The following is a 51,531-nucleotide window of genomic DNA, read 5'->3' on the forward strand; positions in this document are numbered from 1 at the left end:
CCGGGTCCGGCTCGACCCGAGAGGGCGCTGGTACGAGCGCGTCCACCAGGACGCCGACCACGAGATCTGGCTGATCAGCTAGCGGCGGGAGCGGGCACGGCCCGCTCCCGCCGCAGCGCGTCGAGCGCGAGCACGAGGGAAACGATGCTCAGGCCCATGATCAGCAGTGTCAGCGGCACCGCCAGGTACCACCCGTGTCCCACGGAGGTCTCGGTGTGGTCCTTCACCATCTGGTGCAGCGCTGGAGGCAGGTTTCCCGGTTCCGGGACCGCCGGCTTCCTGATCTTGGGCAGGACGGCCGCGGTGGCCAGCATGAGCAGGCCGACCAGCGCCGGCGCCGCCGCCGTCGCCGCGAGCCGGCCCCTGGACCGGACGCCGCCGAGCACGCCCAGCACGGCGGCCGCCGCCGCGCACAGCAGCGTCACCCGTCCCCAGACCAGATCGATTCCGGCGGAGGTGGCCGTCATGTCGCGGGGGAGTTGCGCGATGGAGACGGTCACCGTCTGCCAGGGCAGCAGCACCGCGATCATCAACAGTGCCGCCGCGCCTGCGATGACGAACCCCGGCCAGCGGCCGTGGCGTCCGCGCGGGCGCGTCACGCGCGTCACCGGTTCGGGCGCCGGCGGCTGCCAGGGGGCCTGGCCCGGTGGCGGTGGTGCGGCGCCGCCCGCGGGTCCGGGAACCGGCGCGGGAGCGGGCCCGGCCGGTCGGGACGCGAGCGAGTTCAGCATCCGCTGCGCCTGGTCGAGCGGCATGCGTTCGGCCGCGCTCTTGCGCATCAGGCCCCGCAGAACAGGTGCGAGGGGACCGGCGTGGGGAGCGGGGGCGGGCTCCTCGGTCGCGACGGCGACGAGAACGGCCCCGGGACTGGTGCCCGCGAAAGGCGGACGGCCTTCCACCGCGGTGTGCAAGGTCGCCCCCAGCGACCACAGGTCCGACTCCGCCCCGGCGGGCAGGCCGCGGACCTGCTCGGGGGACATGTACGCGGGGGTCCCGAGGAGTGCGCCCGAACGCGTCAGGGTCGCGTCGCCCTCGACGGCGGCGATGCCGAAGTCGGTCAGGACGACCCGGTCACCTTCCAGCAGCACGTTGGCGGGCTTGATGTCGCGATGGACGATGCCCGCCTGGTGGGCCGCGCGCAACGCATCCAGAACCCTCGCGCCGAGCGCGGCGGCGCGGTCCGGCGGAAGGGGACCGTGCTCGGCGAGCACATCGGCCAAGGACGGACCGGGAACCAGCTCCATGATGATCCAGGGTTGCCCGTCATCGGTCGTGACGAGGTCGTGGACGGTGACGATGCCCGGGTGCCGGAGCCGGGCCGCCGCCCGCGCCTCCCGGTCGACCCGCGCCGTCCACGCGTCGCGCTCCTCGGCGTCCAGACCCTCGGGCAGCCGCAGTTCCTTGACCGCGACCTGGCGGCCGAGCCGCTCGTCATGCGCGCGCCAGACGGTGCCCATACCGCCGCGTCCCAGTGGATCCATGAGCCGGTACCGGCCCAGCAACCTTCGCCCGAGGTCCTCAGCCACGTCAGGACCGTAGCCCAAAAGCCGCACGGCCCGTCTAAAAAACACTAACGTTCACTTGAACTTCGGGAAGCGGCAGCGCTTGGACGTCCGCGAACTCCCTCCAGGTGTACTCGAAGTCTCGGCCGATTCCTTTCGGCGGGGCGCGAGGTCTACATGGTGGGAGGCGCGGCCCGCGCGGCGGGCCGGTCGGTCTCTCCCATGCACACCGAGAAGGAAAGGCCGATCGCCGATGAGCGTTCCCGCGACCATGCGTGCGCTGCAGCAGACCACCTTCAACGGCCCGCGGGACATGCGTCTGATCACCGACGCGCCGGTGCCGAGCCCCGGCCAGGGCGAGGTCCTGGTCCGCGTCACCGCCGCCGGGGTCAACTTCGCCGACGTCTCGAAGGCGCGCGGAACGTTCGGAGACGGCCCGCGGCCCCCGTACGTGGCGGGTTTCGAGGCCGCCGGGGAGGTCGTCGCGGTCGGCGAGGCGACGGCCGGCCCGCGGCCGGGGGCCCGCGTCGTCGGCGTCGGGGACGGCGCGTTCGCCGAGTACATGGTCCTGCCCGCGGCCGGGGCGGTGCCGGTCCCCCCGGGCTGGACGGAGCAGCAGGCGCTGGGGATGGTCGTGAACTGGCCCACCGCGCTGGCCGCGCTCAGGCCTCTGGGCGGTGTCGCCGCCGGGCAGGCCGTGCTGATCCACGCCGCGGCGGGCGGGACCGGCCAGGCCGCGGTGAGGATGGCCAAGCACTACGGCGCGACGGTCATCGCCACCGCCTCGCCGGGCAAGCACGAGACGGTGCGGGCCCTCGGAGCCGACCACGTCCTGGACTCCCTCGGCGGCGACCTCGCCGCCGAGGTGAGGGAGCTGACCGGCGGCGCCGGCGCCGATGTGGTCCTGGAGTCGGCTGGCGGCGCCACCTTCGCCGCCAGCCTCGCCGCGGCCAGGCGGGTCACGGGCCGGGTCATCGTCTTCGGGATGGCGGGCGGCGAGGCCTCGATCACGAACTGGGAGCTGGTGTACGAGCACCAGGTTCAGATCATCGGGCTCAACATCGGCGCGCTGATCCAGGCCGCTCCGCAGATCTTCGGCGAGGTGATGGACGAGTTGTCCGCGCTGGTCGCGGCCGGTGTGCTCCCCCCCGGTCTCCCCACCGCGTACGACCTGGCCGACGGCCCGAAAGCGCTGGCGGAACTGGAGGCCAGGGCCACCGTCGGAAAGCTGGCTCTGCTGCCGTGAAGAACCCTTCAGACCGAGCCGGTGACGCCGCATCTGATCGCGGGGCCCGGCGGCGGCGGCACGTGGACCGGGCCGAGAGCGCTTCGTGACTAGGCTCGTGGCGTGACATCGGATCCGCGGGCGACACCGAGTCGAGAGCGGTTCACCGCCGAGACCGAGCGGTTCCGCCGGGAGCTGCTGGCGCACTGCTACCGCATGGTCGGGTCGGCGCACGATGCCGAAGACCTGGTGCAGGAGAGCTATCTGCGGGCGTGGCGGTCCTACGCGGGGTTCGAGGGCCGGGCGTCGGTCCGGTCCTGGCTCTACAAGATCGCCACCAACGTCTGCCTGACGGCGATGAAGCCGCGCCCGATCCGGGTGCTGCCCTCGGGTCTGGGCGGCCCGCAGGACCGGCCCGACCGCCCGCCGAGCCCCGCCGCGCCGGGCGAGGTCGCGTGGCTGGAACCGCTGCCGGACGCGTGGATCGCCCCGCCCGCCGACGATCCGGCGGCGGTGGCGGTCGAACGCGAGTCGCTGCGGCTCGCGCTCATCGCCAGCCTGCAGCACCTGCCCGCCCGGCAGCGCGCGATCCTCATCCTGCGCGAGGTGCTGGCGTTCTCGGCGGCCGAGACCGCAGAGATCCTCGACACCACCACGGCGGCGGTCAAGAGCGGTCTGCAGCGCGCCCGTGCCCGGTTGGACGAGCTGGAGCCGAAGCCCGAGGAACTGCTCGAACCGACCGACCAACGGGCGCGCGCGCTTCTCGACGGCTACATCGCGGCCTTCGAACGCTCCGACGCCGCCCTGCTGGAGCAGGTGCTACGCGCGGACGCCACGCTGGAGGCGACGCCGTTCCGCGAGTGGCAGGCGGGCCGGGCGATGTGCGTCCACATGCTCGACGCGTACGTGCTGGGCACACCGGGCGACTGGCGGATGATCGCCACGGCCGCCAACGGGCAGCCCGCCGCCGTCGTGTACCACCGGGACGGGGACGGCGCGCTCCGCGCCGACGGCGTCGTGGTGCTGGCCCCGGCCGCCACCGGCGTCACCCGCGTGGTCAAGTTCCATGACCCCGCGCTGGCCGCGGCGTTCGGCTTCCCGGACGTGCTCGCGGACCGCCCCGCCGGCTGGCCGACCTCCCACCTCTCGTAGGAACGGCCGAGGTCGAGGCCACGGCCGTCCGACCTGGACGGTGACACAGCAGGGGCCTATGAGGAACCGATCGCGGCCGTTCGGCGGAACTGACGGGGTGACAGGCCATAGGCGGCGCGGAAGGCCTGGCTGAAGTGGGCCGGACTGGTGAAACCCCACCGAGCCGCGATGGCGCCGATCGGCGTGGCGGCGAGGAGCGGGTCGCTCAGATCGCGGCGGCACTGCTCCAGGCGGCGCTCGCGGATCCAGCCCGCGACGGTGTGTTCTTCGGCCCGGAACAACTGGTGCAGGTAGCTCAACGAGATGTGGTGGGCGGCGGCGATCGCCCCCGGGGTCAGGTGCACGTCGCTCAGGTTCGCCCGGATGAAGGCATGGATCTGGGCGAGCAGCGCGCGCCGTCGGCTGCCCAGCGGTACGTCGCTGTCGGCGTCCAGCGCGCTGGCCAGCGCGGCGGCCAGGACGTCCAGAGTCAGGGCGGACACTCGCAGGGCCTCGGCCGCACTGAACTGCTCAAGGCGCCGAGCCAGCTCCAGCAGGTACTGCGAAGCCAGCGCGCCGACACCCTGATCGCCCCGGATCCGGACCCCGCTGAGCTCCCGCAGGCCCCGCTCGGGCAGGGGCAGCACCGACCGCGGAAACTGCAACGAGAGCAGTTGGCCGCCCGCAGGGTCCGCCGATCCGAACCTGGTCAGGTAGGGACGCGAGCTGTCACGGAGCATCAGATCCCCGGCACGCAGTTCCGCATCCCGATCGGCTTGTTCCCCTGTGGCGTGACCACGCACGACGCAGGTCACGAAAAAGGTCTCCGGGTCGGACTGGCGGATGAGCCTGTGCGTGCGCTGGATCGTCAGCGACTTCGCACTCAACAGGGTCGCCTGCACGGAGCCGAGCCCGCCCAGAGCGACATGGGCCTGAAACGTGCCTTCCAGATGCGGCTCGCTGCGGGCATCAAGCGGCATCCACATCTTCGAACTCATCTCGCGCCAGAAAGCGAAGTCCATGAGTCACCAAAACTGTTGACGCTGCGGGGTCCGACCAGCAGCATCACCCGGGCGCCCTCGCCGACGCAACCGCCGGCGCGACGAAGCCCGAGGCGCCGGCACGCGTGAGAGGGCCCCGGACGTGCTGGGGCGTGTCGTCCGGCCGGTCTTGCGGCCAGACCCGCGTAAGGTGAGGAGCAGGGTGTGGCCACACCCTTTCAGCGAGAGGCATCGGCCCATGAGGCTCGAACTCACCAACTACGAGGCCCTGCATGGCTGGGGCGTCGTCAACAGCAGCGCCGGGTGGCATGCTCAGCGCAACCGCAAGCCGCCTGCGGCCGAGCAGGCGGTCGGAGACATCCTCTTCACGGCTTACGACTGCCGGACCAGCACCACGACCACGGTCGAGCTCAGCGATGACGAGCGTGCGAGCCTCGCCGAGCTGGTCAGCGAACACATCGCAGCGTGGGTGAAGCGCGGCCGGGAGAACGCCGCGACGCAGCACCTGCGCTCGCTGGTCGTGAAGCTCGGCGGCTGACATGCCTACACCGGGCAACCCGCAACGCAGGTTCCGCCTCGCCGACGACGTCCTGTGGGACGAGTACGGCGAGGCGTGCCGTGAGGTCAACGGCAGCGCGGACCGCAGTGACGACATCCGCAAACATGTCGTGGCCGTCGTCGCCGAATGGAAGAAGCGGCGCCAGACGAGCTGAAGGCGCCGACCCCGCCTGGCGTGGCTCACCATCCCCCTGGCCGACCCATCTTCCTGCAAGGCCTGTCCGGTCAACTCCGAGCGTTCTTCTTTGAAGAAATCATTGGCTCAAGCTTTTTGGCCCGGCATCCCCGCGGCCTGCCGAGTAATATGAAAACAATGAATTAGGGCGCTGTGTTTAATGGCGGTCTGCGGCAGGTACGGCCCTGTGGGCGAGAGGAGACCTCTCCCGAGAACGGAGCGATGCCTTGCAGCAAGCCGGACGGATCTCGCCACAGGTCATGGAGTCGCTCTCGACGCCCGAGCGGGTGGAGACGGGTCTGGGGACTCTGGAGTTCCCGCTGGGCAGGCCCACCGCCGAGACCGCCGAGCGCGTCTACGACCATCTGGACCATCTGCACGCCGTCCGGGCCTTCCTCGACGCGTACTCCGGGGTCAATGTGTGGGCGGCGCGCAGGGGCTTCCTCGATGCCGGCGTCATGGACCACGACGTCCTGCTCTTCTCGGAGTTCATGGATCCCGAGACGCTCGTGCTCACGGGGAACGCGGACACCGTCTACTTCGTGACGTTCCTCGACCTGACCGAGGGGCCGCTGGTCGTGGAGATGCCGGCCCTCTCCCTCTGTTTCGTCAACGACATGTGGTTCCGCTGGGTCGCGGATCCGGGAATGGCGGGGCCGGATCGCGGGGCCGGCGGCAAGTACCTCTTCGTGCCGCCCGGATATGAGGGTCCTCTTCCGGAGGGCGGCTTCTTCCCCCAGCCGACCCGCACCACGCGGCTCCTCCTGGGCGGGCGAGCGTTCCTGGAGAACGACGACCCGAGGCCCGCGGTCGAGCGCATCAAGGAGGGGTTGCGCATCCACCGCTACGCCCCCGGGTTCTTCGGGACGAGCATCGGGGAGATCGTCATGGGGGGCGCGGCCCCGCCGTCGCCGTGGACCGCTCAGACGTGGACCGCCGCGCTCCGCAGGCCCGACCCGCCGCGCTTCGTCGAGGGCACCGGGTTCGCCGTGAACACGGTCCCGCCCGCGGACTCGACGTACTTCGACCTCGCGAGCGAGCTCGTGCACGATCAGCCGGTCGAGGCGCTCGATCCCGAGATCGCCGGTGCGTTGGCCGCGATCGGGATCGCCAAGGGACGGCCCTTCCAGCCGGATCCGCGGATGCGGAAGATCCTCGCCGAGGCGGCCGCGGTGGGGAACGCGACGGCCCGCACCCTCGCCTGCCGCCTGCGTCCGGACGAGGGGGCGCACTTCTACGGTGCGTCCTCCCAGTGGATCAACGGTCTGCTCCCGGCCGGGTACGACTTCATGACCCCGCCCCCGGACATCACCGACCGGGGCGTCGAGCTCCGTGCGAGCGACGGCGCCCGCAAGCTCAACCTGCGGAACTGGTGGTGGTACCTGGGCGTGGGCATCAGCCCGGCGTTCACCGCGCCCCTGCCCGGCATCGGCTCGCAGTACCTGTTCGCGTGCGCGGATCAGGAGGACCGGGCCCTTGACGGGGGCAGGCACTACCGTCTGGTGCTTCCGCCGGACATTCCCGCCGCCCGTTTCTGGTCGTGCACCGTCTACGACAACCAGACCCGCTCGATGCTCTCCACGCCGCAGCGCTTCCCCCGGGCGGGCAGCCAGGACTATCCGACCCCTGCGGCGGTCGCCGACGCGGATGGCACGACCACGGTCCACTTCGGGCCCGACCGGCCCGACGGTGTGCCTGAGGGCAACTGGATCCAGACCGTGCCGGGCAAGGGATGGTTCGTGGTCCTGCGCTTCTACAGCCCGCTGCCGCCGTTCTTCGACAAGACCTGGCGGCCGGGCGAGGTCGAGGCGGTGGGCTGACGCGATGCCTCACCTGAGCGACGCGCCCAGCCCGGGCGTATCAGCCGAGACCCTCGCGTCGATCGGCATCCCGGACCGGCTGGACTCGGTCTTCGGTCCGATGGGCTTCTTCGACGGCCTGCCCCTGCCCGACACGGTCGCCCGGAGCTATGACGCGCTCGACCTGCTGCGCGGGATCGACGTCTTCCTCAACTGCCTGCCCGGTGCGGCGATGGTGGCGATGCGGCGCGGGCTGCGGAGCCTCGGCGTCGACTCCCGCACGATCGGGTACACGGCCCCGCGCTGCGGCTCGGCGCCGTTGATCCTCACGGCGAACACCGAGACCACGTACGGGATGGCCTTCCTGGCGCTCGACCAGGACGGCCCGACGGTGATCGAGGCGCCGGAGGGCTCGCTGAGCGTCGTCGACGATCTCTGGCAGCGCTACGTCGCCGACATGGGGATCGCCGGACCCGACGCGGGCAAGGGAGGCAGGTACCTCTTCCTGCCCCCCGGCTACGACGGCGACGTCCCGGACGGCTACTTCGTCTCGCGGTCGCCGACCTTCTCCTGCTGGGCGGCGCTCCGCGTGCTGGGGGGCGTCGAGAGCCTGCTCAAGACGCGGATGTACCCGCTCTCGGCCGCGGCCGACCCGCCCGAGCAGCGCTTCGTCGACTTCGCCGACTCCGTCTTCACCACGGTCCCCGCCAACGACTTCTCGTTCTTCGAGGAGGTCGACGAGATCGTTCAGGAGGAGCCGCCCGAGGCGCTCGACCCCGAGCGCGCGGGACAGCTCGCCTCGATCGGCATCGTGCCCGGCCGGCCCTTCCGGCCGGACGACCGCATGCGCTCGATCCTCGGCACCGCCGCGCGAGTCGGGTCGGGCCTCGTGCGGACGCTGACCTTCAAACCGCGCGACCCGGGCTTCTTCTACTACTCGGGCAGCTCGTGGAAGAACATGTTCCCGTCCGGAAGCCACGAGTTCCTCTCACCGCAGGGTGCACGGCTCCTGGACGCTCGCGCCGTCTTCCACCACGGGGCGCTCGTGATCACCCCGGCGATGGCGAGGGCGACGGTCGGGGCCGGATCGCAGTACGCCTACACGGCGGAGGACTCCACCGGCGCCTGGCTCGACGGCGAGAAGAGCTACACGCTCACCCTTCCCAAGGACATCCCGGCGAAGGACTTCTGGGCCGTGGACGTCTACGACCCCCAGACTCGGTCGCTGCTGCGCACCGGCGACCCCTACCCGAGCGTGAACAGCCTTTCGGACACCGTGCGGACCGATGACCGCGGCGACACGGTCGTCCACTTCGGCCCGGCCGCGCCGCCGGGCGGGGAGGCGAACTGGATCCAGACGGTCCCCGGCAAGGGATGGTTCGTCGTCCTGCGCCTCTACGGCCCGCTCGAAGGCTGGTTCGACCGGAGTTGGCGGCCGGGCGAGGTCGAACCGGTGTGAGGTAGGCGGCCGTGGGCGAGGCGATCGGTCAGATCCTGTCGTACGGCGTCGGCGTGGCGCTGAGCCCGTTCCCGATCATCGGTGTGGTGCTGATGCTCGCGACTCCCCGGGCGCGTTCCAACGGGCCGGCGCTGCTCCTCGGCTGGATCCTGGGCCTGTCCCTGGTCGGCGCGATCGTGCTGCTGGCCTCGGGCGGCGCGGGCCCGGGCGACCAGGGGCAGCCGGCGGACTGGGTCAGCGCGCTCGACCTGGCGCTCGGCGTGCTGCTGCTGGGGGTGGCGGTGAGGGAGTGGCGCGGCCGTCCGCGCGGCGACGAGCAGGTGTCGCTGCCGAAGTGGATGCGCACCGTCGACTCGTTCACACCGGTCAAGGCGGGAGCGCTCGGGTTCGCGCTGTCCGCCGTCAACCCGAAGAACCTGCTGCTCGTGATCGCCGCGGCGGCGGCGATCGCGCGGACGGACACCTCGGCCGGCGCGCAGGCCGCGGCTCTCGCGGTCTTCGTCGTGATCGGGGCGACCGGGACCGGAGCGCCGGTCGTGCTCTACTTCGTCCTCAAGGAGCGCTCCCAGCACATCCTCGACGACCTCAAGCTCTGGATGGAGCGGCACAACTCGGCGATCATGACCGTGATCTGCCTGATCCTCGCCGCGAAGCTGGCGGGCAACGCCATCAGCGACCTCTCCTCCTGATGAGGCCGAGCATGCTCGGGCTGTTCCCCTCGCTGCGGGGATACCGGCGGCAGTGGCTGGGGCGGGACGCCCTGGCCGGGGTGACGGTGTGGGCGGTCCTCGTGCCCGAGGCGCTCGCCTACGCGACGATCGCCGGCGTCTCGCCCGTGGTCGGCCTCTACGCCGCGCCCGCGGCCCTGGTCCTCTACGCCGCCTTCGGCAGTTCCAGGCACCTGGTGGTCGGGCCGATGGCGGCGACGGCCGCGCTCTCGGCGGCGATCGTCGGTGAGGCCGCAGGCGGTGCGAGCGCGGACGTCCACACCGCGATGACGGCGGCCCTGGCCGTCACGGTGGGCATCGCGGGGCTCCTCGCCGGACTGCTGCGCCTCGGCTTCCTCGCGAGCTTCATCTCCGAGCCGGTCCTGAAGGGCTTCATCGTCGGCCTGGCACTGACGATCATCGCGGGACAGCTGCCGAAGCTGTTCGGCGTCGAGGCCGCGCCGGGGGACTTCTTCGAGAAGATCTGGGCCCTGATCGGCGACCTCGGCGAGACCAGCGGCCTCACCCTCCTGGTCGGCGGGGGCAGCCTCCTTCTGATCCTCGTCCTCAGGCGGGTCGCCCCGTTCGTGCCGGGCTCGCTGCTCGCGGTGGCGCTGGGGATCGCGGCGGCGGCGGCCTTCGATCTGGAGCACCGCGGTGTCGCCGTCGTCGGCGGGATCGAGACCGGGCCGCCCCCGTTCGGCTTCCCCGACGTCTCGGTGGACGCCCTCGGCGGCCTCGCCGCCGGAAGCGTCGGCGTGCTGCTCGTCGCCTTCGCCGAGGGACTCGCGGCGGCGAAGAGCTACGCCGTCCGCGACCACTACGAGATCGACGCCGACCGCGAGCTGATCGGGCTCGGGGCCGCCGGCCTGGGCGCCGGCCTGTCCGGCGGCATGGTCGTCAACGGCAGCCTCTCGAAGACCGCCGTCAACTGGTCGGCGGGCGCACGCACCCAGCTGTCCGGGGTCTTCGTCGCCTTCCTCACCATGGTCACGCTGCTCTTCCTCACCGGCCTCTTCGAGAGGCTCCCCGAGGCGGTGCTCGCGGGCGTCGTGGTCGCGGCGGTGGTCGAGCTGGTCGACATCCCCTCGCTGGTCGCCCTCCACCGCGTCTTCACCCGCAGGCTGGGCCGGGCCTACGGCGTCGCCGCGCGGCCCGACTTCGTCACCGCGGTCGCCGCGATGCTCGGGGTGATGATCTTCGACACGCTGCCCGGCCTCTTCATCGGCATCGGCGTCTCGCTGCTGCTGCTCCTCTACCGCTCGTCGCGCCCGGTCATCAGCGAGCTGGGGCGGCTGCCGGAGGACGGGCACTTCGCCGCGCTCGACAGGCACACGGACGGCCGCAGGATCCCGGGGGTGGTCGTGCTGCGCGTCGAGGCGGGCATCTACTTCGCCAACGCCGAGCGGATCCGGTCCACGGTGCGGAGCGCCGCCGGCCGGGAGGGGGCGACGGCCGTCGTGATCGACGCCGAGACGGTCCCCTTCGTCGACGTCAGCGCGGTACGCATGCTCGACGAGCTGACCGAGGAGCTGGAGGCCCGCGGAGTCAGGCTCCTGCTGGCCGGCGATGTGGGCCAGGTCCGGGACGTGTTGCGCACCGCCGGAGCCAGGGCGGAGCTGAGGCACGTCTATCCCACCGTCCAGGCGGCCGTCGACGCGTCCAGCACCGGAACCTGACCCTGGCCGGGCAAGGCCGCGCCGTGCGCACAAGCCGTCTGGCCGAGGACAGGCGGGACGGAGCTGCGCCCGCGGCGGCGATGGTGAACGAGGGTTTGGGGATGCAACATCGCGGGGCTTTTCGCGTCTCTTGGCGTGAACTCAAAACTGGATCTTCTGCCCGGCGAACGCCCGGCGACGACCGGGCGTCCCGGCCCGCCCACCGAAGTCGCAGGTCGGCGCCGGGAGGCGGGGCGAGAGCGGCGGAGGGCCTGGCTCCTTCCCTTGGCGCCCGCCCTGCTGGCGCTGGCGATGGGCCTCTGGGGCGCCGGAGGGCTGCCGCTGTGGCGCGACGAGGCGATCACATCCGAGATCGCCCGCCGCTCGATCCCCGACATCCTGTGGTGCGCGTGGCACATCGACGCCGTCCACGCCGCCTACTACCTGCTCATGCACTGCGTCGTGCAGGTGTTCGGGGCCGGCGAGTTCGCGCTGCGGCTCCCCTCGATCGCGGCGTTCGCGGCCACGGCGGCGGGCATCACCGTCCTCGGCCGCAGGATCATGTCCGCGCCCGTGGGGCTGGTCGCCGGGCTGCTCTGCGCCGCGGCCCCGTTCGCCAGCCACTACGCGCACGAGGCCCGGTCCTACTCCCTGGTCGCGGCGCTCACCGTGTGGCTGACCGTGCTGTTCGTGGACCTTGCGGAACGGGGCTCCCGGCGCCGGTACGCCGCCTACGGCGCGGGCGTCGCCCTGCTGGGGCTGGTCCATCTGTTCGCACTGCTCGTCCTGCTCGCCCATCTGGCGACCCTGCTGATGGCGCGCCGCACCAGGACGATGCTGCGCCGGTGGTGCGCTGCCACGGCGGGAGCGGTGCTCGCGGTGAGCCCGCTGATCGCGCTGGCCGTGACCCAGCGCAACGCCCTCGACTGGCTGACGCGCCCGGGATGGCGCGACGTGCTCTATCTGGCCGAGGCGTTCACCGGCCCCCTGATCGTGGCGTACCTGCTCGGCGCCGCCATGGCGGTGGGACTGGTCACGGCGCGGCGCCGCGGCCCGATCGGCCTGCGGGCACTGGCCGTCCCGTGGCTGCTGCTGCCCGCGACGGTGCTGCTCCTGGTCTCCCAGCTCCATCCCTTCTACACGAGCCGCTACGTGATCGGCAGCCTCCCCGCCATGGCGCTGCTGGCCGCCGCGGGTCTCGCCCGGCTGCCCTACCGGGCGTGGTTCGTGCCGCTCGTCGCGATGGCCGTCCTGGTGGCGCCGCTGCACGTCGAGCAGCGCCGTCCGGAGAACTGGTGGGACGACCTCCGCGGGGCCGCGGCGGTCGTCGAGCGGGAGGCCCGGCCGGGGGACGCGATCCTCTTCCTCACGGCGGACCGGCGGTCGATCGCCGAGGCGTACCCGGACGCGTTCCGCGGGTTGCGCGACGTCGCGCTGCGGCGGACCCCCGCCCAGGCGGGCAACTTCGGCGGCACCGAGTTCGAACCGGCCGAGATCGGCCAACGGCTGACCGGCGCCGCGACGGACCGGGTGTGGCTGCTGGAGGGGCCCTGGCGCATGCCGTCCCTGGTTCCGCGGGACCAGGCGAAAGTCGACGTCCTCCAGCGGCACTTCCGGCAGGCCGGCGTCTGGCGCGTCCGCGGCATCACGCTGTCACTGTTCCAGCGGCGGACGGCCCGCCCGGAAAAAGTGCGGCCGGCCGTGCAACATCGGCGCCACGGACGCGTCTCTTCCCCGTGAGCCTCCTCAACTTCCGCAAGGACGGCCCCCCGGACCTGACGGCGCCTTCGCCCGAGAGAGCGGTGACGCAGTTGTACGAAGCGCACGCCCTCGAACTCGTCAGGCTGGCCCTGGTGATGGTCGGCGACAGGCCGACGGCCGAGGACGTCGTCCAGCACTCCTTCCTCGGGCTGTACCAGCGGTGGGGCAGGCTGAAGGACCCCGGCAAGGCCCTCACCTACCTGAGGTCGTCGGTGCTCAACAACTGCCGGTCGGTGCTGCGCCGCCGGGGCCGCCGCCCTCTCGGCGCCCAGGACCCGCCCGCCGCGTCGGCGGAGAGCCGGGTCCTCGGACGGGAGCAGGGCAGGGAGATCCTCGACGCGCTGCGCCGCCTGCCGCACCGGCAGCGGGAGACACTGGTGCTCCGGTTCGTCCTGGATCTGTCCGAGGAGGAGACCGCGCAGATCATGCGGGTGAGCCGGGGCACCGTCCGGTCCAACACGTCACGCGGGCGCACCGCCCTTGAGCGCATGCTGGGAGAGACCTCGTGAACGTCGAACGGCTGCTGAAGGACGCCGCCGCCGCCGAGACGCGCGAGGTGACGCGCGAGTCGCTGCCGCCCCTGGCCCTGCCCGCCGCGCGCCGCCGGCGGCCGGCGGGACGGTGGATCGTGCCGGTCGCCGCCGCCCTCACGGTCATCGCGGTCGCGGCCGTGACCGTCGCTCTCCGCGGCGCCCTGCGCAGCCCGGACGTGGTCGGCGCGCACGAGGGGCCCCCGTACTTCCTGGCGACCCACCGGAAGGGCGGCGTCGGGGTGTTCGACTCCTGGACGGGACGCATGATCGCCGACATCGGGCCCCGCGCCGGGCACTACTCGGCGCTCGCCGTCTCGGGCGACCGGCGCACCGCCTTCCTCGCCGACGAGAGCGGCCCCTGCCGCACGCGCATCGAGAAGGTCGGCCTGCGCCGCGACGGGACCGTGGCGAGCAGGACGACCCTGCCCGGCGGGTTCGACACCCGGGTGGACGAGATGGCCGCCACCGCGGACGGCGGCCGCGTCGCGCTCGTCTTCAACAACCTCACCGGTTGCCGCGGCGACGACGTGGCGGTCGTCGACTCCCCGTCCGGCGCCCACCGCGGATGGCGTCTGCCGCCGCCGAGCGCGAGCTCACTGGAGTACGCGCAGTCCCCGGCATGGGGGGCGGACGGCCGCACCCTCTTATTCGTCACCAACGCCCCGGAGAGCCCCCAGGGGGAGTACAACGGCATCGTCCTGCGCGAGCTCGACACCCGCAGGGCCGACGCCGACCTCGCCCACGCCCCCGCGGTTCTGAGGAGCGTGGCCGATCTGTCCTCCTTCCGGCCCTCCCCGGACGGGCGTACCGTCACGGCCATCGAGGAGAAGACCTACGTCGGGGGGACGTTCGAATCCGTCGCGATCGTGGAGCTGCCCCTGTCTCGCGGGGACACGTCCCGCACGGCGCCCGTCCGCGAGTTCGCGCGCATGACGGCCCGGCAGATCGCGCCCGCGGCACCGGTGGATTTCCGGACCTCCCTCGACGCGACCGGCAGGCACCTCCTCGTCAGCTCGCGCCACGACCGGGCCGTCTTCCGCATGGACGACGGCCGCTTCCACCGTCTCCCCGACATGCACCGCAGCGACCTGGGCCTGATCGCCTGGTAGTTCCCGCCCGTGGAGGCGCGGGCCCGGCAGGTCGGGGTACTGATCCCGGGAAGGGGAAGGGCCGGTAGGGGAGGTGTCGGCGGGCCCGGAGCGCTGCCGGCGTCCAGAGATCTGGATGGAGGCGTTGGGTTTGTTCGCCTCGGTCGTGTCGTGGGTGGCCGGGCTTTCCGGGCCCGTCGTCTACGGGGTCGTCGGCGGGCTCGTGTTCTGCGAGGACGCCCTGTTCTTCGGCTTCGTGCTGCCCGGTGAGACGGCCGTCGTCCTCGGCGGGGCGCTGGCCGCCCAGCAGAAGGTCTCGGTCGTGTGGCTCGCCGTGATCGTGGTCCTGGCGGCGATCGCGGGGGACTTCGCCGGGTACCAGATCGGGCGCCATGCCGGGCAGCCGATCCTGGACAGCCGTCCGCTCCGCCGCCACCGCGACCGCGTGGACGGCGCCCGCGACCTGATCCGGCGCCGCGGCGGTGCCGCCGTCATCGCCGGGCGGTTCATCGCGTTCTTCCGCGCGATCATGCCCGCGCTGGCCGGGGTCTCGGGGATGCCCGGCCGGGTGTTCCTGCTCTACAACGCCGCCGGAGGCCTGGTCTGGGGCGTGACCTTCACGCTGCTCGGATACTTCGCCGGGCACGCCTACGCCCGGGTCGAGCACGTCGCCGGGCGGATCACCGCCATCGTGATCGTCGCTGTGGTCGTGCTCGCCGTCGTCGTCTGGCGGCTTCGCGATCACTTGCGCCGGAGACGCGACGGCCACGGCGGCCCGGGCGGCGGACGCTCCGGTCGGTCCGAGTGAACGTCCTGGCGGTCGCGATCGCCCTGGCCGCATCGGTGTTCTTCGGGTTCGCGGCGGCGCTGGCCACGGCGGGGCTGGTCGCCTTCCTGGTCGCGGCCGCCCCGCAGGGTGGCATCAGACATCCGAGCGGCGCCGCGTGGTTCGCCTGCGGCGGGCTCGTCGCGGTGACCGTGATCGGCCTGCTGGCCCTGTCGCACTACACGACCAGGGGCTCGCGCTCGGGCGCCTCCGTGGGGCTGGCAGATCAGGACGACCCCGCCGCGGCTGGCGATCATCTTCGTCGCCGTCCTCGCCATGGCCTACGGCATCTGGACGACCAGCACCACCTGGCAGCCGCCACGGCGCCCCCCGGCCGCCCCGCCCGACGACCAGGCCGACCGATGACGGTGTCGAAGGGGGAGTCCGCAGCGCGGCGGGTGCGGTTTTCCGCAAAGGGCCGGGCGGTCGTCCGCATGGGCGGCAAGGGGTCCGGCTCCGTAGCGTTCATCCGTGATCAGAATTTCTCGGTGGACGGCTCTCGCGGTGTCCGGTGCGGCGGCGACCTTCGCGGCGGCCACGGTCTTCCTCGCCGCTCCCGACGCGCGTACGGCGCAGTCGCGGTCCGACCGGACCCCTGCGTCCCAGGACGGATTCCAGGCGATGTTGGACGACCTGGTGAAGACCGGGGCGGCCACGGCCGTCCTGCTCCGGGTGCGGACCGCGGGCGGGGGCGAGTGGTCCGGTGCGGCGGGCGTGTCCGACGTCCGGACGGGGCGGCCGGCCGATCCGGCCGGGTACTTCCGGATCGGCAGCGTCACCAAGACGTTCGCGGCGACCGTCCTGCTGCAGCTCGTCGACGAGGGACGGCTGCGGCTCGACGACCCGGTGGCCGAGCACCTGCCCGGAGTCGTCCCGGACGGCGAGCGCATCACGGTGCGGCAGGTCCTCCAGCACACCAGTCTGCTTCGCGACTACATGAGCGACCCGGGGTGGTCCACCAACCGCTGGCGCGGGGCGCAGCGGTTCCGCGGTTACAGGCCCGACCGGCTCCTCGCGCAGGCGTTCCGCGTCCCCGCCCAGATTCCCCCGGACGTCACCTGGAAATACTCCAACACCAACTACGTGGTCGTGGGGAAACTGATCGAGCGGCTGACCGGGCGGCCCTACGGGAAGGAGGTGGAAGAGCGTGTGCTGCGCCCGCTCCGGCTGACGCAGACGATCGTTCCCGGTAACCGGCCTGGGCTCCCCCGCCCGCACGCGCACGGCTACGCGCTGCTGCCGGACGGGCGGACCGTGGACGCCACGCGCATGAACCCCTCCCTGGACTGGGCGGCCGGCGAGATGATCTCCACCACCCGTGACCTCGGCCGCTTCCTCGACGGGCTGCTCGGCGGAGGCCTGCTGTCCCCCGCGACGCTCGCCGCGATGCGTGCGGCCCGTCCCACCGGCGCCGGATTCGCCTACGGGCTCGGGTTCCAGGAGTACACGCTGACCTGCGGCAAGCACATGATCGGGCACAGCGGCCAGCTCATCGGCTACACCACCTACGCGCTCCGCTCCGACGACGGGCGGCAGATGAACCTGTCGGTGAACCTCGGCTCCTCGCCGCCCTCGGCCGACAAGCTCTACGCCTTCGCGGGCAAGGTGTTCTGCTGACGGTCACACCGACATCCCCACGCCGGCCGGCTCGACCGCAACGGCGCCTCCCACCCGCCGAGACGAACCGCGTCCCGGTGGGCGGAGCGCCCGGGGCGGGGTGGTCGGTCAGGCGGTCGTCCGGGGGGCGAGGTGCTGGAGGAAGAACTCGGTCATGAGGGCGAGCGTGTTCTTGAACTCCTGGTTGTAGACGACGAAGTGGCCGCCGGGCAGGGTGACGAGCCGCTTGGGGTGCAGGGCCCGTTCGTAGGCGGCGAAGGCCAGGTCGCTGTGAGTGAGGATGTCGTGCTGGGCGACGACGAGCATGAGCGGTGTGGGGGAGATGCGGGCGACGTAGTCGCCCGGCTCGTAGCCGGCGATCGCCTCCACCGACCGGAGCGTGACCTCGTTGCGCCAGGTCGCCAGGCGCTCCGGCTCGATCGTCTGGTACCACTCGTAGGTCTCCCGGTCGGCCATCGCGGCGGGCTCCCCGGGGGTCGCGGTGATGAGGGGGATCATCGCCGGCGCCTCGCCGTTGAACCGGGCGAGCCGGTCGGCGTCGAAGCTCCTGCGCACCTCGGCGAGCGCCTCGCTGGGGATGAACCGCGACAGGGTCGTCCCGCCGCTGATGACCGGCACCTGCGAGTAGACGGCCTTGACCCGCCGGTCGATCGCCCCGACGACGAGCACGTGCCCGCCTGAGAAGCTCGACCCGAAGACCCCGATGCGCTCGGCGTCCACCTCGGGACGCGTGCACAGGAAGGTGATGGCGTCCCGGTATCCCTGGATCTGTGTCCAGGGGTCGACCTCCTGGCGCGGCTCGCCGTCGCTCGCGCCGAACGAGGCGTGGTCGTAGAGGACGACCGCCAGCCCGGCCGCGGCGAGCGCTTCGGCGATGTCGTCGGTGTACTGCTCCTTGACCGCCCCGAGCCCGTGGGTGACGACCACGGCCGGGTGCGGGCCGGAGGCGCCGTCGGGGGTGTAGAGCCATCCGCGGAGGGTCGTCCCGGCCGAGACGAACTCGATGTCCTGGCGCATTGTGCGGGTCCTTTCGCTGGTGCGGCGGCTGTCCGCCGCGGTCTATGGAGGGCCGGGGGATCCGGCGGGGGTGAAGACGCCGCTGAGCGCGGCGGCGTGTGCGGCCGCTGCGGCGCTCTCGGCGATCTCGTCGTCCACCGGCCCGCGGGCGACGAGCAGCCGGTAGTAGAGGGGGGCGCCGACGGCGCTGATGATCGCGACGCCGTCGGTCCCCGGCGGCAGTTCGCCGCGTCCCACGGCCCGCTCGACGATCCGGGACGCGAGGCGGTTGCGCTCGGCGATCACCGTGGCCCAGGCGGTGGACGCCTCGGGGGACCGGACGGCGGCGGCCACGACGCCCTCGACGAGCGCCCGGGCCCTGGGCTGCCGGTACAGCGCGGCGATCTCCAGCGCGAGCGCCCGGAGGTCGTCCTTGAACGAGCCGGTGTCCGGTATCGGGATCTCGGTCTTGCCCAGTTCGCCCAGCAGGTCGACGACGAGTCCCTCGACCGTCCGCCATCGCCGGTACAGCGTGGCCAGATGCACGCCCGAACGCGCGGCCACCTTCTCCAGGGTGAGTCCGGCGTATCCGCCGGCCTCCAGCTCGTCCCGGGCCGCGGCCAGCACCGCGGCACGAGTGCGCGCCGTTCGGCCGCCAGGCCTCACGGCCCCCGTCGCGCGCGGCTTCGCGTCCATGCGGCGCCCCTCTCCGTGGGTCGCCTAGAGAGTAACGCGAAATTCTTTGCATTAACAGTGGCCGGCGCGACCGGATAAGGGGCCAAAGGGGGGGCAGGAGGACCGGGGAGACAGAACGCCCATTCGGGGGGACCGTTACGGAAGCGAGGGTCGCGTGTCTGGTGCCGTGGTCATCGTCGGCGCCGGCCTGGCCGGGCTGGCGTGTGCGGTGAGGCTGAACGAGGCCGGGGTGCCGGTGCGGGTGCTGGAGGCGTCCGACGGGGTCGGGGGCCGGACGCGGACCGACATCGTCGACGGATTCCGTCTCGACCGGGGCTTCCAGGTCTTCAACACTGCCTATCCCGAGGCCAGGCGTGTCCTGGACATCCGGGCCCTGGACCTGAGGCCGTTCGCTTCCGGTCTGCTCGTGTTCCATGAGGGACGGCGTGAGCGCGTGATGCTCCCTTGGAAGCATCCCCGGCATGCGCTGAGCGGTGCCCTTGCCGACGTCGGCTCCGTCCGCGACAAGGCCGGGCTGGCCGCGATGACCGCCCGCGACCTGACGTTTCCCGTCCCCCGGATCCTGCGCGAAGCCGAACGCGACACGGCCGCGGAGCTTCGCCACTGGGGCATCTCCGAGCGGATGACCGAAAAGCTGCTGCGCCCGTTCCTGGCCGGGGTGCTGCTGGAACGGGAGCTGGAGACCTCAAGCCGCTTCTTCCACCTGATCTGGCGGTCGTTCGCACGCGGCACGATCGGTGTCCCCGCCCTCGGGATGGGACGGATGGCGGAGCAACTCGCGGCGCGGTTGCCGGACGGAGCGCTGTCGCTGGAGACCGCGGTGGGAGCGGTCACCGGTGAGGGGGTGCGGACCTCCGATGGGGAGACGGTGGAGGCCGACGCCGTCATCGTGGCGACCGACCCCGTCCGGGCCGCCGCCCTCGTCCCCGAGATCGAGGCGCCCGTCATGCGGGACGTCACCACCTTCTACCACGCGGCGCCGAAGTCTCCGCTGGAGGAGCCCCTGCAGATCCTGGACGCCGAGGGGATCATCACCGACACCCTCGTCCTCACCGACGCGGCGCCCGAGTACTCCGCCGACGGCCGCGCGCTCATCGCGACCTCCGTGCTCGGGATCGACGCCGACGAGTCGCGCGTGCGCGGCCGGCTGGACGAGATCTACGGCGGCGCCGCCGCGTGGCAGCTGATCGCCACTTATCCGATCAAGGGAGCTCTTCCGGCGATGCCTCCACCGCTGAGGCTGCGCCGCCCGGTGCGGATCCGCAGAGGACGCTACGTCTGCGGCGACCACCGCGACACCGGATCCATCCAGGGCGCCCTGGTGTCCGGCCGCCGCGCCGCCGAAGCCGTCCTGGCCGACCTGCCCGGCTGAGCCGTCGACCCACCGGTGCGCGGGGGCGGTGAGGGCCCGGCTTTCGGATGCGTGGCGTGGTGGCGCAGGTCCTATTCTTGTGGGCGATGGGAACACGAGGGGTGGAGGGTGCATATCAGGGTGCCCTTCGGGCGTTTCAGAACCCGATGCTCGATCTGCTCCACCGGACCTATGCGCCGTTCGTGGTGACGGTGCTCGCGATGATGTTCACGCCGGAGCGGCCGGCGGTGGCGGTGGCGGACGCCCACGCGGAGGTCGCCGACGCCCTCGAACAGTTGCGGGCGGCGGGCTACGGCGATGAGGGCGACCAGCCCCTGCCCGCGGGAAACGCCCGTGACCTGTGCAGGCAGTGGGTGCACGCGGGCTGGCTGGTGCGGCAGGTCTCCGACGACGTCGAGGTGTACCGGCTGTCCGCACACGGGGTCGGCGCGCTGGAGGTGGCCGGCCGGGTCGGCGGGGCGCGCACCAGGGTGTCGGAGTCCCGGGTCCGGACGCTGCTGGAGGCGGTCGAGCGGCTCGCGCAGGACGCGGACCCGGACGTGATGGCCCGGATGGCGCGCCTCCAGACGGAGATCGATCAACGCCGGAGGGAACTCGAACGGCTCGAACGGGGCGGCGTCATCGACACCGTCGACGACGACCAGTTGCTGGAGGCGGCCGAGAACGTGCTGCATCTGGCGCGGGAGCTGCCCGCCGACTTCGCCCGCGTCGCCGAGTCGATCAAGGCCATGCAGCGGGACGTCGTCGCCGACCTGCGGCAGGACGCGCGGCCGACCGGGGAGGTGCTGCGCGAGTACCTGGAGCGCGGCCGGCAGATCATGGACACGACGCCGGAGGGCCGCGCGTTCGCCGGGGCGATGCGCCTGATCGGCGACCCGGCGCAGATCGACGACCTGTGGAACCTGCTGCGCACCGTGCTGCGGCACGGGTTCACCGAGCTGATGCCGGAGCCGCAGCGGCGGGAACTCGCCGAGGTCGCACGCCGGATCGAGCAGGGCGTCAAGGAGGTGCTGGCCGCGCAGCGGCAGGCGTCGCACGTCATCACCACCCAGGTCCGCGACCACGACCCGATGCGCGACCGCCAGGTGGACGAGCTGCTGCGGGACGTGATGTCCGGGTTCCACACGTGGGTGCCGAGGTCGCGGCGCGGCGCGGTCGTCGCTCCGCTGCGCCGCCTGCCGGTGGCCGATGTGAGGCAGCTGCGCCAGACCCTGAGCGACCTGCGTCCGCCCCAGCCGCCCACGCCGCTGCGGGAATGGGACGAGGTGGAGGACGTGCCGGACGCGGACACCCGGGCATGGGGCGGTCCCCAGTACGCCGAACTGCGCGCGCATCTGGCGGCGTTCGCCGGGGCCGGGGCCGGGGACGCGGACGGCGTCGACGTCGCGGCCGCGTTCCGCGCGGCGGCCGAGCGGATACGGCGGCCGGTGGACCTGCTCGGCCTGCTGGAGATCGCTCACGGCCTCGGAATGACCGACACGGCCGAGGTCGCGGTGGTCGACGCGGTCCGGCCCGACCAGACCCGGCGGCGTCTCGCGTTCGGCGGAGTGCTGGCGGCGAACCCGGCGCCGTCCGCCGCCGCGGACGGGTCCGGCGCCGACGACGAGGGGCCGGGGGAGCGGCGATGAGCGAACCGAACGGCGCGGACGACGACTGGGCGACCGGCGCGGAGGCCGGCTTCATCGACCCGGTGGCGATGGAGGACGACCCGTCCGAACTGTTCGCCGGCGACACGGGCACGCTGGACGTGGAGGTGCGGCGGGTGCTGGTGCGGCTGCTGCAGCGCAGGTTCCTGCTGGCGGAGAAGAACTCGGCGCAGTGGCGCACGCTGCTGGAGAACCAGCAGCTCATCGAGTCGCGGTTGCACGACCTGTTCGTCCGGCTCGTGGTCGACCACGACCGGGGCATCGCCTACAAGCAGCAGGTGCGCTCGGCGGAGCTGGACGTCCCGATCCTGCTGAAGGACGACCCCTACACCCGGGCCGAGACCCTGGTGCTGGTTCACCTGCGGACCGTCTTCCAGCGGGAACGCGGGACCGGCGAGACGTCCGCGCGGGTCGACATCGAGGAGCTGGAGCAGACCGTGCTCACCTACTTCGACCCGGACGACCACAACCTCGCCCGCGGCCAGCGCGAGATCCGCAACGCGGTGGAGCGGCTGGCCAAGGACGGGCTGCTCGCGGAGGAGTCCGCCGGCCGGTACCGGATCACGCCGCTGGTCGAGGTCGTGCTGAGCACCGAGAAGCTCACCGAGCTGAGCCGGTGGCTGCGGGAGCAGAACGAGGCCGCGTCATGAGCATGATCGACACGCTGTTCGGGCTGATCCCGGCGGCATCGCGCGGGCAGCAGTGGGTCGCGAGGGACCTGCAGCTGGTCAACTGGGGCGGCTACGACGGGTATCACCGCGTCCGGTTCGCCCCGGGCGCGACCCTGTTCAGCGGCGGTTCCGGGTCGGGCAAGTCGACGCTGATGGACTCCTACATCGCGTTGCTGATGCCGCACACCACGCCGTTCAACGGGGCGTCCAACGGCGGGGTGGTCGGCCGGCCGCGCGGCAAGGACCAGCGCAACATCCTCTCCTACGCGCGCGGGAAGCTCGACGAATCGCGGACGGACGGCGGGACGAAGGTGCGGGTGCTGCGCGGGGACGGCCGCGACACCTGGACGGCGATCGCGATGACCTGGGCGGACCGGGGCGGTGCGGTGTTCACCGCGATCCGGGCCTGGTACGTGCCGGCGTCCGCGCGTGCCCTCGACGACGTCGTCGTGGTCCGCGCCGTCCGCGACGACGACTACGACCTGCGCGAGCTGGACGGCCCGGCGGGCAGCAGGTTCGCCCGCGACGCGGTCGCCGCGACGGGCCTGACGTGCTTCGGCACCGACCGTGACTTCACCGCCCGGCTGCACACCGCGCTCGGCATCGGCGCCGCCGGGGACGGGCACAAGGCGGTCGGGCTGCTCGGCCGGATCCAGGCCGGCCAGCAGATCACCACCGTCGACGCGCTGTACAAGACGATGGTCCTGGAGGAGCCGTCCACCCTGGCGACGGCGGACGAGGTGGTGCAGCAGTTCGACGAGCTGTCCGGCACCCGCGAGCGGATGATCACCGCCCGGCGGCAGGTGCGGGCGCTGGCCCCCATCCGCGACCACCGCAGGGCCATCGACGGCGCGGCGGCGCGGCTGCGGGTGATCGAGGCCGTCGGATCGTTCACCGACCCGGCGTCCCCCGCGGCGCTGTGGTGGCACGAACGCCGGCTGGACCTGCTGCGCGCCGCCGAGCAGGACCTGACCGGACGGCGCCGGCGGGCCGAGCAGCAGGTGGCGGAGACGGCCACGGCGATCGGCGTGGCGGAGTCCCGGCGGGAGGCGCTGCTGGACACCCTGCGCGCGTCCGGCGGCGACCGGCTGGAGACCGCGCTCCGGGAGATCCGCAACGTGGAGCGGCGGCTGGCCGACGTCGAACGCGGCCGGGATCGGCTGGACCGGGCCCTGGGCGCCATCGGCGCCACCGTGTCGACCGGCGAGGAGTTCGCCGCGCTGGCCGAGACGGCGCGGCGGGCGCTGGCGGACTCCCAGGCCAGGAAGACCGCCCAGAACGCGTTCGCGAAGGCGGCGGGGGAGGCCGCGGCCGCCGCGCGCGACCTGGCCGGGCTGCGCGACGAGCGCGCGGCGGCGCAAGCCCGCCGCGGCAACATCCCCGCCGACCTGCACACCGCCCGCGACCGGCTCGCCGACGCCGCCGGGGTCACCCCGGACGACCTGCCGTTCGTCGGCGAGCTGATCGAGGTGCGCACGGAGTTCGAACCGTGGCGGGAGGCGTTCAACCTGGCGCTCGGCGGATTCGCCACCCGGATGCTGATCGACATCGGCCGGCTGAACGCGTTCCGCGAGGCGATCAACGCGGTGAGCCTTCCCCGGCGCATCCAGTTCGAAGGCGTCCGCACCGGCATGCACGACCAGATCGGACTGAACGACAGGACGCTCCCCGGCCGGCTCGACTACCGGCCGTCGCCGTTCACCGCCTGGCTCAAGAGCGAACTCGTCCGCGGCTTCGACTTCGTCTGCGTCGAGACGCCCAAGCTGCTGAAGCAGCACGCGAAGGCGCTCACGATCACCGGCCAGATGTCGCAGGGCAGCCGGGGCGCGCACGGCGGCCACGGCCGGGCCAACCTGCTGGGGTTCAGCAACACCCGGCTGCTCGCCGACCTCGACACCCGGATCGGGCACGCCCGGGAGCGCCACGAGGACGCCGTCGCGCGGGAGGCGGAGGCGGAGCGGACCCTCAACTCGTTCGAGGAGCGGCGCACCGCCTACCAGGCGGTGACCGAACTGTCCTGGGAGCAGGTGGACGTCGCGTCGGTCGCCGCCGAACGGGACCGCTGGAAGCAGGTCATCGACGAGGTCCGCGAGGGCAACCCGGAGATCGACCGGCTGCAGCGCGAGGCGGAGGAGCTCAAGCAGGAGATCAAGGACCTGACCGAGCGCGTCGGCGGGCGGAAGCGGGAACTGCACGAGCTCGAGAAGCAGTGGGAGTCGATCGTCGACGAGGTGGACGGCGCCCAGAAGGCGCTCGACACCGCCGCGGCGACCGGCACCGAGGTGAGCGCGGAGCACCGGGACTACCTCACGGGGCTGTTCGACGCCGTCCCCGACGGCGCCGACCCGGCGGCCGCGCTGAGGGAGTTCGACGCCGCGCACCGTCGCGGCTCCGAACGGATGCGCGCCGACCGCACGTCGTCGGAGGAGGAGATCGAACGGTCGCGCAAGGCGCTGCGGGACACGTTCTCGACGTTCGTCGAGCGCTGGCCGAACCCGAACCTCGGCACCGAACCGGAGGACTCCTACCGCGACTTCGACCGCCTGCTCACCGATCTGGAGACCAGCGGCCTCCACGAACTGGAGACCGAGTGGCGCGACAGCCTGCTCAGACTCTCCGGCAACGACCTGACCAGCCTGGACAGCGAGCTCGCCGCCGCCGTCCGCGAGATCCGCGACCGGATCGACCCGGTCAACCGGATCCTCGCCGAACTGCCGTTCGCCGACGACGGCCACCGGCTGCGCATCGACCCGCAGGAGAGCCACTCCGCGGTGCGCGCCCGGTTCCGCAAGGAGCTGCGCGACGTGCGCGCCGTCATCGACAAGGCGGCCACGGACGCCGACCGGGAACGCGCCTACCACCGCATGGCCAGGGTGATCGACCGCATCCGCCGCACGGCGCCCGAGTTCGCCGACCTGGTCGACGTGCGCAACCACGTCCGGATCAGCGCGGAGAAGATCGACCTCGCCGGCGAGCACGTCGCGGTCTACGACCACATCGGGGAGAAGTCCGGCGGAGAGTCCCAGGAGCTGGTCGCGTTCATCGTCGGCGCCGCGCTGCGCTACCAGCTCGGCGACGCGGGCGCCGAACGCCCCCGCTACGCCCCCGTCTTCCTCGACGAGGCGCTGATCAAGGCGGACGCGCACTTCACCGGCCGAGCCATCGGCGCGTGGCGGGGGCTCGGCTTCCAACTCGTCATCAGCGCCCCCAACGACAAGCACAGCGCGATCGAGCCCCACGTGGACGCCGAGTACCTGACCCTCAAGAACGCTGAGGGGCGGTCGTGGGCGAAACCCATCGTGGCGGTTCCCGACGCATGACCCCCCGCCTGGTCACCCCGGCCGACGCGGTCGAGGCGCTCCGCCGCAAGGTCCACCAGAAGTGGGCGGCAGCCGTGTGCGCCGACCTCGGCGCCGGAGAGCCGGTCACGTTCTCCGTCCCGCTCCGCCCCGGCGTGTCGACCGGCAGCGCGGTGGCGCGGATCGGGCACGCCGCCTGGCACGAGTGGCACATGCGCTGGCGCGAGTTCGCAGGCCGGCACCCGACGGGCGTGGAGATCGTCCGCAAGCCGGTGTCCGTCCAAGGCGTGACGGACGACTACCCCGCCATGCTCGTCGCGGGCCTGGACGCCGCCGTCGCCCTGGTCTCCGAATCGGGACCGCCGCCCGTGGACGTCGGCCGCGCCCGCGCGCTCGCGTCGTCGCTGCGGTCCGCCGGCGCGGTCCTCACCCCGGCCACCGTCCGGGCCGCTTGCCGGCTCGGAGCCGACGACGCGGAGGTGCTGCTCAGCGCGGTGACCTGGTTGCGCCGGAACCCGGACGCGGGCGCATGGACCGCACGGCAACTCCCGGTCCCCGGCATGCACACCAAGTGGCTCGACACCCATGGCGCATTGCTGCGCGACGTCGCCGGACGCGACGTCCGGGACGAGGTCCGCCCCCGCCCGGCCGTGCTGCACCTGACCTACGTCGACCCCGATCACGTCGCGTCGGGCCGCCGCAGACACGACGCATGGACCACCGGCGACACGCACGACATCGCCTACCGGCCGCGGACCGTTCTCGTCGTCGAGAACCGCGACTGCCGCCTCTGGTTCCCACCGGTGCGGGACACCATCGTGGTCGAGGGCGGCGGCAAGGCGGCCGCGGCGCTCCTAGCGAACGTCCCCTGGCTCCGTGCCGCGGACCACATCGTCTACTGGGGAGACATCGACGCGGACGGATACGCGATCCTCGACCGGTTCCGGGCCGCACTGGCCGAGCCCGCCCCGGACGACGCGCCACCGAAGCCGGTCACCTCGATCCTCATGGACGCCACCGACCTGCACCACTACGCCCGGCACGGGGTGAATCACGACACGGCGGGCCGTCCCATCAGGCCGTCCCCGGCGATCCTGCCGCACCTCACCGAAGCCGAGGCGACCGCCTACGACACCGTCGCGACCGCAGGCCCCACCCCGTTCCGCCGGATCGAACAGGAGATGATCCCCCTCGACCACGCGGCGACCCGGCTGCTGGACGCCGCCGCGAAATCCCGCCCGTAACCGGGCCGCCGGCCTTCTCGCCTCGGCCGCGTCCGGGGGCAGGCGGTCCAAGTGAGCAGGGCCCGGCTGACGCCGGGCCCTTGGTTGGAGCACTCGTTGAGTGTGAGTCGCGCCAGCACTGCGTGCCGACGGGGTTGGTCAGGGCCGCGGCGCTGCTCCGCGTGCGAGCAGCCCCGTGGCCACCGGCGCCATGACGGCGACGGCGCCCACCACTGAGACCAGGGACACGAAGCCCCCGATGACCAGGGTCGAACGCGGCCCGAAGATCTCGGCCAGCCAGCCGATCAGGGGATAGCCGATCGGGTTGCTCGCGATGAGCGTCAGCACGTACAGGCCCGTCACTCTGCCGCGCATCTCCTCCGGAGCGCTCAGCTGCGTGAGAGAAGAGGCCGTTGTGACGAACGACGTCATCGCCATGCCCGCCGGTAGGTGCATGGCCGCGAACGCCCAATAACTCGGCATCAGCCCGGTCACGATGACGAGCACCGAGAAGGCTGCCGCCGCGGTCAGCATGCCCCGCATACTCGGCTGCCTCCGGCGGGCGGAGAGCAGCGAGCCGGCCAGCCCGCCGACGGCCATCATCGTCGTGACAAGGCCGAATGACGAGGCTCCGGTGTGGAAGACCTCTCGGCTGATCAGGGCATCGGTCACCGCGAAGTTCATGCCGAACGCGGAGACCAGCAGCATGATGGTCATCACCATGAGCAGGTCGCGGTGGTCCCGGACGTAGCGCAGGCCCTCGCGTAACTGGCCCTTTGCCCGTGCCAGGGGAGCCTTGATGTACAGCTCGTCCTCACGCATGAGGCAGAGCACGAGTTCCATGACGGCGAACGACGCGGCATTGATGAGGAAGACCGGACCGGTGCCGACGGCGGCGATCAGTACGCCGGCGACGGCCGGGCCCAGAATCTTCGCCGTGTTGAGTGTCGCGCTGTTCAGGCCCACGGCGTTGGACACGTCGTCGGGCCCCACCACCTCGAAGGTGAACGCCATCCAGGCCGGTTTGTTCAGCGCTACGGCCAGGCCGAGACCGAAGGCCAGAGCGTACACATTCCACACCTCGATGGAACCGGTGACGGTGAGCAGGCCGAGCACCAGCGCGAGCGCCCCCATCACCGCCTGGCTGATCAGGAGGACGCGCCGTTTGCGGTACCGGTCGGCCAGGACGCTGCCGTACAGGCTGAACAGCGCCACCGGCAGTGCCTGCAGGCCGGCCGTGATGCCGACTGCGGCGCCGCTTCCGTGCGTCAGCTCCAGCACCAGCCAGTCCTGGGCGGTCAGCTGCATCCAGGTGCCGACACCGGAGACGCTCTGACCCGTCATGAACAGCCGGTAGTTGCGATGGTTCCGCAGCGCGCGGAACAGGCCGGGGTCCTGCTGAACCGCTTCAGGATCCCTGCCTGCCGGGCCCTCCCTTGCGGACTCGGCTCCATCCTTGCCCGAAATGTCGGACATCATTATTCCTCTCGTTTGCGTGGTCTTCTCATGGCGCCCCTTGAAACGCCACGGCAAGGACCGTCCGCCCAGTGCACGACAAAGCAAGAGATGGATGGATGTGCAATCTGAACCGCAAACGATGCGCAGGGCGGGCTCACCCAGGGGGCGCCTCACCCGCGGTTCGGTTCAGCGGCTTCCACTCCACACTGAGCGAGGACCTGGCGCCTTCCCCGGTGGGACTACTTCGCCGGCGCGCCCCTGACGGCCGCGTGGACGACCTCCGCGACGTTGTAGCCGAGGATGCTCGCCACGTCGGTCAGTCCCGGAGTGCTGAGGACCGCGTTGGCCTCACCGGCCTCCAGGCCGCCCCGCCAGCGGGTGTCCTCCCGGGGCTTCTCGTCGTTCCAGTACGCCCGCGCATGCCTCACGAAGTCCTCCGCCTCCGCGCGCCCGGGACCGTCGAGCCGCTGGATGTAGTCCTCCAGCTGCTCCTTCCCCACGTACGGGACGAAGGAGCTCCAGTTGCCGCCGGTGTCGTGGATCCTCGTGTTGTCGGGCTCCGCGTCCAGCGGAAGGTGCAGGAAGCCTGCCAGCCGCTCCAGCGACCGCTCCGGATGCGCCATGTGGTCCTCGTAGCGGACGACGATGTGCGGCAGACCGTACGTGTTGGCGGTGCGGAGGGCGTCCACGTACGTGTCCCGCCAGATGCCCGCGCCCCGCCACAGCGGCTCCCCCGTCCGGTTCCGGTAGCTGGTCGCGAAGGCGATCGGGTTCCGCGCCGTGACGATCGCGCTCACCGGTGCCCGGTCCGCCGGGTCGGCGAGCTGCTGCTCGACGGCCTGCCGGAGCCAGGTGACGTACTTGCTCCCGTCGACGACCGCCGAGGCGCCCAGCGACCGGGCGAACCGCCGGTGCATGCCGATGATGTCGTCGTAGGACACCTGCTCCCGGAGCGCGTCCGTGAAGTGCAGGCACTCCTTGCCGAGCAGGGAGCAGGGCCCGCAGCCTCGGCCGGCGTCCTTGTGGCTGTAGTCGGGCATCTGCGTGAAGTTGTTCAGCTCGCCGACGTAGTGGGCGCCCCGGATCCGGGTGGTCATGTCGCGCCCGATGAGGGTCGAGCCCGAGAACAGCGTGCCGACGACGAAGACCGAGGTCGGCGGGCGGTCCTGCCCGTCGCGGAGCCTGGACCGGAGGTTCGCGAGCCGGCCAGGCTGAACGGGGGCCCCTTGCTTCTCAGCGTCCATGTTCACGCCCACGGGAAGGATGAGTACCAGCCGGCCGGAACGAGACGACCGTGCAGAGCATTGTGCACGCTACCGCCGCCGAGCGCGGCCTTCTTCACGTCCGGCGGCGCTTCGGCTGGCGGCGCTTGGGGGTGGAGCGCCGGCGCTGCGGCTTCTTGCGGGCGGGCTGCTGTTGGGCGTTGCGGCCGCGGGAGCTGTTGGCGGTGCGGCCGCGGACGATCCCGATCAGTTCCTCCATGAGGTCGGTCGTCACGGCCTCAAGCCAGGCCAGGCCGATCTGGGACTGGGGAGCGTCGGTCACGGTGCGGTAGGTGAGGTCCCGGCGGTGGTGGAGGCGGGCCAGAGACTGCGGAAGCAGCAGGGCGCCGGCCCCCGACGCCACCAGCTCGATCGCGGCAGCGGTGGTCTCGGGACGGGTGAAGGCGGGCTGCCCGGGGCGGTCGTCCCAGGTCAGGACCTCGTCGAGCGGCTCGAACACGTCCTCGTCGGCGAGATCGGCAAGCTCCAGCTCCTCCACCGCGGCGACCGCGTGGTCCTTGGGCACCACCACGACGGTCGTCTCCAGGTAGAGCGGGATCACGTGGAGGCCCTCGCGGTCGACGGGCAGGCGCACGAACGCCGCGTCCACATCGCCCTTCCGCAGCAGGGGGACGACTTCGGCGGCGGGGAACTGCATCAGCCGAAGCGGCACATCCCGCACCCGCTCGGCCCACACCCCGGCCCACTTTCCGGGCGTCACTCCCGGCACGTAGGCCAGCCGGAACTCACCTTCGGTCACCGCCCCAGCCTAGCCACGTCCAGGCGGCCCCCCGCCGCTGGCTACCCTTGAGGTCATGAGCGCGTCCAAGGCGAAGACCCCGCAGACCATGAAGCCCGCGACCGCGGCCAAGAAGCTGGGGATCCTGCTGTCGGCAGCGCCCACCGAGTTCCAGGAGGGCCCTGTCTCCCGGGACGAACTGAACGCGCTTCAGGCTGCCCCGCCCGCCTGGCTCGCCGACCTTCGCCGCGAGGGCCCCCACCCCCGCCAGGTCATCGCCGCCAAGCTCCGTGTCTCCGCGTCAGGTCTGGCCCGCGCCGGCATCACGGGCCCCCTCACCACCGCGGAGATCGAGGACCTGAAGGCCGAGAACCCCGACTGGCTGGTACGCGAGCAGGCCATCCGGGCCAAGGTCCGCGAAGAGGAACTCCGCCTCAAACAGCAGCGCGCCAAGTCCTGACTCACCTCATGCCCCCGGCCGAGCTGCGGCCGTCCCGCAGCCCGACCGGTGTCCAGGCCTTCTTGCTGGTCATCGGGCCGTTACACGCTTGTGGGTGTGGCCTCGAAGCGTGCGAGGGTGCGCCAGACGGCGACGAAGGCAGCGAGTGCGGCTGTCGCGGTGCACAGCGCGACGATCTGCCAGAGACTGGTCCAGGGCAGTGCCAGAGGTGGATGGTCGATGACGCGGCTCAGCGTGACGTGCTGCAGTCCGAGCACCGCTCCCGCGGAGAGGATCGAGACCAGGGTGCCGACGGCCACCGCCAGCACTGCCTCGCTGACGACGATGCCGACGATCTGCCGGTGGGTGGCGCCGGTGAGGGTGAGGGCGCCGATCTCTCGCCGTCGCGCGGAGACGCTCGTCACGAGGGTGTTGACGAGGGCCAGGAGGGCGTAGGCCATCACGATGCCCAGGATGACGACGTTCGCGAGGTGCGAGTCCTCCTTCTCGGCCTGGCTCGCTCGGGCCACGTACGTCGAGACGGGCTCGATTCGCACGCCCGCTTCGCGCAGTTCTCTCAACTGCGGTGTCGCGCTCTTGCCGGGGAGGGTGCGGAGGAACGCTGTGCCGGGCGTCATGCTTCCCGGGAGCTCGGCGGGCACGTAGGCCGCACCGCCTCCGAGCACTGAGTCGACAACGGCGGCGACATGCACGGTGACGCGATGACCGTTGCCGATCCGCGCCACGAGGAGCTGGCCGATCCGCAGGTCGGCGGAGGCGGCCAGGTCGCGGCTCACCACGATGGCATCGGCGGGGAGCGCGTCGAGCGAGCCTTGCCGCACCCGTGGCGTCACCACGTCGCCGAGGGCGCTGAGGTCGACGCCTCGCGCGTCGACCGTGTCGAGGACCTGGCCGCCCTTCGTGGCCAGGGTGACGACCTCGTCGGTCACTTCGACGCTCCGGACGCCGCCGGCGTGGCGCAGGGCGGAGACGGCTGGGAGATTGAAGGTGCCGTCGAAGTCCGGAGTGGCGACGAAGTCGGCCCGGACCGCGGCAGTGCGCTGGCGGGCGGCCGCGTCACGGCCGGAATCCTGCATGCTGATCATCCCGCCGAACATGCCGACGGCGAGGACGACCGGCGTCACGATGGCAGCCACACGGCGTCCCCCGTTGAGGGTGCTCTGCCGCAGGACCAGCGCGAGCGCGCCGAAGCGCATCAGCGGCCAGGTCACGACCCGTGCCACAGGGCGGACCAGCGCCGGCGAAAGAATCGCGAGACCCGCCGCGCAAAGGATCGGCACCTCGAAATAGGTTCCGGGATTGGCGGCGCTCGAAGGGCTGATCACGGCGAACACGAGCGCGACCGTGATGGCGACGGCCAGGATCAGGCCACCGAGGATCCACCGCACCGGTGACATCACGCGGGGCGAGGCCATCGTCTCCCGCAGGGCGTCGAGGGGCTCGGCGCGAGACGCGCGCCATGAGGCGGCGGCGGAGCCGAGCACCGCCGCTCCGATGCCGACCAGGAACGCGATCACCAACGCCACGGGGTGGAAACCGACGTGGAACCACTCCGGTGCCAGGCTGTTGGCCACCATCCAGGACCGCAGCAGCAGGCTGGCGGGGATTCCGAGCAGGCACCCCAGCAGCGCCGCGGCGGCGCCGACCACCACGGTCTCCGCACGGACCATCCTCCGGATCCGCGCGGGCGAGGCGCCCACCAGACTCAGCAGCGCCAGCTCGCGCGACCGCTGCTCGACGACGAAGGCGAACGTCGCGATCAGGACGAACACCACCACCAAGACCGACAGCCCGGTGGTCATCTGCACGACGGACCGGGCTTTGCCGATACCGCCGACAGTGGGCGGATCCGCCACTCGCCGCAGGTCGCCGGAGAGCACTCCGGCGGTCTCGCTGGGCACATGAGCACGAACTGCGGAGGCCGGCGCCTGGACGGCCACCGCGTTCACAGCCGGGGACAGGCGAGCGGCCTCCGCGTCAGTGAAGAAGACCGCGTCCTCGAACGGCTTGCGCTCTGCCGCGCCGACGACGGTGTACCACGCCGTTCCCAGCGGCGTCACCACCCTGACCTGCTCACCCAGGGGAGCGGAGCCGGTGTCGTCGGCCGTCACGACGATCTGGTGGTCATCGACCGGCCGATGCCCGGAGAGCAGCTTGTAGGAGGCGAGGGACGACGAGGACCATCCGTGCCCCACAGCCTCCGCCCCGCCCCCGGTCAGGCTTCGAACCGCGAAGCTGCGATCCACCACGGCCGGGCCGGCGCGCTGGGCGCGTTCCACGGCCTCTCGGGGCAGGCCCGCCGGGGCCGGCAACGGCGTCCCGAGGCCGTCGACCGGGACGACGACGCTCTGAGCCGCCGCGAAACGCTGGGGCCCTGGTGAGGGCGTACTCGTGGTCGCCGACAGGACGTGAACGCTGGCGGCCGTGATCATCGTCCCGACCGCCAGGGCCACGAACGCTCCCACGAAGCTCGACCAGCGCTGCCGCACGCTGGCCAGTCCCAGCTCCCAGGTCAGCCGGTCAACCCCGCGCACGGACGGCTCCCTCACCGGAACGGTCCGGCGCGTGGCCGTCCTGACCATCGGCCCATCGACCGGACTCCAGCAGCGCCATGCGCGCGGCGATCCTCTCCGCGCTCGCACCGGCCAGCTCGCCGACGAGACGCCCGTCGGCGAGGAACGCCACCCGCTGGGCGTGTGCCGCGGCCACGGGGTCGTGCGTCACCATGATCACGGCCGTTCCGCTCTGCGCCACGGTGTCACGCAGCAGGCGGAGGACCTCCCGCGACGAACGGATGTCCAGAGCCCCGGTGGGCTCGTCCGCGAACAGCACCCGGGGGCGGGCGACGAGCGCACGCGCGACCGCCACCCGCTGCTGCTGACCGCCCGAAAGCTGTGTCGGCAGGTGGTCGGCGCGGTCGGCGAGTCCCACCCGGTCCAGCGAGCGTGCCACCTGGTCCGGGTCGGGTACACGGCCTGCCAGCCGTACCGGCAGCTCCACATTCTGCTTCGCCGTCAGCGTCGGGATCAGGTTGAACGCCTGGAAGACGAACCCGGTGTGGTCACGCCGCAGCTCGGTCAACGCCCGCCGCGGCAGACGGGACGGATCCTGCCCGGCCAACCACACCTGGCCCTCGTCCACACGGTCCAACCCGGCAGCACAGTGCAGCAACGTCGACTTGCCGGAGCCCGACGGCCCCATGATCGCGGTGAACGTCCCAGGTCCGAAGTCGAGCGACACGCCATCCAGGGCGGCCACCTCGGCCTGACCGCCCCCGTAACGGCGAACCACGTTGTCCAGCCGCACCACTACTGGAAGGGCGTCCACCGGGGCCAGGCCGCCGCGATTCCGGCGTCTTCCTACAAGGCGCACTGCAACTCATTTCTCCCGCGGGGTAGGCGCCACTCATCGAGCTCGACGCGTCGGCGAGCTGGCGAAGCTCATGGGTCGAGTCTTGAGGTCGGTGACACCGCCTCGCCATTGGGGAGCACCCCGAACGATCCCCGATCTTCCCGAGGGTCCTTCTCAGGGTTGTCCCGCAACAGCGGGGAGACACGGCCGGTCACGATGCCTGTGACCGGCTGTTCCGCGGCGCAGGCGTGCCGTCCGTCGGCGGCCCGAGGGCGGTCGAACGAAGGACCCTGGCTCGGGCTGATGGGCGATCTCCGGCACGCCCGCGGAGTTGCCGCCGCAGCCAGCGAGGCCGTAAGTGCCGGGGCTGAAGAGCGCAGAGCGCCCCAGGTGCAGTGGGCCATCGATCCAGCCCGTGAGCCCGGCGACGGAAAGACCGTCGAAGCCGGGCGAGTGCCCGCGTCAGCAGGACAACGCCGCGCACCGCGGATGGGGTGAGCGTCCAGGCGGCCGGGGCCGGGCGTTCAGGAGGGGACGCGTGAGGTCCCGTCGCCCCGGCAGGCGAGCAGGAGCTGAGATGCCCACGATCGAGACATGCGGCAGCCGCTAGAGGAGGCGCGCGGCAAGCCCGTCAGGTGACCGCCGGGGTGCCCGAACCTCCCTCGGCCCCCGCTTAGGCGAAGGGCGGCGGACCGCTTCCGACCAGCGTGATGACGTCGGACCAGGCTTGCGAACCGTTGAGCGTGACCTGCCCCTCGCGGCCGTCGGGCAGCCTCAGCGTCTGGTCGTGAGAGCCGTCGGCATCGAAGTCGGCGATGGTCGCGGTCCCGGACCATTCCCGCTGCTTGGCGCGCAGATCGACGTAGACCTCGATCTCGGTTCCCGCGCTGTCGATCAGGGTGGCGGACCCCCGGTACCGGCTCACGCCGGGGCCTTCTCATCACGGCTGGTGCGGAATGTGTTCATAAGACGAACCCTAGTGCGAGGGTCGGACGTTCCCAGGCCGCCGCTGAAGCGCTCGGGGGATACCCTTCGTTGGACGAGTGGCGTCGCGCCCGGCGGCGCCGAACACGTGCCTGGATCGACCCCGACCCATCCGGCCTGACGAACGGCCCGGTGTCGGCTGCTTCACCGATCAGAAATCCTCCGCCACGTCGTCAGTTCTGGCAGCCCCTCGCCACCCGCGGAAGGATTGACGACCATGACCGACGCCACGCCGCCAGGCGCCGACACGGCCGCGTTCATCGCGGCCGCCCGCTCGGATGACACGGCGCAGTTCGCGCTCATCACGGAGCGCCACCGGCGTGAGCTGCAGGTGCACTGCTACCGGATGCTCGCGAACTACGAGGACGCCCAGGACATGACGCAGGAGACGTTCCTGCGGGCGTGGAACAAGCGGGCGTCGTTCAAGGGCCACGCTTCGCCGCGGACCTGGCTGTACCGGATCGCGACGAACACCTGCCTCGACTTCCTGGAGAAGCGCAACGACCGCACACCCGTGCCCGCCGACCTGCCGGACGCGGGCTCGGAAGTGATCTACCTGCAGCCCTACCCGGACCGGATGCTCCCGGAGGACCCGCAGGAATCGCTGGTGGCGCGGGAGACGATCGAGCTGGCGTTCATCGTCGCCGTCCAGCACCTGCCGCCGCGGCAGCGGGCGGTGTTCATCCTCCGCGACGTCCTCGGCTGGCCGGCGTCGAAGGTCGCGGGCGCCCTCGAACTGACCGTCGCATCGGTGACCAGCGCACTGCAGCGGGCGCGCGTGACGATGCGCGAGCAGCTGCCCGGCCGCCGCCTCGACTGGCGGAGCCCCGCCACGAACGAGCTGTCGCAGGACGAGCGCGGCGTGGTGAAGTCGTACATCGACGCCCATGAGCGCAACGACCTCGACGGGCTGACGGCCCTGCTGCGCGACGACCTGCGCTTCGTGATGCTGCCCGAGCGGGGCACCTTGACCGTCACGGCCAAGGACGCGGTGGACGGCTGGGTCTCCGGCGGGCTCTTCCAGCGCGGCCGCGACGACTGGCGCTGCATCGCCACGACGGTCAACCGCATGCCTGCCGCCGTGCTCTACCTCCGCACCCCCGGCGACCCGGAGTACCGCTTGTTCAACATCGCGGTCCTGCGCATCGTCGACGGGAAGATCGCCGAGCTCACCGGATTCGACGCCACCGACAAACCATGGCTGGACCTGCCCGCGACGCTGTGATCGGACAAGTCCAGCGCACGGTCGGCGGCACCGAAGTCACCGCGGAACACCACCGCCCCGCCAGCGTCGCCGGCGGGGCGTCTTCAAGCCATCGCGGTCAACGACGCCGTCGTCCTCATCTTCCGAGCATTCGGCCCGCGCTCACCGCCTCGTCTCGTACCGGGTCAGCACCACGCCGCCGGGAAAGGTCCGCGTCTCGACCAGGTCCAGGTTCACCCAGCTGTCCAGCGCGGTGAAGAACGGCGCGCCGCCGCCCACCAGGACCGGGTGGGTGACCAGCACGTACTCGTCGACCAGCCCGGCCCGCATCGCCGCGGCGGCGAGTGTGGCGCCGCCGATGTCCATCGGGCCGCCGTCCTCGCCCTTGAGCCGGGTGATCTCGGTGACCGCGTCGCCGGTGACCAGGCGGGCGTTCCAGTCGACCTTCCTGATCGTGGAGGAGAACACCACCTTCGGCATGTCCCGCCAGCGGCGGGCGAACTCGATGTGCGCCGGTGTGGCGCCGGGCTGCTGGTCGGCGGTCGGCCAGCTGGAGCTCATCGTCTCCCACAGTCTGCGCCCGTACAGCGACAGCTCCGTCGCCCCCACCCGGTCGGACCACCACTGGAACAGCTCGTCGCTCGGGGCGCTCCAGCCGATGTCGTCGCCGGGCGCGGCGACGTAGCCGTCCACGCTCAGGTTCATGCCGAAGGTCAGTTTCCGCATCGTGCCAGCCTCCTGTGGGTCGATCGCACAAGTACTGACGGGCGCGGCGCGGAAACCTAATCGGTGCGCGATCTGCGTCCGCAAGCAGTGGATCCAACGGCTGCGCGAGACGTCGGTGACATGACACACCCGCCCCGACTTGCTTAACTATGGACGACCTTGTCGTTACTGTCGTACCCCCAGGGTCGGCGAAGCGGTGACCGGAGGTAGCGATGAGGTCCGGACGGTGGATGCTCGTCGCCTGGCTGACCATCGGAGCGCTCGCCGCGGGGCAGCGCCACTACTACACCCAATTCGACGGCAGCTGCGCCCGAGTCGCCACCATCGGAATCACCCTGGCCACCGGTCCGCTCAACTACATCGGTCTCAACCCCACCGCCAACTGCAAGGTTCCCCAGCCGAGCAAATGACACGTCGGGCTCTACGACCGCCCGCGCCGTGTCCCTGGCCGTGCCAGGCTCTCCACGCCGAGCCTCCGGCGCCCGTCATGCGTCAGATTCCGTAGCAGCAGGCCGCCGACCAGAAGGCCGCCAGGGTCCAGGCGATCAGCACGCCCAAACCTTCCCAGGGGGAGAGCGGCGAGGTCGATGGTCGCCTGGATGGCGAGTCCGGCGTTCATAGGGGAGACCTGCCAGAGCAGGGCGGTGAGCGCCAGGTACACGCGGCGGTCGGCGAGGGCACCTCATGACGCTCTGACGTGCCCCCGGCGGGCTGGGGCGGTATATCGCCCGCGTATCGAAAATCGCATACGTGCTGATAACACGGCGCTGTCTTTACTTGGGACATGGCCTCCAGCGAATTGGGTTCGATCTACAGCGAAGCGACCTCGGTCCGTCGCGCCCAAGAGATGGCCGAGCGGTCTTCCTCGTCCATGCCGACAACAGGCCTCACGGTCTTTGGATGCGGCAAGGACGAAGCCGCCTTTTTCCAGGAGATGGGGGCACGCCTCGGATTGTCGCTTACCCTCACTGAGGCCGCCGTCTGCGAGACCAACGCCGAACTGGCACGTGGCAACCGATGCATCAGCGTGAACCACAAGACTCAGGTCACCGATCCCACGCTTCTGGCGCTCAGCAAAGCCGGTGTGGAATACATCTCCACAAGAAGCATCGGCTGCAACCACATCGACCTGGAGTACGCCGCGCGCGTCGGCATCTCGGTCGGGAATGTCGCCTACTCGCCGGACAGCGTGGCCGACTACACGTTGATGTTGATGCTGATGGCCGTCCGCCACGCGAAATCCACCATCCGCCGCACCGACGCTCATGACTATCGGCTGAGCGACACTCGCGGCAAGGAGTTGCGGGACCTGACCGTCGGGGTGATCGGCACAGGCCGCATCGGCACAGCGGTCATCCACCGCCTGCGAGGTTTCGGCTGCCGCGTGCTGGCCCACAACAACCGATCTCACGCCTCGAACGACCACGTGCCGTTCGACGAACTGATCGAACTGAGCGACATCGTGACGCTCCACACCCCGCTCACCGCGGACACCCACCATCTCCTCGACCGCCGTCGCATCGAGCGGATGAAGCCCGGCGCGTACATCGTCAACACGGGTCGCGGACCGCTGCTCGACACCGATGCGCTCCTCGCCGCGCTGGAGAGCGGCAGGCTGGCCGGCGCGGCACTGGACGTCCTCGAAGGCGAGGAAGGCATCTTCTACGCCGACTTCCGGAACAGGCATTTCGAGAACGAGGCCCTGAAGCGACTGCAGCGCCTGCCGAATGTGCTGATCAGTCCGCACTCCGCCTATGACACCGAGCACGCCCTGAAAGACATCGTCGAGAACACTCTCATCAACTGCCTGAAATTCGAGAGCGGGAGAACAGCATGAGCAGATTGAAGGTCGGAGTCATCTTCGGAGGCGTCAGCGAGGAACATCCCGTCTCCGTCAAGTCGGCGCGCGAGGTGGCGAGGAACCTCGACACCGAGAAGTACGAGCCGCTCTGGATCGGCATCACGGCCGACGGCGATTGGAAACTGTGCGACGGCCCCGCCGCGGACTGGGAGAACGGCCGCGCCCGTCCCGTCACGTTGTCACCCGACCGAAGCGTGCACGGTCTGCTGGTCATGGGACAGGGGGGCTACGAGACGGTGCGCCTCGACCTCGTCTTTCCCGTACTTCACGGCAAGCTCGGCGAAGACGGCGCGATCCAGGGCCTGTTGGAGCTCTCCGGCATCCCCTACGTCGGCTGCGACATCCAGGGCTCGGCCGTGTGCATGGACAAGTCCCTGGCCTACACCGTCGCCAGGAACGCAGGAATCGCCACGCCGAATTTCTGGGTCGTCGCGGAGAACGAGAAGGTCGACTCCGACCGTATCCCTTATCCCGTGTTCGTGAAGCCGGCGCGATCAGGTTCATCGTTCGGCGTCAGCAAAGTCACCGATAAAGACGATCTGCCGAGCGCGCTGAGCGCAGCGCGACAGTACGACTCGAAGGTTCTGATCGAGGAGGCGGTGGCCGGCGGCGAGATCGGCTGCGCGGTCCTCGAAGAACGATTCGGCCTGGTCACCGGCGAGGTGGACCGCGTCGACCTCTCGCACGGATTCTTCAGAATCCACCAGGAGGACTCCCCCGAGACCGGCTCGGAGAACTCGACGTTCATCGTTCCCGCCGACATCTCCGACGACTCGCGCCGGCTCGCACAACAGACCGCCAAGACCATCTACCGCGTCCTGGGCTGCAAGGGGCTCGCCCGCGTCGACATGTTCCTCACCGACGACGGACAGGTGGTGCTCAACGAGGTCAACACCATGCCCGGCATGACCTCCTACAGCCGCTACCCGCGGATGATGGCCGCCGCGGGATTGTCGCTCTCGGACGTGATCGACCGGCTCATATCGATGACACTGCACGGGAAGAAGCGGTGAACGACGACTTCGTCTACGTTGACGACTGGGTGTCGGGAATCCGCTGGGATGCCAAGTACGCCACCTGGGACAACTTCACCGGCAAACCGGTTGACGGATATCTCGCGAATCGAATCGTCGGCACCCGGTCCCTGTGCGCGGCCCTGGAGCAGGCACGCGAGAAGGCGGCCTCCCTTGGCTTCGGGCTGCTTCTCTGGGACGGGTATCGCCCCCAACGCGCCGTCGACTGCTTCCTGCGCTGGTCGGAACAGCCCGAGGATGGCCGGACCAAGTCGCACCACTACCCGAACATCGACCGGGCCGAGATGGTCAAGAAGGGATATGTGGCCGCGAAGTCGGGCCACAGCAGGGGCGGCGCCGTCGATCTGACCCTCTATCACCTTGCCACCGGTGAGCTCGTCCTCATGGGTGGCGGCCATGACCTCATGGACCCGATCTCACGTCATCAAGCCAGCGAAATCACGCCATCCGAGGCCCGAAACCGTGAGCATCTCCGATCCATCATGGAGGACTGCGGATTCGATCGTTACGACTGCGAATGGTGGCACTACACGCTGAGAAACGAGCCCTATCCTGATGTCTACTTCGACTTTCCCATCACGTGATCGGAGCCTCCATTGCATCTCGCAGTGGGGGGCTCTGGACCGCAACGATGAGGTCGTCATGCGGCGCACCGGCCTGTCCGGGCTGGAGGTATTCCTGGGGGGGATCGATCCATCGCGACTGCACGACTGGGCCTCCGACGGATACCGCTCAAGCGAGGAGTATCTGTTCTGGTCCCGTAAGGTCTGCGGTCTGGCGTGTCTGCAGTCGCTGCTCCGCGGCTGGACCGACATCCGGCTGTCGATGGGTGAACTCCTCGCGCAGGCCCTCGACTGGGGCTGCTACGTGGTGGAGCCCTCCGGCAAGGTCCAAGGACTCATCTACCGGCCGTTCATGGCCTGGGTCGATTCACAGTTCGGATTGCACTGCGAACTGGTCGAGCACACGCCCATTCAGGTATCCCACCGAGAGGTGGGGCCCGGGCAGGTCCTGATCGCGTCAGTATCACCCGAGATTCGCGACCCGAACACTCGCGAGCCCCAACGTGGGGGTCACCTTGTGCTGGTCTATGCGGTCGATGACGGTGTAGTGCGCTTCCATAATCCGTCAGGCTATTCCCACAATTCAGACTCCGCATCGCTGCCCATGCAGACGTTCGAACGCTTTCACGCGAGACGCGGAATATTGATCAGGAGGACATCGTGAACCCAGGCGAGCCGCCACCGCGCGTGGTTGTCGCCGGTGGCCATTCGGCAGGGCACATCGAGCCCGCGATGAACTTCGCCGACGCCCTGCGCCGTCTGGAGCCCGCGGCCGAGATCACCGCCCTCGGCACCGTCCGCGGCCTGGACACCACGCTCATTCCCGCCCGTGGCCACCCGCTCGAACTCATCCCGCCGGCGCCGCTGCCGCGCAAACTGAACCGGGCCCTGCTGCAGACGCCGGGCAGGCTGCGCGACTCGGTGCGGGCGGCCGAGGCCGTGCTCGACCGCGTCCGGGCCGAGGTCGTGGTGGGCTTCGGCGGCTACGTGGCCATGCCGGCCTACCTTGCCGCGCACAGGAAGGGCCTGCCGATCGTCGTCCACGAGGCGAACGCCCGGCCCGGAGTGGCCAACCGGCTGGCGGCCCGGATGACGACGCACGTGTTCACCGCCGCGCCGAGTGTCCGGCTGGCTCACGCCACCGCCATCGGTATCCCCCTGCGGCCGGCGATCAGCGGGCTCGACCGGTCCGTGCTGCGCGACGCCGCCCGGCGGCGGTTCGGGCTGCGCCCCGACGGGCCGGTGCTGATGGTCACCGGCGGTTCGCAGGGCGCCAGGTCGATCAACGCCGCGGTGTCCGGTGCGGCTGCGACGTTGCGAGCGGCCGGCGTGCAGGTGCTGCACATCACCGGGGCGCAGCACGCGGTCGAAGCGCCGGACCGCGGCCCCGCCGACCCGCCCTACGTCGTCATGGCCTACGTGGACGAGATGCAGTACGCCTACGCCGCGGCAGACTTCGTGATCTGTCGCTCGGGGGCGATGACGTGCGCCGAACTGGCCGCCGTCGGCCTGCCGGCCGCGTACGTCCCGCTACCGCTGCGCGGCGGTGAGCAGCGGCTGAACGCCGAGCCGGTCATCGCGGCCGGTGGGGCACTGCTCGTCGACGACGCCGACCTCGACGCGGCTTGGATCGAGACCACCCTAATCCCGGTGCTCGACGATCCCGAGCGGATCGCGGCGATGGCGGCCCGCGCGTCGGCTGCCGGCGCACCGGACGCGGACGTCGTCCTGGCCCGGCACGTGCTCACCGCGGTCGCGGAGCGACGCGACCGAACACGCGGATACGGCGCCGGTTCCCGGCACGCCGAGTCTTCGCCGCCGGCCGCGGATGCGTACGACGGAGGGCACCAGCGATGATCGACGGCCGGACGCGCACAGGTCCGGCGAGCGACGCGGCTGCACCGGCCAGGCTGGAATCCGCGCGGGGTGAGCGAGAGCGTTCCGGCGTGTGCTCGTGTGATGCTCTTGGCGATCGCCATACCAAGGCAGACACCTACATGGCCGCTGCGGAGCGACTATTCGTCCTGCGCGGTGCCGCCGCGTGCCGATCCGGTTCGGAACTGCCGAGCCGACAACGGTTCGGTGGACGCCGGGCGCCTCATGCCTCCAGGACCTGCACTCCGGCATCCGCGAGGGCCGCCCCCGTGTCCGGATCGACCGGAGCGTTCGTGATGACCACGTCCAGGTCGGTGGCATCGCAGACCTTCGCCATGCCGGTGCCCGGGAACTTGCCGACGTCGGCGACGAGGACCACCTGCCCGCTGGCCGCGATCATGGCTCGTTTGACCGGCACCTCGACCACCGTCGTGTCCATGACGGTTCCGGTCGGCCGTATCCCGCTGGTGCCGAGGACGAGCCGGTCCGCGTGGATCTGCCGCAGGTTGTCCTCCGTCAGGTAGCCCACCAGCGACCGGTAGTCACGGCGCAGCATGCCGCCGAGAACGACGAGTTGGACGTGCTGGTCGTCGGCCAGCGTCTCGACCACCGGGAGGCTGCTGGTGACGACCGTCAGCGCCCGGCCCCGCAGGTGCCGCGCCACCATGTGCGCGGTCGTGCCGATGTCGAGCAGCACCGTCTCGCCGTCCTGGATCATCTCGGCGCAGCGCAGCGCGACGGCGTCCTTCTCGGCGGGCCGGACCTCGGCGACGTCCGTGAAGGGGTCGTCATGGCCCTCGACCGGCATCGCACCGCCGTGCACCCGTTTGAGCAGGCCCTCCTCGTCGAGCTTCTGCAGATCGCGGCGTATGGTGGCGAGGCTCGCCGCCAAGCGCTCGGCCAGCGTCTCCGCCGTCACCGGCCCTTCGGAGCGAAGGACGCGGAGGATCAGCTCATGGCGTCGGTCCCGGAGCATGCGTCGACCGTACTCGCGCAAGACCGATCACCACCAGACATTCTCGATCACGCTCTTGCGCGTCGGCTCTCGTGGGCGCACGAACCCGACAGACGCTCCCACCTGACCGCCGTCGCGGCGAACCGACCGACACCTCCGGCAATTTCAAGCAAGAACGCTCACATGTGTGAACGATCCTGACGACTCTTGCGTGCCTTGTCCTACCCGGGGCACAATTCAGCGCACTGCCCGCCCAGGGCGGAGGCCATGGGCTGGGACGCCTCGTTGCCATGGAGGGTGCGCGATGACCGGACTGAAGCGACTTACGGGAAAGGGTCTGGTCTCCCTCGTGACGGGCGCCGTGCTGGCGCTCACCGTGGGCACGTCCGCCGCGAGCGCGGACGCGGGCGAGGACAGGAACGCGCGGGCCCGTGCCACCTCGGCCGTCGACGCGATGATGGGGTTCTACGACCAGGCGAGCGGACGCTGGCAGCCCGAGAGCCCCTGGTGGCAGTCGGGCAACGCGCTCCAAGCGCTCCTCGACTACATGGCGCGGACCCGCTCGACCCGATACCTGCCCCAGGTGAAGAACACCATCGAGCTCCAGCGCAAGCCGCTGCCCTGGTGGCCGCAGGGCGACGGCGAGTTCCGCGCGGACTCCACCGACGACACCGGCTGGTGGGCGCTGGCGATGGTCCGCATGTACGACCTCACCCGCGACACCAGGTACCTGAAGATCGCCGAGACCGACGAGGCGTACATGCGCCAGTACTGGGACGACACCTGCGGCGGCGGCATCTGGTGGGACCTGCCCGGGAAGACCTACAAGAACGCCATCAGCAACGAGCTCTACCTCAAACTGGCCGCCTCCCTGCACAACCGGATCCCGGGCGACACCGAGTACCTCGCCCGCGCGCGCCAGACCTGGCGCTGGTTCGCCCGCAGCGGGATGATCAACGGATCCCACCTGGTCAACGACGGCCTGGCGACGCAGAGCGGAAACTGCGGCAACAACGGCGGCACCACCTGGACGTACAACCAGGGCGTGATCCTGGGCGGCCTGACGGAGCTGCACCGCGCCACCGGCGACCCGTCCCTGCTCGCCACCGCCCGGCGGATCGCCGACGCCGTGACCACCGACCCGGGCCTGTCACCGCGCGGAATCCTCACCGAACCCTGCGAGGCCGCCGCCACGTGCAACTCCGACCAGGCGGCGTTCAAGGGCATCTTCGCGCGGAACCTCGCCGAACTCGACCGCGCGCTCCCCGGCCACCCGTACCGGAGCTACCTGACGACCCAGGCCCGCTCCGCCTTCACCTACGGACGGAACAACGCCGACCAGTACGGCCTGCGCTGGACGGGCCCGTTCGACCAGGCCGACATCGCCCGCCAGGAGTCCGCCGTGAGCCTGCTCATCGCCGTCCTGTAACCCCTGAGCGAACGGACTCGCCCCCCACGACGACGCCGCCACATCCGCCACGCCACGTGAAGGCGGCATGGACGCGGTGCCGCCGCACCATGCTTCGACAATTCACGTCAGGTATGACCGACATCGCCGGTTGGGAACTATGTCCAGGCGGGATCACGGCCGGTCAGGCCGACGATGCGGTCCAAGGTGGGTGCGTCCGCCGGCACCGCGACCTCCGGTCCGTACATGCCCATCTCCCGCCCCTGCTCCACGCTGGCGAACACCGTGTCGTGCAGATGCGTCAGCAGGTCGGCGGGCAGTTCCAGCCGCTGCCCGGTCGCGACCGCAAGGTCCCAGGCGTGCATGGCCAGCTCGCCGACGATCATGTCGCCCAGGACGGGCGCGGGCAGCGTCTGCGGTGTGCCCATGCTCGTCTCGCCCTCCCAGGCGCTCGGCGGCGCCCACGACGACGTGATGTCGTCCAGCAGGGCGAGCAGGTGGCCGCGCCAGTCGCCGGCCGCCAGGTCCACCTCGGACTCGGTGCCCGCCGGCTGCGGAACGGACTCCTTGCGGCCGCCGCCGGCGAGCGACGGGCCCCAGAAGAGGAGGTGGTTGACCAGTGCCCGCACGTCGTACTCCGTGCACGGAGTCTTGTTGGCGAGCTGGTCGTCGGTGATGGTGCGGGCGACTGCGGCCATGGCCTCGGCAGCGTTGGACAGATGTGACATGGCAGCGACGCTAGGCGGCCCGGGCCGGAGGGGTATTGGACAAAGGCGACATACACTCTGCTGAGTGGAGCGGGACGTTCGTGAGCTGCGGGGTGCGTGGACCAGGTATCAGCGCCACACGTTTCACAGCCCGTCGCCGGCGCTCGCACCATGGGTGGAGCGGTACTGGGAGGCTCGCTGGGACTACGCCGAGCCCTACCGGCAGAAGATCGTGCCGTACCCGAACGTGCACCTGTCGTTCGGCGGCGGCCGCGCGGACGTCAACGGCGTGTGCAGCGGCTACCAGATCAAGGTTCTCGAGGGCCGCGACCAGGTCTTCGGCGTCGCGTTCCGGCCGGGCTGCTTCCGCCTGTTCCTCGGTGCCTCCGTCTCGACGATCACCGACCGCGTTGTCCCGGCGACCGAGGTGTTCGGCCCGGACCTGCCCACGACGCTCGACGTGCCGACCGTGGAAGCCTTCCTGCTGAGACACCTGCCGGACGACGACCCCCGGGTGCGCCAGGCGGTGGCTTCGGTCGAGCTGATCGCCAAGGACAAGGCCCTGACCAGGGTCGAACGCCTCGCCGGCGAGCTGGGGCTGAGCATGCGGGGGCTGCAACGGCTTTTCGCGGAGTACGTCGGCATCGGCCCCAAGTGGGTGATCCGCCGCTACCGCCTGCACGAGGTGACCGCACGCATGGCCGCTGGCGGGGCGATCGACTGGGCCGCGCTGGCGGCCGACCTCGGCTATGTCGACCAGGGCCACTTCATCCGCGACTTCAAGGGCATGTTCGGCGAGCGACCGACCTGGTACGCGCAGCGGTATTAGTCCGCGTTCCCGCGACACCCACGGCGGCGCGCTCGACGACATCGCGCTGGCAACCGACCCGTCCCCCCTGAACCGGAGGAGAGGTCACGACGGCAGGAGCGCCGGGCGGGTGTCCGCCGGGTGAGTGGACAGCCGCGGCGGCTCGATGTCACAGGCGTGCACCAGCCGGTGTCTTGATGTCGACTGCACCAACCCGTTGGGCCGCGCTCAATGGCACTCTCCGAAAGAGGACCGTGTCGTGGACGCACCGCGTGAGGGCCGCCGGCAGCCAGGGCCGCCGGAGAAGGAGAAGGCTCGAGATGTGGGCGAGCTCGTCGCCGACCCGGAGACCGAGGCGTTCCTCGCCCACCGGAACATGCTGTTCACTGTCGCCTACGAGATGCTCGGATCGGCGGCCGACGCGGAGGACGTCCTGCAGGAGACCTGGCTGCGATGGGTGAAGGCCGACGTGGGGCAGGTGCGCGATCAGCGCGCCTATCTGGTCCAGATCACGACCCGCCAATCGATCAACCGATTGCGCAGCATGAGACGCCGCAGGGAGGCCTACGTCGGTCCCTGGCTGCCCGAACCGCTGCTCACCACACCGGACGTGGCCGAGAACATCGAGCTCGCCGAGAGCGTGTCCATGGCGCTGATGCTCGTGCTGGAGACGCTGTCACCGACCGAACGCGCCGTGTTCGTGCTGCGCGAGGCCTTCGGGCTCGGCTATGGCGAGATCGCGGCCGCCGTCGGGAAAACCTCCGCGGCCGTCCGCCAGATCGCTCACCGCGCCCCATCCGATCACCGGCGCCGAGAAGGTGGCCCGTTTCATCGTTGGCGGCCTGGCCAAGACCGATGCCACTCTCACCGTTGGGCCGACCGTGGTCAACGGCAACCCGGCTCTGATTCTGCGCGTGAACGGCGAGTTCGACGGCGTCTTGGCGGTGCGCGTCGAGGACGCCCGCATCACCGGTCTCTACTACGTCCGCAACCCCGACAAGCTGACCCACGTAGAGACCGAGACCTCACTCGCCCTGCGATGAGCACGGTCGCGGAACAGGCGCGCGCACCTCACTGAGGCACCATCCCTCGGCTGAGGCTGCGCCGATCAGGTGACCGAGCAGGCTCCGGTCATCGACCCCATTGCAGGCGACGGCGATCCGAGGGATCCACCCTGCACGGCGGTCGGGTTCCACATCCCCTTCAGCCGGCGACAGACCGGGCGATGCCGCTTCGACGCTGATGCCGCATGCCCATCTTGAAAGGACTCCATGAGTATGAAACCTTCACGGGTCGCGCTCGCCGACGGCGGCGGGGACGTGCCGGACGCGCGTCAGTTGCGCGTGGTCCTGACAGCCGTCTCGATGGCGCTGATGGCCGTCATCGCGTCGGTGTCCGGGCTGACCGTCGCCCAGACGCAGATGGCCGTCGACTTCGACACCTCGCAGAACACGGTCCTGTGGATCATCAACGTCTACACCCTCACCCTGGCCGCACTGCTGCTCCCGCTCGGCGCGATCGGTGACCGCTTGGGCCGCAGGCCCACGCTGATCGCCGGGCTGGTCGTCTTCGGGGTCGCGAGCATCGCGGCGGGCCTGGCCCCCACCGCCGAAGTCATGATCGCCGCGCGCGTGGCCGGCGGTATCGGCGCAGCGACGATCATGCCCATCACCCTGGCCGTCATCACATCCACCTTCCCCGAGGAGCAGCGCGGGAAGGCGATCGGCGTGTGGACCGGCGTGGCCGGAGGAGGCGGCATCCTGGGCATGTTCCTGTCCGCTCTTCTGGTCGACGTCGCCGACTGGCGCGGATGTTCGTCCTGCCCGTGGCCCTGATCGTCATGGCCCTGGCCATGACGTCGAAGTCGGTTCCCAACTCCCACGAGCGCTCCGCTCACGCTGCTGGTGGTCTTCGGTGTTCAGTCGGGCATCTTCGTGGTCCTCTTCCCGTTCTTCCAGGCCGTGCTCGGCTGGTCGGCGCTGCTGTCCGCGGCGGCGCTGATGCCCATGGCGGTCGCGATGATGACGGCCTCCGGCCTGGCCCCCAGGCTGGCCGCGCGGGTCGGCCCCCGCCTGACCATGAGCTCGGGAATCGCCTTGACCAGCGTCGGTCTGGCCCTCCTGGCCCTGTTCGTCTCCATCGACGGCGGCTACCTGTCGATCCTGCCCGGAATCGTTGTCATGGGCGTCGGCATGGCCCTGTCCATGGTGCCCTCCACCGAGGCCATCACCCGTTCCCTGCCGCAAGGGAAACAAGGCGTCGCCTCCGCCCTCAACGACGTCACCCGAGAATTCGGCACCGCACTCGGCGTCGCCATGCTCGGCGCGCTCCTGACAGCCGGCTACCGCAACGCCATCGACGACCGGCTGGACGGCATTCCGCAGGGCACCGCAGGCACCGCACGCGAGGGCATCGCCAACGCACTCCAGGCATCAAACAGCGCAGGCTCGCAGGCTCAGACCCTGGTAGACGCCGCAAAGCAGTCCTACGTCGACGGATTGCAGCAGTCCATGTGGGCAGGCGTCGCCCTTATGGGCCTGCTGCTCGTGTACATCGTCCTCCGGGGCCCGAAGAACGCCGCCCCCGCATCCGCACCGGACGAGGCGGAGCACACCGAGACCGTCGCCGCCCAGTGACCGTACGAGCGGCCGCTCGTCGTTTATGTCACACCTGCCGGTTTTCTCCCTTGGGATGTCACATCTGCCGATCTCGGAGTGTCGCATGTGTACCAGAACCAGTTCGGGGAGTGAAGCCAATGCAGGGACAAGCCCGCGGCGTGGGACGGTGGTCACGGCATGCACGGACCGATCATTGGTCGTTCTTGTTCGCCCAGCTCGCGATTTACTCGTTCCTGGTACTCATCGTCACGGGCGCGTTCCTGACCGTTTTCTTCGACCCCGACATGACGCAGGTCACCTATAACGGCTCGTACGGGCCGCTACGGGGCATCCCGGTCAGTGAGGCGTACGCGTCGACGTTGGACATCAGCCTCGACGTGCGCGGCGGACTGCTCATGCGGCAGATTCACCACTGGGCCGCGCTGATCTTCGTCGCCGCGATCACCCTGCAGCTGCTGCGGCTGTTCTTCACCGGTGCGTTCCGCCGCCCGCGCGGCCTCAACTGGCTGGTCTGGGTGGCCGTACTGTTGCTGGGCATGGTGACGGCCTGGACCGGCACAATTCTGCCGGACGACATGTTGTCCGGCGGCAGCCTCGGGCTCCTCCAAGGCGTGACCCAAGCGATTCCCCTGGTCGGCACCAGCCTGACGTTCTTGATCTTCGGCGGTGAGTTTCCGGGGGAAAAGATCATCACCCGGCTCTACTGGCTGCACATCCTCGTCCTTCCAGCGGTCCTGGCCGCCCTGTTCGTCCTCCGCCGCAGGCTCGTCCGCGAGCACGGCCACACCCGTTTTCCCGGCGCCTTTTCGGGAGACGCGTCGCGCGGCTCAGCGGTGGCGCTTCTGCTGGCCACCAGCGGGGTTCTCGCGCTCCTCGGAACGTTCGCGCAGATCAACCCGGTCTGGCAGTACGGCCCGTACCGGCCAGGGGACATCACCGCCGGAGCGGTGCCCGGCTGGTACATGGGCTTCCTGGACGGAGCCGTGCGGATCATGCCGGGCTGGGAACCCAGCGTGGCCGGCCACCCGATCACCCTCGCGGTGCTGGTGCCCGCGCTTCTCATGCCGGGGGCGTTCTTCACCGTCCTGGCGGTCTATCCCTGGATAGAACGGCGGCTTACCGGCGATCACGGCATTCACCACGTTCTGGACCGCCCCCGCGACGCGGTGACCCGTACGGCAGTGGGTGCGGCCGGCATCGCCTTCTATGGATTGCTGTGGGCCGCGGCCGCCAACGACCAGATCGCGGACAACTTCCGCCTGTCCTTGTACGACGTCACCTGGTTCTTCCGGTTGGCCGTCTTCGCCGGACCGCCGCTCGCCTACGCCGTCACCCGGTGGATCTGCCTCGGGCTGGCCTACAGGGACCAGAGGGATTCCGAGCACGGCCGCGAGACCGGACGGATCGTGATGAGTTCGGAAGGCGGTTTCAGCGAGATTCACGAAGCCCCACACAGGCCCCGCGAACTGACACATTGACCTCGGCCTCATCGACCACAGGCGGCCGCCCTGACCGCGGCGGGTCGTCCAGGCCGACCAGCAGCACGCCGGGCACTGAGGCGTGACCAGGGGGAAGTGGGGCTCGGATCGGGCCGCCGAGCCCGTCCTGGAGCCGACATGGGGACGAAGTGGGGCGAAGCGGGCGGCGGACCAGCCTGGCGTTCTCGCGTTCGCCCTGGTCAGGGCTGGGTGGGTCGCGTGGGACTCGAACCCACAACCTACGGATTAAAAGTCCGCAGTTCTTGTATCAGAGCAGTGCTCTTAGTGCCGGGGTGCACAGCTCTGTCCACATCCAACTCCATTTCCATACCGTGCCATGTCGCGTGGTGCCGCCCTGGTTCAGAACCGTCGAGCAGGTAGCGAGCCGACCTGGTCGACGGCAACGGCGGTGGGGCGGGTGGGGACCTTGAGGTGAGGCTTGGGCCGGTCTGCTCCCGGGGAGGGAGGAGGGGGCTGGGCGCTGTCGCCGCGCCGTCCGGCTGCGGGCGGTGTCCTCTTCGTCGGCGCGCCGAGGAGTCTGCGGCGGGGTCCGCATTAGGTTCGGGGGTGAGGCGGGCTCCTGGACTCATGGAAGGTGGGGCTCATGGGCGGTAATGCACCAGAGGTGTGGATCTCGGCGGCCGAAGGCGACCTGATCCGTGCTGATGCGATCGTGGTCCTGCGTCTGGACGGGACTGGCCGGTTGACCGTGCAGTTGCGCGACGAGGCGAAGGTCAGCGTGTCCTTGTTGGAGGGGTCGTCGGGCGATGGCCGTCCGCCCGCGGACTTCCACCGCCGGCTGGTCCGGATGATCGCCGAGGTCGCGGACTCCGGGAGCGCGCAGCTGATCAGTGCGCGTCATGTCGACGGCGGTTGGCGCTGGGTCAGCGAACCCTTGTGAGCGGAGGCGCACGCCGACCCCCTGCCGCTGGGACGCAGGGCTTGTGCCCTCATGCGGGGACGCGGAGGGCGAGGAGGGCGACGTCGTCCTCGCCGCTGAGTTCCATGCGCTCCAGGAGTTGGTCGCACAGGTCGGACACGGGGAGCCGGGCCAGGTGGGCGCTGTGGCGGCGAAGGCCGGTGAGGCTGTCGGTCAG

The 51,531-nt window shown here is 70.9% G+C and carries 46 protein-coding genes; 33 read left to right on the forward strand and 13 right to left on the reverse strand.

Features of this window, described 5'->3' with window-relative positions; translation table 11 throughout:
• Nucleotides 1-74: 74 nt before the first annotated feature.
• A complete protein-coding gene (locus tag ABWI04_RS17670) occupies nucleotides 75-1,526 on the reverse strand; it encodes a serine/threonine-protein kinase (protein WP_353833071.1) in 1,452 nt (483 codons plus the stop codon).
• A gap of 229 nt (nucleotides 1,527-1,755) precedes the next feature.
• Here ABWI04_RS17670 and ABWI04_RS17675 point away from each other — a divergent pair, with 229 nt between their 5' ends.
• Both ABWI04_RS17675 and ABWI04_RS17680 read left to right on the forward strand, forming a co-directional pair.
• Nucleotides 1,756-2,748 (forward strand): zinc-binding dehydrogenase, encoded by a 993-nt coding sequence (locus ABWI04_RS17675; protein WP_353833072.1) that lies wholly within the window; start codon nucleotides 1,756-1,758, stop codon nucleotides 2,746-2,748.
• Nucleotides 2,749-2,850: 102 nt separating this feature from the next.
• Nucleotides 2,851-3,879: an RNA polymerase subunit sigma-70 gene (locus tag ABWI04_RS17680; RefSeq protein ID WP_353833073.1), complete on the forward strand. Its 1,029-nt coding sequence runs from the start codon at nucleotides 2,851-2,853 to the stop codon at nucleotides 3,877-3,879.
• A gap of 56 nt (nucleotides 3,880-3,935) precedes the next feature.
• Here ABWI04_RS17680 and ABWI04_RS17685 read toward each other — a convergent pair whose 3' ends face one another.
• A complete protein-coding gene (locus ABWI04_RS17685) occupies nucleotides 3,936-4,880 on the reverse strand; it encodes a helix-turn-helix domain-containing protein (RefSeq protein ID WP_353833074.1) in 945 nt (314 codons plus the stop codon).
• Nucleotides 4,881-5,097: 217 nt separating this feature from the next.
• Between ABWI04_RS17685 and ABWI04_RS17690 the strand changes: the two genes are divergently transcribed.
• The 11 genes from ABWI04_RS17690 (at nucleotide 5,098) to ABWI04_RS17740 (ending at nucleotide 17,040) form a co-directional block, all read left to right on the forward strand.
• Nucleotides 5,098-5,397 (forward strand): hypothetical protein, encoded by a 300-nt coding sequence (locus ABWI04_RS17690; protein ID WP_345172601.1) that lies wholly within the window; start codon nucleotides 5,098-5,100, stop codon nucleotides 5,395-5,397.
• A gap of 1 nt (nucleotide 5,398) precedes the next feature.
• Nucleotides 5,399-5,572 (forward strand): hypothetical protein, encoded by a 174-nt coding sequence (locus tag ABWI04_RS17695; RefSeq protein ID WP_353833075.1) that lies wholly within the window; start codon nucleotides 5,399-5,401, stop codon nucleotides 5,570-5,572.
• A gap of 247 nt (nucleotides 5,573-5,819) precedes the next feature.
• Nucleotides 5,820-7,412 carry a DUF1254 domain-containing protein gene (locus ABWI04_RS17700; RefSeq protein WP_353833076.1) on the forward strand — a complete coding sequence of 531 codons (1,593 nt, stop codon included), beginning with the start codon at nucleotides 5,820-5,822 and terminating at the stop codon, nucleotides 7,410-7,412.
• Between the two features lie 4 nt (nucleotides 7,413-7,416).
• Complete coding sequence (locus ABWI04_RS17705; RefSeq protein ID WP_353833077.1) at nucleotides 7,417-8,850, forward strand: DUF1254 domain-containing protein; 1,434 nt, start codon at nucleotides 7,417-7,419, stop codon at nucleotides 8,848-8,850.
• An 11-nt stretch (nucleotides 8,851-8,861) separates the two neighbouring features.
• Nucleotides 8,862-9,539 carry a GAP family protein gene (locus ABWI04_RS17710; protein ID WP_345172609.1) on the forward strand — a complete coding sequence of 226 codons (678 nt, stop codon included), beginning with the start codon at nucleotides 8,862-8,864 and terminating at the stop codon, nucleotides 9,537-9,539.
• 11 nt (nucleotides 9,540-9,550) lie between these two features.
• Nucleotides 9,551-11,236 (forward strand): SulP family inorganic anion transporter, encoded by a 1,686-nt coding sequence (locus ABWI04_RS17715; RefSeq protein WP_353833078.1) that lies wholly within the window; start codon nucleotides 9,551-9,553, stop codon nucleotides 11,234-11,236.
• Between the two features lie 264 nt (nucleotides 11,237-11,500).
• Entirely contained in the window at nucleotides 11,501-12,955 is a 1,455-nt protein-coding gene (locus tag ABWI04_RS17720; protein WP_353833079.1) for a glycosyltransferase family 39 protein, read from the forward strand.
• Nucleotides 12,952-13,485, forward strand: coding sequence for a SigE family RNA polymerase sigma factor (locus tag ABWI04_RS17725; protein WP_353833080.1), 534 nt, complete (start codon nucleotides 12,952-12,954; stop codon nucleotides 13,483-13,485). Before ABWI04_RS17720 ends, ABWI04_RS17725 begins: the two co-directional genes overlap by 4 nt.
• The gene (locus ABWI04_RS17730) at nucleotides 13,482-14,618 is read left to right on the forward strand and encodes a TolB-like translocation protein (protein ID WP_353833081.1); all 1,137 of its coding nucleotides are present in this window, start codon (nucleotides 13,482-13,484) and stop codon (nucleotides 14,616-14,618) included. The genes ABWI04_RS17725 and ABWI04_RS17730 overlap by 4 nt, the downstream gene beginning before the upstream one ends.
• Nucleotides 14,619-14,742: 124 nt before the next feature.
• Nucleotides 14,743-15,405, forward strand: coding sequence for a DedA family protein (locus tag ABWI04_RS17735; RefSeq protein ID WP_353833082.1), 663 nt, complete (start codon nucleotides 14,743-14,745; stop codon nucleotides 15,403-15,405).
• A 489-nt stretch (nucleotides 15,406-15,894) separates the two neighbouring features.
• Nucleotides 15,895-17,040, forward strand: a complete 1,146-nt coding sequence (locus tag ABWI04_RS17740; RefSeq protein ID WP_353833083.1) for a serine hydrolase domain-containing protein — start codon at nucleotides 15,895-15,897, stop codon at nucleotides 17,038-17,040.
• A 108-nt stretch (nucleotides 17,041-17,148) separates the two neighbouring features.
• Here the strand turns inward: ABWI04_RS17740 and ABWI04_RS17745 are convergent, their stop codons facing one another.
• Together ABWI04_RS17745 and ABWI04_RS17750 are read right to left on the reverse strand one after the other, a co-directional pair.
• Nucleotides 17,149-18,057, reverse strand: coding sequence for an alpha/beta hydrolase (locus ABWI04_RS17745; RefSeq protein WP_353833084.1), 909 nt, complete (start codon nucleotides 18,055-18,057; stop codon nucleotides 17,149-17,151).
• A gap of 42 nt (nucleotides 18,058-18,099) precedes the next feature.
• The gene (locus tag ABWI04_RS17750; protein ID WP_345172624.1) at nucleotides 18,100-18,732 is read right to left on the reverse strand and encodes a TetR/AcrR family transcriptional regulator; all 633 of its coding nucleotides are present in this window, start codon (nucleotides 18,730-18,732) and stop codon (nucleotides 18,100-18,102) included.
• A 154-nt stretch (nucleotides 18,733-18,886) separates the two neighbouring features.
• On the opposite strand from ABWI04_RS17750, the gene ABWI04_RS17755 reads away from it, so the two are divergent.
• The 5 genes from ABWI04_RS17755 (at nucleotide 18,887) to ABWI04_RS17775 (ending at nucleotide 26,964) form a co-directional block, all read left to right on the forward strand.
• Nucleotides 18,887-20,104, forward strand: coding sequence for an NAD(P)/FAD-dependent oxidoreductase (locus ABWI04_RS17755; RefSeq protein WP_353833085.1), 1,218 nt, complete (start codon nucleotides 18,887-18,889; stop codon nucleotides 20,102-20,104).
• An 86-nt stretch (nucleotides 20,105-20,190) separates the two neighbouring features.
• A complete protein-coding gene (locus ABWI04_RS17760) occupies nucleotides 20,191-21,732 on the forward strand; it encodes a DUF3375 domain-containing protein (protein WP_353833086.1) in 1,542 nt (513 codons plus the stop codon).
• Nucleotides 21,729-22,400 (forward strand): DUF4194 domain-containing protein, encoded by a 672-nt coding sequence (locus ABWI04_RS17765; protein WP_345172630.1) that lies wholly within the window; start codon nucleotides 21,729-21,731, stop codon nucleotides 22,398-22,400. Before ABWI04_RS17760 ends, ABWI04_RS17765 begins: the two co-directional genes overlap by 4 nt.
• Nucleotides 22,397-25,741, forward strand: a complete 3,345-nt coding sequence (locus ABWI04_RS17770) for an ATP-binding protein (RefSeq protein ID WP_353833087.1) — start codon at nucleotides 22,397-22,399, stop codon at nucleotides 25,739-25,741. Before ABWI04_RS17765 ends, ABWI04_RS17770 begins: the two co-directional genes overlap by 4 nt.
• On the forward strand, nucleotides 25,738-26,964 hold the full coding sequence (locus ABWI04_RS17775; protein WP_353833088.1) for a Wadjet anti-phage system protein JetD domain-containing protein: 1,227 nt from the start codon (nucleotides 25,738-25,740) through the stop codon (nucleotides 26,962-26,964). The genes ABWI04_RS17770 and ABWI04_RS17775 overlap by 4 nt, the downstream gene beginning before the upstream one ends.
• 138 nt (nucleotides 26,965-27,102) lie before the next feature.
• Here ABWI04_RS17775 and ABWI04_RS17780 read toward each other — a convergent pair whose 3' ends face one another.
• From ABWI04_RS17780 to ABWI04_RS17790, 3 genes are all read right to left on the reverse strand, one after another.
• Nucleotides 27,103-28,422, reverse strand: coding sequence for an MFS transporter (locus ABWI04_RS17780; protein ID WP_353833089.1), 1,320 nt, complete (start codon nucleotides 28,420-28,422; stop codon nucleotides 27,103-27,105).
• A gap of 218 nt (nucleotides 28,423-28,640) precedes the next feature.
• Nucleotides 28,641-29,645: a sulfotransferase family protein gene (locus ABWI04_RS17785; protein ID WP_353833090.1), complete on the reverse strand. Its 1,005-nt coding sequence runs from the start codon at nucleotides 29,643-29,645 to the stop codon at nucleotides 28,641-28,643.
• A gap of 94 nt (nucleotides 29,646-29,739) precedes the next feature.
• Nucleotides 29,740-30,423 (reverse strand): LysR family transcriptional regulator substrate-binding protein, encoded by a 684-nt coding sequence (locus ABWI04_RS17790; RefSeq protein ID WP_345172640.1) that lies wholly within the window; start codon nucleotides 30,421-30,423, stop codon nucleotides 29,740-29,742.
• A 55-nt stretch (nucleotides 30,424-30,478) separates the two neighbouring features.
• On the opposite strand from ABWI04_RS17790, the gene ABWI04_RS17795 reads away from it, so the two are divergent.
• Entirely contained in the window at nucleotides 30,479-30,862 is a 384-nt protein-coding gene (locus ABWI04_RS17795; RefSeq protein WP_353833091.1) for a DUF5997 family protein, read from the forward strand.
• Nucleotides 30,863-30,942: 80 nt separating this feature from the next.
• On the opposite strand, the gene ABWI04_RS17800 is transcribed toward ABWI04_RS17795, so the two are convergent.
• From ABWI04_RS17800 to ABWI04_RS17810, 3 genes are all read right to left on the reverse strand, one after another.
• The gene (locus ABWI04_RS17800; protein WP_353833092.1) at nucleotides 30,943-33,315 is read right to left on the reverse strand and encodes an FtsX-like permease family protein; all 2,373 of its coding nucleotides are present in this window, start codon (nucleotides 33,313-33,315) and stop codon (nucleotides 30,943-30,945) included.
• A gap of 67 nt (nucleotides 33,316-33,382) precedes the next feature.
• Complete coding sequence (locus ABWI04_RS17805; RefSeq protein ID WP_345172646.1) at nucleotides 33,383-34,171, reverse strand: ABC transporter ATP-binding protein; 789 nt, start codon at nucleotides 34,169-34,171, stop codon at nucleotides 33,383-33,385.
• 715 nt (nucleotides 34,172-34,886) lie between these two features.
• Nucleotides 34,887-35,138 (reverse strand): DUF4873 domain-containing protein, encoded by a 252-nt coding sequence (locus ABWI04_RS17810; RefSeq protein WP_345172648.1) that lies wholly within the window; start codon nucleotides 35,136-35,138, stop codon nucleotides 34,887-34,889.
• Nucleotides 35,139-35,414: 276 nt separating this feature from the next.
• On the opposite strand from ABWI04_RS17810, the gene ABWI04_RS17815 reads away from it, so the two are divergent.
• Nucleotides 35,415-36,422, forward strand: coding sequence for an RNA polymerase subunit sigma-70 (locus ABWI04_RS17815; RefSeq protein WP_353833093.1), 1,008 nt, complete (start codon nucleotides 35,415-35,417; stop codon nucleotides 36,420-36,422).
• Between the two features lie 141 nt (nucleotides 36,423-36,563).
• Here the strand turns inward: ABWI04_RS17815 and ABWI04_RS17820 are convergent, their stop codons facing one another.
• The gene (locus ABWI04_RS17820; protein ID WP_345172653.1) at nucleotides 36,564-37,127 is read right to left on the reverse strand and encodes a dihydrofolate reductase family protein; all 564 of its coding nucleotides are present in this window, start codon (nucleotides 37,125-37,127) and stop codon (nucleotides 36,564-36,566) included.
• Between the two features lie 212 nt (nucleotides 37,128-37,339).
• Between ABWI04_RS17820 and ABWI04_RS17825 the strand changes: the two genes are divergently transcribed.
• The 6 genes from ABWI04_RS17825 to ABWI04_RS17850 all read left to right on the forward strand — a co-directional run bounded on the left by ABWI04_RS17825 (nucleotide 37,340) and on the right by ABWI04_RS17850 (nucleotide 42,442).
• Nucleotides 37,340-37,537 (forward strand): hypothetical protein, encoded by a 198-nt coding sequence (locus ABWI04_RS17825; protein ID WP_345172655.1) that lies wholly within the window; start codon nucleotides 37,340-37,342, stop codon nucleotides 37,535-37,537.
• Nucleotides 37,538-37,998: 461 nt separating this feature from the next.
• The gene (locus ABWI04_RS17830; protein ID WP_353833102.1) at nucleotides 37,999-38,964 is read left to right on the forward strand and encodes a D-isomer specific 2-hydroxyacid dehydrogenase family protein; all 966 of its coding nucleotides are present in this window, start codon (nucleotides 37,999-38,001) and stop codon (nucleotides 38,962-38,964) included.
• Nucleotides 38,961-40,001, forward strand: a complete 1,041-nt coding sequence (gene vanA / locus ABWI04_RS17835) for a D-alanine--(R)-lactate ligase (RefSeq protein ID WP_353833094.1) — start codon at nucleotides 38,961-38,963, stop codon at nucleotides 39,999-40,001. Before ABWI04_RS17830 ends, vanA begins: the two co-directional genes overlap by 4 nt.
• Nucleotides 39,998-40,606 carry a D-Ala-D-Ala dipeptidase VanX gene (gene vanX, locus ABWI04_RS17840; protein WP_345172659.1) on the forward strand — a complete coding sequence of 203 codons (609 nt, stop codon included), beginning with the start codon at nucleotides 39,998-40,000 and terminating at the stop codon, nucleotides 40,604-40,606. Before vanA ends, vanX begins: the two co-directional genes overlap by 4 nt.
• Nucleotides 40,607-40,664: 58 nt before the next feature.
• Nucleotides 40,665-41,249, forward strand: coding sequence for a peptidase (locus tag ABWI04_RS17845; protein ID WP_353833095.1), 585 nt, complete (start codon nucleotides 40,665-40,667; stop codon nucleotides 41,247-41,249).
• Nucleotides 41,246-42,442, forward strand: coding sequence for a UDP-N-acetylglucosamine--N-acetylmuramyl-(pentapeptide) pyrophosphoryl-undecaprenol N-acetylglucosamine transferase (locus ABWI04_RS17850; RefSeq protein ID WP_502913134.1), 1,197 nt, complete (start codon nucleotides 41,246-41,248; stop codon nucleotides 42,440-42,442). The genes ABWI04_RS17845 and ABWI04_RS17850 overlap by 4 nt, the downstream gene beginning before the upstream one ends.
• Nucleotides 42,443-42,683: 241 nt before the next feature.
• Here the strand turns inward: ABWI04_RS17850 and ABWI04_RS17855 are convergent, their stop codons facing one another.
• Nucleotides 42,684-43,436 carry a DeoR/GlpR family DNA-binding transcription regulator gene (locus tag ABWI04_RS17855; RefSeq protein WP_353833096.1) on the reverse strand — a complete coding sequence of 251 codons (753 nt, stop codon included), beginning with the start codon at nucleotides 43,434-43,436 and terminating at the stop codon, nucleotides 42,684-42,686.
• Nucleotides 43,437-43,719: 283 nt separating this feature from the next.
• Between ABWI04_RS17855 and ABWI04_RS17860 the strand changes: the two genes are divergently transcribed.
• Nucleotides 43,720-44,844, forward strand: coding sequence for a glycoside hydrolase family 76 protein (locus ABWI04_RS17860; protein WP_345172667.1), 1,125 nt, complete (start codon nucleotides 43,720-43,722; stop codon nucleotides 44,842-44,844).
• Nucleotides 44,845-44,981: 137 nt separating this feature from the next.
• Here ABWI04_RS17860 and ABWI04_RS17865 read toward each other — a convergent pair whose 3' ends face one another.
• Complete coding sequence (locus tag ABWI04_RS17865) at nucleotides 44,982-45,551, reverse strand: TIGR03086 family metal-binding protein (protein WP_345172669.1); 570 nt, start codon at nucleotides 45,549-45,551, stop codon at nucleotides 44,982-44,984.
• Between the two features lie 64 nt (nucleotides 45,552-45,615).
• On the opposite strand from ABWI04_RS17865, the gene ABWI04_RS17870 reads away from it, so the two are divergent.
• From ABWI04_RS17870 to ABWI04_RS17895, 6 genes are all read left to right on the forward strand, one after another.
• Nucleotides 45,616-46,359, forward strand: a complete 744-nt coding sequence (locus ABWI04_RS17870) for an AraC family transcriptional regulator (RefSeq protein WP_345172671.1) — start codon at nucleotides 45,616-45,618, stop codon at nucleotides 46,357-46,359.
• Nucleotides 46,360-46,660: 301 nt separating this feature from the next.
• A complete protein-coding gene (locus ABWI04_RS17875) occupies nucleotides 46,661-47,416 on the forward strand; it encodes a sigma-70 family RNA polymerase sigma factor (RefSeq protein ID WP_353833097.1) in 756 nt (251 codons plus the stop codon).
• Nucleotides 47,417-47,615: 199 nt separating this feature from the next.
• A complete protein-coding gene (locus tag ABWI04_RS17880) occupies nucleotides 47,616-48,173 on the forward strand; it encodes an MFS transporter (RefSeq protein ID WP_353833098.1) in 558 nt (185 codons plus the stop codon).
• Nucleotides 48,174-48,242: 69 nt separating this feature from the next.
• A complete protein-coding gene (locus ABWI04_RS17885) occupies nucleotides 48,243-48,974 on the forward strand; it encodes an MFS transporter (RefSeq protein WP_353833099.1) in 732 nt (243 codons plus the stop codon).
• 119 nt (nucleotides 48,975-49,093) lie between these two features.
• On the forward strand, nucleotides 49,094-50,434 hold the full coding sequence (qcrB, locus tag ABWI04_RS17890; protein WP_502913135.1) for a cytochrome bc1 complex cytochrome b subunit: 1,341 nt from the start codon (nucleotides 49,094-49,096) through the stop codon (nucleotides 50,432-50,434).
• Nucleotides 50,435-51,038: 604 nt separating this feature from the next.
• The gene (locus tag ABWI04_RS17895; RefSeq protein ID WP_353833101.1) at nucleotides 51,039-51,335 is read left to right on the forward strand and encodes a hypothetical protein; all 297 of its coding nucleotides are present in this window, start codon (nucleotides 51,039-51,041) and stop codon (nucleotides 51,333-51,335) included.
• Nucleotides 51,336-51,531: the final 196 nt, after the last annotated feature.

Source organism: Actinomadura sp. NPDC000929 (assembly GCF_040492065.1).
Taxonomy (GTDB): domain Bacteria; phylum Actinomycetota; class Actinomycetes; order Streptosporangiales; family Streptosporangiaceae; genus Spirillospora; species Spirillospora verrucosospora.

Excerpts from the sequence above, each read along its gene's own strand:
- ABWI04_RS17825 (WP_345172655.1), top strand. The coding sequence starts at position 37,340 with ATGAGGTCCGGACGGTGGATGCTCGTCGCCTGGCTGACCATCGGAGCG.
- ABWI04_RS17815 (WP_353833093.1), top strand. The coding sequence starts at position 35,415 with ATGACCGACGCCACGCCGCCAGGCGCCGACACGGCCGCGTTCATCGCG.
- ABWI04_RS17880 (WP_353833098.1), top strand. The coding sequence starts at position 47,616 with ATGAAACCTTCACGGGTCGCGCTCGCCGACGGCGGCGGGGACGTGCCG.
- ABWI04_RS17860 (WP_345172667.1), top strand. The coding sequence starts at position 43,720 with ATGACCGGACTGAAGCGACTTACGGGAAAGGGTCTGGTCTCCCTCGTG.
- ABWI04_RS17795 (WP_353833091.1), top strand. The coding sequence starts at position 30,479 with ATGAGCGCGTCCAAGGCGAAGACCCCGCAGACCATGAAGCCCGCGACC.
- ABWI04_RS17775 (WP_353833088.1), top strand. The coding sequence starts at position 25,738 with ATGACCCCCCGCCTGGTCACCCCGGCCGACGCGGTCGAGGCGCTCCGC.
- ABWI04_RS17895 (WP_353833101.1), top strand. The coding sequence starts at position 51,039 with ATGGGCGGTAATGCACCAGAGGTGTGGATCTCGGCGGCCGAAGGCGAC.
- ABWI04_RS17765 (WP_345172630.1), top strand. The coding sequence starts at position 21,729 with ATGAGCGAACCGAACGGCGCGGACGACGACTGGGCGACCGGCGCGGAG.
- ABWI04_RS17690 (WP_345172601.1), top strand. The coding sequence starts at position 5,098 with ATGAGGCTCGAACTCACCAACTACGAGGCCCTGCATGGCTGGGGCGTC.
- ABWI04_RS17695 (WP_353833075.1), top strand. The coding sequence starts at position 5,399 with ATGCCTACACCGGGCAACCCGCAACGCAGGTTCCGCCTCGCCGACGAC.
- ABWI04_RS17715 (WP_353833078.1), top strand. The coding sequence starts at position 9,551 with ATGCTCGGGCTGTTCCCCTCGCTGCGGGGATACCGGCGGCAGTGGCTG.
- ABWI04_RS17760 (WP_353833086.1), top strand. The coding sequence starts at position 20,191 with ATGGGAACACGAGGGGTGGAGGGTGCATATCAGGGTGCCCTTCGGGCG.
- ABWI04_RS17685 (WP_353833074.1), bottom strand. The coding sequence starts at position 4,880 with ATGGACTTCGCTTTCTGGCGCGAGATGAGTTCGAAGATGTGGATGCCG.
- ABWI04_RS17820 (WP_345172653.1), bottom strand. The coding sequence starts at position 37,127 with ATGCGGAAACTGACCTTCGGCATGAACCTGAGCGTGGACGGCTACGTC.
- qcrB (WP_502913135.1), top strand. The coding sequence starts at position 49,094 with ATGCAGGGACAAGCCCGCGGCGTGGGACGGTGGTCACGGCATGCACGG.
- ABWI04_RS17770 (WP_353833087.1), top strand. The coding sequence starts at position 22,397 with ATGAGCATGATCGACACGCTGTTCGGGCTGATCCCGGCGGCATCGCGC.
- ABWI04_RS17845 (WP_353833095.1), top strand. The coding sequence starts at position 40,665 with ATGCGGCGCACCGGCCTGTCCGGGCTGGAGGTATTCCTGGGGGGGATC.
- ABWI04_RS17855 (WP_353833096.1), bottom strand. The coding sequence starts at position 43,436 with ATGCTCCGGGACCGACGCCATGAGCTGATCCTCCGCGTCCTTCGCTCC.
- ABWI04_RS17705 (WP_353833077.1), top strand. The coding sequence starts at position 7,417 with ATGCCTCACCTGAGCGACGCGCCCAGCCCGGGCGTATCAGCCGAGACC.
- ABWI04_RS17785 (WP_353833090.1), bottom strand. The coding sequence starts at position 29,645 with ATGGACGCTGAGAAGCAAGGGGCCCCCGTTCAGCCTGGCCGGCTCGCG.
- ABWI04_RS17745 (WP_353833084.1), bottom strand. The coding sequence starts at position 18,057 with ATGCGCCAGGACATCGAGTTCGTCTCGGCCGGGACGACCCTCCGCGGA.
- ABWI04_RS17750 (WP_345172624.1), bottom strand. The coding sequence starts at position 18,732 with ATGGACGCGAAGCCGCGCGCGACGGGGGCCGTGAGGCCTGGCGGCCGA.
- ABWI04_RS17830 (WP_353833102.1), top strand. The coding sequence starts at position 37,999 with ATGCCGACAACAGGCCTCACGGTCTTTGGATGCGGCAAGGACGAAGCC.
- ABWI04_RS17675 (WP_353833072.1), top strand. The coding sequence starts at position 1,756 with ATGAGCGTTCCCGCGACCATGCGTGCGCTGCAGCAGACCACCTTCAAC.
- vanA (WP_353833094.1), top strand. The coding sequence starts at position 38,961 with ATGAGCAGATTGAAGGTCGGAGTCATCTTCGGAGGCGTCAGCGAGGAA.
- ABWI04_RS17865 (WP_345172669.1), bottom strand. The coding sequence starts at position 45,551 with ATGTCACATCTGTCCAACGCTGCCGAGGCCATGGCCGCAGTCGCCCGC.
- ABWI04_RS17780 (WP_353833089.1), bottom strand. The coding sequence starts at position 28,422 with ATGATGTCCGACATTTCGGGCAAGGATGGAGCCGAGTCCGCAAGGGAG.